Source organism: Pseudolactococcus reticulitermitis, from assembly GCF_002260845.1.
GTDB lineage: Bacteria > Bacillota > Bacilli > Lactobacillales > Streptococcaceae > Pseudolactococcus > Pseudolactococcus reticulitermitis.
The window spans coordinates 1-41,347 of record NZ_BEDT01000007.1 but is presented as its reverse complement, the minus strand read 5'-3'; the positions used below and the strand labels follow the sequence as shown (position 1 = coordinate 41,347).

Annotated in this window: 47 protein-coding genes, 6 tRNA genes and 2 pseudogenes; 48 read left to right on the top strand and 7 right to left on the bottom strand. The window is 42.5% G+C overall.

Features of this window, described 5'->3' with window-relative positions:
* The first annotated feature begins 46 nt into the window (after window positions 1-46).
* From RsY01_RS10385 to RsY01_RS10325, 13 genes are all read left to right on the top strand, one after another.
* A tRNA-Val gene (locus RsY01_RS10385) sits at window positions 47-119 on the top strand.
* 34 nt (window positions 120-153) lie between these two features.
* Window positions 154-234 (top strand) — tRNA-Tyr (locus tag RsY01_RS10380).
* A 10-nt stretch (window positions 235-244) separates the two neighbouring features.
* Window positions 245-315, top strand: a tRNA-Trp gene (locus RsY01_RS10375).
* Window positions 316-326: 11 nt separating this feature from the next.
* Window positions 327-399, top strand: a tRNA-His gene (locus RsY01_RS10370).
* A 15-nt stretch (window positions 400-414) separates the two neighbouring features.
* A tRNA-Gln gene (locus RsY01_RS10365) sits at window positions 415-486 on the top strand.
* Window positions 487-514: 28 nt separating this feature from the next.
* Window positions 515-598: transfer RNA gene (locus tag RsY01_RS10360), tRNA-Leu, on the top strand.
* A gap of 153 nt (window positions 599-751) precedes the next feature.
* A complete protein-coding gene (locus RsY01_RS10355) occupies window positions 752-1,204 on the top strand; it encodes a DUF536 domain-containing protein (protein WP_094785462.1) in 453 nt (150 codons plus the stop codon).
* 219 nt (window positions 1,205-1,423) lie between these two features.
* Window positions 1,424-2,437, top strand: coding sequence for a type I glyceraldehyde-3-phosphate dehydrogenase (gap, locus tag RsY01_RS10350; protein ID WP_094785461.1), 1,014 nt, complete (start codon window positions 1,424-1,426; stop codon window positions 2,435-2,437).
* 199 nt (window positions 2,438-2,636) lie between these two features.
* Window positions 2,637-2,984, top strand: coding sequence for a zinc ribbon domain-containing protein YjdM (locus RsY01_RS10345; protein WP_094785460.1), 348 nt, complete (start codon window positions 2,637-2,639; stop codon window positions 2,982-2,984).
* A 65-nt stretch (window positions 2,985-3,049) separates the two neighbouring features.
* Window positions 3,050-3,376, top strand: coding sequence for a YlbF family regulator (locus RsY01_RS10340; RefSeq protein WP_094785459.1), 327 nt, complete (start codon window positions 3,050-3,052; stop codon window positions 3,374-3,376).
* Between the two features lie 152 nt (window positions 3,377-3,528).
* Window positions 3,529-4,116 carry a DEAD/DEAH box helicase family protein gene (locus tag RsY01_RS10335; RefSeq protein ID WP_094785458.1) on the top strand — a complete coding sequence of 196 codons (588 nt, stop codon included), beginning with the start codon at window positions 3,529-3,531 and terminating at the stop codon, window positions 4,114-4,116.
* A 12-nt stretch (window positions 4,117-4,128) separates the two neighbouring features.
* Entirely contained in the window at window positions 4,129-6,147 is a 2,019-nt protein-coding gene (gene recG / locus RsY01_RS10330; protein ID WP_094785457.1) for an ATP-dependent DNA helicase RecG, read from the top strand.
* A gap of 36 nt (window positions 6,148-6,183) precedes the next feature.
* Window positions 6,184-7,011: an SDR family NAD(P)-dependent oxidoreductase gene (locus tag RsY01_RS10325; RefSeq protein ID WP_094785456.1), complete on the top strand. Its 828-nt coding sequence runs from the start codon at window positions 6,184-6,186 to the stop codon at window positions 7,009-7,011.
* A gap of 25 nt (window positions 7,012-7,036) precedes the next feature.
* Here the strand turns inward: RsY01_RS10325 and mnmE are convergent, their stop codons facing one another.
* The 4 genes from mnmE to RsY01_RS10305 all read right to left on the bottom strand — a co-directional run bounded on the left by mnmE (window position 7,037) and on the right by RsY01_RS10305 (window position 10,314).
* Window positions 7,037-8,404: a tRNA uridine-5-carboxymethylaminomethyl(34) synthesis GTPase MnmE gene (mnmE, locus tag RsY01_RS10320; protein ID WP_094785455.1), complete on the bottom strand. Its 1,368-nt coding sequence runs from the start codon at window positions 8,402-8,404 to the stop codon at window positions 7,037-7,039.
* A 13-nt stretch (window positions 8,405-8,417) separates the two neighbouring features.
* Window positions 8,418-8,813 (bottom strand): nuclear transport factor 2 family protein, encoded by a 396-nt coding sequence (locus RsY01_RS10315; protein WP_094785454.1) that lies wholly within the window; start codon window positions 8,811-8,813, stop codon window positions 8,418-8,420.
* 87 nt (window positions 8,814-8,900) lie between these two features.
* The gene (locus RsY01_RS10310; RefSeq protein ID WP_094785453.1) at window positions 8,901-9,758 is read right to left on the bottom strand and encodes a DegV family protein; all 858 of its coding nucleotides are present in this window, start codon (window positions 9,756-9,758) and stop codon (window positions 8,901-8,903) included.
* A complete protein-coding gene (locus RsY01_RS10305; RefSeq protein WP_094785452.1) occupies window positions 9,748-10,314 on the bottom strand; it encodes a DUF1836 domain-containing protein in 567 nt (188 codons plus the stop codon). Before RsY01_RS10305 ends, RsY01_RS10310 begins: the two co-directional genes overlap by 11 nt.
* Window positions 10,315-10,482: 168 nt before the next feature.
* On the opposite strand from RsY01_RS10305, the gene rpiA reads away from it, so the two are divergent.
* A complete protein-coding gene (gene rpiA, locus RsY01_RS10300; RefSeq protein ID WP_094785451.1) occupies window positions 10,483-11,160 on the top strand; it encodes a ribose-5-phosphate isomerase RpiA in 678 nt (225 codons plus the stop codon).
* Window positions 11,161-11,277: 117 nt separating this feature from the next.
* Window positions 11,278-12,009, top strand: coding sequence for a formate/nitrite transporter family protein (locus RsY01_RS10295; protein WP_094785450.1), 732 nt, complete (start codon window positions 11,278-11,280; stop codon window positions 12,007-12,009).
* A 41-nt stretch (window positions 12,010-12,050) separates the two neighbouring features.
* Here RsY01_RS10295 and RsY01_RS10290 read toward each other — a convergent pair whose 3' ends face one another.
* On the bottom strand, window positions 12,051-12,500 hold the full coding sequence (locus RsY01_RS10290) for an NUDIX hydrolase (RefSeq protein ID WP_094785449.1): 450 nt from the start codon (window positions 12,498-12,500) through the stop codon (window positions 12,051-12,053).
* A 200-nt stretch (window positions 12,501-12,700) separates the two neighbouring features.
* On the opposite strand from RsY01_RS10290, the gene mreC reads away from it, so the two are divergent.
* From mreC to folP, 26 genes and pseudogenes are all read left to right on the top strand, one after another.
* On the top strand, window positions 12,701-13,561 hold the full coding sequence (gene mreC / locus RsY01_RS10285; protein WP_094785448.1) for a rod shape-determining protein MreC: 861 nt from the start codon (window positions 12,701-12,703) through the stop codon (window positions 13,559-13,561).
* Window positions 13,562-14,095 (top strand): rod shape-determining protein MreD, encoded by a 534-nt coding sequence (gene mreD, locus RsY01_RS10280; protein ID WP_094785447.1) that lies wholly within the window; start codon window positions 13,562-13,564, stop codon window positions 14,093-14,095.
* 87 nt (window positions 14,096-14,182) lie between these two features.
* Complete coding sequence (gene pcsB, locus RsY01_RS10275; RefSeq protein WP_094785446.1) at window positions 14,183-15,343, top strand: peptidoglycan hydrolase PcsB; 1,161 nt, start codon at window positions 14,183-14,185, stop codon at window positions 15,341-15,343.
* Window positions 15,344-15,466: 123 nt separating this feature from the next.
* A pseudogene (secA, locus tag RsY01_RS10270) lies at window positions 15,467-17,858 on the top strand (preprotein translocase subunit SecA); the annotation flags it as partial.
* Between the two features lie 113 nt (window positions 17,859-17,971).
* Window positions 17,972-18,058: pseudogene (locus RsY01_RS11150) on the top strand (SEC-C metal-binding domain-containing protein); the annotation flags it as partial.
* A gap of 114 nt (window positions 18,059-18,172) precedes the next feature.
* Entirely contained in the window at window positions 18,173-19,198 is a 1,026-nt protein-coding gene (locus RsY01_RS10265; RefSeq protein ID WP_094785444.1) for a 3-deoxy-7-phosphoheptulonate synthase, read from the top strand.
* Between the two features lie 109 nt (window positions 19,199-19,307).
* Entirely contained in the window at window positions 19,308-20,336 is a 1,029-nt protein-coding gene (locus tag RsY01_RS10260) for a 3-deoxy-7-phosphoheptulonate synthase (protein ID WP_094785443.1), read from the top strand.
* A 290-nt stretch (window positions 20,337-20,626) separates the two neighbouring features.
* Window positions 20,627-20,896, top strand: coding sequence for a phosphocarrier protein HPr (locus RsY01_RS10255; RefSeq protein WP_003139450.1), 270 nt, complete (start codon window positions 20,627-20,629; stop codon window positions 20,894-20,896).
* 2 nt (window positions 20,897-20,898) lie between these two features.
* Window positions 20,899-22,626 (top strand): phosphoenolpyruvate--protein phosphotransferase, encoded by a 1,728-nt coding sequence (gene ptsP / locus RsY01_RS10250; RefSeq protein WP_094785442.1) that lies wholly within the window; start codon window positions 20,899-20,901, stop codon window positions 22,624-22,626.
* 341 nt (window positions 22,627-22,967) lie between these two features.
* The gene (locus tag RsY01_RS10245) at window positions 22,968-23,150 is read left to right on the top strand and encodes a class IIb bacteriocin, lactobin A/cerein 7B family (protein WP_094785441.1); all 183 of its coding nucleotides are present in this window, start codon (window positions 22,968-22,970) and stop codon (window positions 23,148-23,150) included.
* Between the two features lie 33 nt (window positions 23,151-23,183).
* The gene (locus RsY01_RS10240; RefSeq protein ID WP_094785440.1) at window positions 23,184-23,360 is read left to right on the top strand and encodes a class IIb bacteriocin, lactobin A/cerein 7B family; all 177 of its coding nucleotides are present in this window, start codon (window positions 23,184-23,186) and stop codon (window positions 23,358-23,360) included.
* Window positions 23,344-23,520, top strand: a complete 177-nt coding sequence (locus RsY01_RS10960; RefSeq protein WP_157905825.1) for a hypothetical protein — start codon at window positions 23,344-23,346, stop codon at window positions 23,518-23,520. Before RsY01_RS10240 ends, RsY01_RS10960 begins: the two co-directional genes overlap by 17 nt.
* A gap of 1 nt (window position 23,521) precedes the next feature.
* Complete coding sequence (locus RsY01_RS10235) at window positions 23,522-23,746, top strand: hypothetical protein (RefSeq protein WP_094785439.1); 225 nt, start codon at window positions 23,522-23,524, stop codon at window positions 23,744-23,746.
* 301 nt (window positions 23,747-24,047) lie between these two features.
* Complete coding sequence (locus tag RsY01_RS10230) at window positions 24,048-24,305, top strand: helix-turn-helix domain-containing protein (RefSeq protein WP_094785438.1); 258 nt, start codon at window positions 24,048-24,050, stop codon at window positions 24,303-24,305.
* 216 nt (window positions 24,306-24,521) lie between these two features.
* Window positions 24,522-24,938 carry a hypothetical protein gene (locus RsY01_RS10225; protein WP_094785437.1) on the top strand — a complete coding sequence of 139 codons (417 nt, stop codon included), beginning with the start codon at window positions 24,522-24,524 and terminating at the stop codon, window positions 24,936-24,938.
* Between the two features lie 120 nt (window positions 24,939-25,058).
* Complete coding sequence (pflA, locus tag RsY01_RS10220; RefSeq protein WP_167373262.1) at window positions 25,059-25,847, top strand: pyruvate formate-lyase-activating protein; 789 nt, start codon at window positions 25,059-25,061, stop codon at window positions 25,845-25,847.
* Window positions 25,848-25,952: 105 nt separating this feature from the next.
* Complete coding sequence (locus RsY01_RS10215; protein WP_094785435.1) at window positions 25,953-26,207, top strand: DUF3781 domain-containing protein; 255 nt, start codon at window positions 25,953-25,955, stop codon at window positions 26,205-26,207.
* 128 nt (window positions 26,208-26,335) lie between these two features.
* Complete coding sequence (gene fmt, locus RsY01_RS10210; protein WP_094785434.1) at window positions 26,336-27,274, top strand: methionyl-tRNA formyltransferase; 939 nt, start codon at window positions 26,336-26,338, stop codon at window positions 27,272-27,274.
* Complete coding sequence (gene rsmB, locus RsY01_RS10205) at window positions 27,267-28,580, top strand: 16S rRNA (cytosine(967)-C(5))-methyltransferase RsmB (protein WP_094785433.1); 1,314 nt, start codon at window positions 27,267-27,269, stop codon at window positions 28,578-28,580. Before fmt ends, rsmB begins: the two co-directional genes overlap by 8 nt.
* 131 nt (window positions 28,581-28,711) lie before the next feature.
* Window positions 28,712-29,458 (top strand): Stp1/IreP family PP2C-type Ser/Thr phosphatase, encoded by a 747-nt coding sequence (locus RsY01_RS10200; protein WP_094785432.1) that lies wholly within the window; start codon window positions 28,712-28,714, stop codon window positions 29,456-29,458.
* Window position 29,459: 1 nt separating this feature from the next.
* On the top strand, window positions 29,460-31,382 hold the full coding sequence (gene pknB / locus RsY01_RS10195; RefSeq protein ID WP_094785431.1) for a Stk1 family PASTA domain-containing Ser/Thr kinase: 1,923 nt from the start codon (window positions 29,460-29,462) through the stop codon (window positions 31,380-31,382).
* Window positions 31,383-31,522: 140 nt separating this feature from the next.
* Window positions 31,523-31,792, top strand: coding sequence for a 30S ribosomal protein S15 (gene rpsO, locus RsY01_RS10190; protein ID WP_003139422.1), 270 nt, complete (start codon window positions 31,523-31,525; stop codon window positions 31,790-31,792).
* Window positions 31,793-31,940: 148 nt separating this feature from the next.
* Window positions 31,941-32,303, top strand: coding sequence for a dihydroneopterin aldolase (folB, locus tag RsY01_RS10185; RefSeq protein WP_094785430.1), 363 nt, complete (start codon window positions 31,941-31,943; stop codon window positions 32,301-32,303).
* The gene (folK, locus tag RsY01_RS10180) at window positions 32,296-32,811 is read left to right on the top strand and encodes a 2-amino-4-hydroxy-6-hydroxymethyldihydropteridine diphosphokinase (protein WP_094785429.1); all 516 of its coding nucleotides are present in this window, start codon (window positions 32,296-32,298) and stop codon (window positions 32,809-32,811) included. The genes folB and folK overlap by 8 nt, the downstream gene beginning before the upstream one ends.
* Window positions 32,812-32,827: 16 nt before the next feature.
* Window positions 32,828-33,403, top strand: coding sequence for a GTP cyclohydrolase I FolE (gene folE, locus RsY01_RS10175; protein WP_094785428.1), 576 nt, complete (start codon window positions 32,828-32,830; stop codon window positions 33,401-33,403).
* On the top strand, window positions 33,400-34,827 hold the full coding sequence (folP, locus tag RsY01_RS10170; protein WP_094785427.1) for a dihydropteroate synthase: 1,428 nt from the start codon (window positions 33,400-33,402) through the stop codon (window positions 34,825-34,827). The genes folE and folP overlap by 4 nt, the downstream gene beginning before the upstream one ends.
* 34 nt (window positions 34,828-34,861) lie before the next feature.
* Here the strand turns inward: folP and RsY01_RS10165 are convergent, their stop codons facing one another.
* Window positions 34,862-35,584 (bottom strand): 3-oxoacyl-ACP reductase, encoded by a 723-nt coding sequence (locus RsY01_RS10165; RefSeq protein WP_094785426.1) that lies wholly within the window; start codon window positions 35,582-35,584, stop codon window positions 34,862-34,864.
* Between the two features lie 116 nt (window positions 35,585-35,700).
* Window positions 35,701-35,940, bottom strand: coding sequence for a DUF2829 domain-containing protein (locus tag RsY01_RS10160; protein ID WP_094785425.1), 240 nt, complete (start codon window positions 35,938-35,940; stop codon window positions 35,701-35,703).
* A gap of 134 nt (window positions 35,941-36,074) precedes the next feature.
* On the opposite strand from RsY01_RS10160, the gene spxA reads away from it, so the two are divergent.
* The 7 genes from spxA to RsY01_RS10125 all read left to right on the top strand — a co-directional run.
* Window positions 36,075-36,470, top strand: coding sequence for a transcriptional regulator SpxA (gene spxA / locus RsY01_RS10155; protein ID WP_094785424.1), 396 nt, complete (start codon window positions 36,075-36,077; stop codon window positions 36,468-36,470).
* A 3-nt stretch (window positions 36,471-36,473) separates the two neighbouring features.
* Entirely contained in the window at window positions 36,474-36,758 is a 285-nt protein-coding gene (locus RsY01_RS10150; protein ID WP_094785423.1) for a UPF0223 family protein, read from the top strand.
* A complete protein-coding gene (locus RsY01_RS10145; RefSeq protein ID WP_238594977.1) occupies window positions 36,727-37,494 on the top strand; it encodes an inositol monophosphatase family protein in 768 nt (255 codons plus the stop codon). Before RsY01_RS10150 ends, RsY01_RS10145 begins: the two co-directional genes overlap by 32 nt.
* Window positions 37,495-37,609: 115 nt before the next feature.
* Window positions 37,610-38,893 carry a UDP-N-acetylglucosamine 1-carboxyvinyltransferase gene (gene murA / locus RsY01_RS10140; protein WP_167373261.1) on the top strand — a complete coding sequence of 428 codons (1,284 nt, stop codon included), beginning with the start codon at window positions 37,610-37,612 and terminating at the stop codon, window positions 38,891-38,893.
* Window positions 38,886-39,074 carry a DNA-directed RNA polymerase subunit beta gene (locus tag RsY01_RS10135; protein ID WP_094785421.1) on the top strand — a complete coding sequence of 63 codons (189 nt, stop codon included), beginning with the start codon at window positions 38,886-38,888 and terminating at the stop codon, window positions 39,072-39,074. The genes murA and RsY01_RS10135 overlap by 8 nt, the downstream gene beginning before the upstream one ends.
* 123 nt (window positions 39,075-39,197) lie before the next feature.
* Window positions 39,198-40,481 carry a trigger factor gene (tig, locus tag RsY01_RS10130; protein ID WP_094785420.1) on the top strand — a complete coding sequence of 428 codons (1,284 nt, stop codon included), beginning with the start codon at window positions 39,198-39,200 and terminating at the stop codon, window positions 40,479-40,481.
* Between the two features lie 293 nt (window positions 40,482-40,774).
* Window positions 40,775-41,347, top strand: a 573-nt coding sequence (locus RsY01_RS10125; RefSeq protein WP_133063214.1) for a hypothetical protein, incomplete at its 3' end; no start/stop codon positions are given.

The following is a 41,347-nucleotide window of genomic DNA, read 5'->3' as shown; positions in this document are numbered from 1 at the left end:
ATCGCAACCGTAGAAACAGGGCAGTTGGGCTGAACTCCTATCCCTTGGGAGTTTAGCTCAGCTGGGAGAGCATCTGCCTTACAAGCAGAGGGTCGGGGGTTCGAACCCCTCAACTCCCATTAGGTCTTTGATCTAATGAAAATTAAATAATTTGGAAGGGTAGCGAAGTGGCTAAACGCGGCGGACTGTAAATCCGCTCCTTCGGGTTCGGGGGTTCGAATCCCTCCCCTTCCATATTACCTTTACGGGCATAGTTTAAAGGTAGAACAAAGGTCTCCAAAACCTTTGGTGTGGGTTCAATTCCTGCTGCCCGTGTTTGAAATATGGCGGTCGTGGTGAAGTGGTTAACACATCAGCTTGTGGCGCTGACACTCGCGGGTTCGATTCCCGTCGACCGCCTTTCATTAGTATTATTGGGGTATAGCCAAGCGGTAAGGCAAGGGACTTTGACTCCCTCATGCGTTGGTTCGAATCCAGCTACCCCAGTTTATTGGAGCTTTCCATAATAGAATTTGCCGGCGTGGCGGAATTGGCAGACGCGCTGGACTCAAAATCCAGTGTCTTCACGGACGTGCCGGTTCGACCCCGGCCGCCGGTATAGCAGATTCGATTAAAACCATTGAAAATTATTTTCAATGGTTTTTTTTTCTTGATTTGCGTTGAGTTATCTCTACTTATAAGAGAGAAGTCAGATTTTATGGGCATTTTTTGTTATAATGAAATAAAGCTAGAAAATCAATGGAGAAATAACATGAAAAATATGACTGTAACGGAATTGTCTGAAGCATTTGGGGTGACGCGTCAGGCGATGAATAACCGTATTAAAAAGCTTGAGGAAGAATTTTTAGCAAAGAATGATCGGGGCGTTACGGTTGTTAATGAAGCAGGGATTAAGCAATTAGAAACCCATTATGGTAAAGTCATTTTAGAAGACGAGAGTACCACAGAAAAGTTGTCAGATAAAAATGCGATTAATATTGATTTTGACAAGATTATTTCACAGTTAATTGAGGATAAAAATACTGAAATTACAAGGTTATCAGAGCAGATTGCAATGAAGGATTTACAGATTGCTGAGAAAGATAAACAGTTGGATCAGCAGCAACAATTGACGGCGAAAGCTTTAACCGAACGTGAACAAACTTTAATTGAGTTAGAACAAGAAAAATCAAAAGGTTTTTTTGCAAAATTGTTCGGAAAGTAATCTAATACAGATGAAATAAATATGTTAAAAGCGCTTGATATGCGCTTTTTTTGAAATCTGTTATAAAACAATTAACCGTTAAAAATAGTGTTTCTTCTTGCATAAATGCGATAAAAAAGGTATGATTGTAATGTAAGTTAAATGTTTAACTTTCAGTTGTTAGAGGTGTTTGACACCTCATAAAAAATTACTGAATTCCATAAGGAGGATTTCTACAAAATGGTAGTTAAAGTTGGTATTAACGGTTTCGGCCGTATTGGTCGTCTTGCACTTCGTCGTATCGAAAATGTTGAGGGTGTTGAAGTTGCACGTATCAATGATTTGACAAACCCTGCTATGCTTGCACACTTGTTGAAATACGATACAACTCAAGGCCGTTTCGACGGAACTGTTGAAGTTGAAGAAAACGGTTTTGACGTAAACGGTAAATTCATCAAAGTTTCTCAAGAATCTGATCCTGCAAACATCGATTGGGCTGCTGATGGTGTAGAAATCGTTCTTGAAGCAACTGGTTTCTTTGCAACTAAAGAAGCTGCTGAAAAACATTTACATGCTAATGGTGCTAAAAAAGTTGTGATCACTGCACCTGGTGGCTCTGATGTTAAAACAGTTGTTTTCAACACTAACCATGACGTACTTGACGGTACTGAAACAGTAATTTCTGCTGGTTCATGTACAACTAACTGTCTTGCACCTATGGCTGATGCTTTGAACAAAAACTTTGGTCTTAAAGTTGGTACAATGACAACTGTTCACGGTTTCACTGGTGACCAAATGACGCTTGATGGTCCTCACCGTGGTGGTGACCTCCGTCGCGCACGTACTGCTTCAGAAAACATCGTGCCTAACTCTACTGGTGCTGCTAAAGCTATCGGTCTTGTTATCCCTGAATTGAACGGTAAACTTAAAGGTCATGCACAACGTGTTCCAGTTCCAACTGGTTCATTGACTGAACTTGTAACTGTTCTTGACAAAAAAGTAACTGCTGAAGAAATCAATGCTGCAATGAAAGCTGCTGCAACTGAATCATTCGGTTACAACACAGATGAAATCGTTTCATCTGATATCGTTGGTATCTCATTCGGTTCATTGTTTGACGCAACTCAAACAGAAGTGACTGAAGCTGCTGACGGTACACAATTGGTTAAAACTGTATCATGGTACGACAACGAAATGTCTTACACTTCACAACTTGTTCGTACACTTGAATACTTTGCATCAATCGCTAAATAATAGCATGGTAATGTGCGAGGCGTTTGGGGCGTAGAAATTAGGAAAGTCTAGGAGAAAGCTTTGGCTTTCGGAGAGATTTTATCTATTTTCTAGCTCTTGCCGAGCAAATTCTAAATGAGACTATTTAGTTATTGGGAAAACGAGGAATGTAAATTCCCCGTTTTTTTGTACCAAGAGAAATATAGATTAAGGAAGAAAAATGACATTACCTAAATGCCCGCATTGTGGCAGTGAATTTACTTATGAATTATCTGATACAACTTTTGGTTGTTCAGAATGTGGCAATGACTTTACACAAGCTGATATTGATAACGCAAGTGACAAGTTTGTTGTTCTAGATTCAGTCGGAACTGAATTAGCAGACGGCGATGATGTGATTATCGTTCAAGATTTGCCAGTTAAAGGGATGCCTAAACCCATTAAAAAAGGGACGAAAGCGAAGAATATCAGAATCAATGAAAATGGTAAAAATGGTCATTTCATCGATGCTAAAATTGACGGTTTTGGGGCGATTGGCTTGAAAGGCTCAGTCGTTAAGAAAGGTTAAAACTTGAAAGCGTGCAGAGATGGCCGCTTTTTTGATATAATGGAGATAAGAAAAAGGAGACTTCAATGAATATTTATGATACCATGAACCAACTCGAACGTGAATTTCGTGCTTTACCTGAATACCAAGCAGTTGTGACAGCACTTGCCGCAGTTAAAGCTGATGAAGCAGCAAGCGCTCTGTATGCGAAATTTATCGACATCCAAACGAAAATGCAAATGGGGCAAATTTTAGAGCCAGAACAACAAAATGAAGCACAGGCGCTTTTTGCTGAACTGCAAGCTAATCCGATTATGTCAGACTTACTGGCTAAGGAACAAGTTTTACAAACGATTACGAGTGATTTACAAGATATCGTCTTTAAACCACTTCAAGAATTATACGGTCAATAAGCGTCGCTCAAGTGAGAAATCGAATTTCTCGCTTTTTTGTTAAAGCCTTTGATCGGACAAAAGTTCGCGAATGATCCCGCTTGGGCCGAGCGTTAGCGTAGGTCAAGTTTCAAGATTTCACGAAGTGAAAACGCAGAAAGGAGAAAGTTATTATGAGTTTAGTTGTCCTAATCGGCGCTCAGGCGGTGGGGAAAATGACGGTTGGTCGTGAACTCGAAAAACAGATAGATGGTAAGTTGTTGTATAATCATCAAACGATTGATTTATTTGCTAATTTTCTAGGCTATACACCGACAACTTTTCAGTTGTCAGATGAACTGCGGAAAAGTTTATTTCAATCTTTTGTTAATAATTTAACAACTAATCCAGTTAACCATTTGATTTTCACGGTTATGATTGATTTTGCGTCAGACGAAGATTTAGCTTTTCTTTCAGAGATTGCAGCTATTTTTCTGAATGCTAGCGAGTCGGTTTATTTTGTCGAATTGGTGGCAGAGATGAGTGAGCGCCGCGTACGAAACACGCATCCAGAACGCTTAGCAGCGAAACCTTCTAAAAGAGATTTGGCTTTTTCGATGCAAGATTTAGAGCAATCGGCGGTCAATTATCAGTTAGAATCTAAAGAAAACCAACTTGCCGAAAGTTTCCCAGAGGTGCAGGTGTTAAAAATTGATAATAGTCACTTATCACCAGAAACAGTAGTTCAGCAAGTTCTACAAGTATTTCCAAGGCTAAAATGATAAAATAGACATATGAAACTAACGGATTCAATACAATTTCTGAAAGGTGTGGGGCCGAAGTCTGCCGAGCGATACCATCAGCTGGGTATTTTTACTGTGCAAGATTTATTGCTTTACTTTCCTTTTCGCTATGATGATTTTTCGTCAAAGTCCATTTTTGAACTGATGGATGGCGAAAAGACAACGATTGTCGGTCGAGTGGTGACGCCAGCTAATGTCAGTTATTATGGCGCGCGCCGTAATCGCCTCACCTTTAAAATCAAGCAGGATGAAGCTGTCATTTCAGTCAGCTTTTTTAATCAGCCTTATTTGCAAGATAAGGTCGAGCTGGATGCTGAGATTGCCATTTATGGCAAATGGGATGCCAAGAAATTGAGTGTGACAGGCATGAAGATTTTAGCGCAGGTTGACAATAGTTTTCAGCCGGTCTATCATGTTATGCAGGGGGTCAAACAATCGGCGCTGGTTAATCTACTGCAGTCTGTTTTTGAAACAGGCGTTGGGGAGTTGATTGCTGAGAATTTACCGACTGAGTTGCTGCAAAAGTATCGTTTGGTTGATCGTAAAACGGCGGTTCATGATATGCACTTTCCGATTGATGAAATCGCGCATCAGCAAGCCTTACGTCGCATGAAGTTTGAGGAATTGTTCTATTTCCAAATGAAATTACAGGCGCTGCGTTACAAAGAGAAGTCGCTGACACAAGGACTGGTTATCACGTACAACGCTGCTCAAATAGCAGACAAAACCGGACAACTGCCCTACCATTTGACAAAGGCGCAAGACCAGTCCTTGCGTGAGATTTTGGCAGATATGGCGAGTCCTTATCATATGAATCGGCTCTTGCAGGGCGATGTGGGGAGCGGAAAGACGGCGGTGGCGAGCCTTGCCATGTATGCAGCGGTGACAGCGGGCTTTCAGGCGGCGATGATGGTGCCGACGGAGATTCTGGCGCACCAGCACTATGAAAGCCTGCAGGCGCTCTTTCCTGAGCTGACGGTGGGATTGCTGACGAGTGGGATGAAGGCTGCGGAACGGCGCGAGGTGCTGACGGGTCTTGAAAATGGTCGCATTCAGATGATTACGGGGACGCATGCGCTGATACAGGAGGCGGTAGGCTACCAGAATCTGGGGCTTGTGATTACGGATGAACAGCATCGTTTCGGGGTCAACCAGCGGAAGGTCTTTCGGGAAAAAGGGCAAAATCCCGATGTCCTGATGATGACGGCAACGCCGATTCCTCGGACGCTTGCGATTACAGCCTTTGGAGATATGGATGTGTCGATTATCGACGAGTTGCCCGCAGGACGAAAGCCGATTACGACGCGCTGGGTCAAGCATGAGCAATTAACGCCACAAATTTTGCCGTGGATTGCAGATGAGGTGGGGAAAGGTGCTCAGGTTTATTTTATTTCGCCCTTGATTGAAGAAAGTGAAGCGCTAGATTTAAAAAATGCGACGGAGCTGTTTGCAGAATTACAGGCGTTTTTTGGCTTGACAGCAAAGGTCGCCCTGCTCCATGGCAAGATGAAAAATGCTGAAAAAGATCAGATTATGACAGATTTTAAGGCAAAGAAATATGATGTTTTAGTCTCGACAACGGTCATCGAAGTTGGGGTCAATGTGCCCAATGCGACGATTATGGTGATGATTGATGCAGACCGCTTTGGTCTATCTCAACTCCACCAGCTACGTGGGCGTGTCGGACGTGGCGAGAAAAAATCTTACACGATTTTGGTCGCCAATCCCAAGTCTGAAACGGGAAAACGTCGGATGCAAATCATGACAGAAACGCAAAATGGTTTTGTCTTGGCAGAAGAAGATTTGAAACTGCGAGGGAGTGGCGAGATTTTTGGGACACGCCAATCAGGTTTGCCTGAATTTTCAGTTGCTGATATTGTCAATGATTATCCTATTTTAGAAGTCGCCAGACAAGAGGCGGTGGCTATCTTTAAAGACGCCCACTGGTCTGAAAAGCCTGATTATCAAGTGATGTTGTCAGATTTGGCTGATGTTGCCGGTTTTGATTAATGGATAAGGCTAATAGCTAAATAGAGGAGAGAAAAGATGACAAAAGTAGTCGCCATTACGGGCGCTAGTAATGGGATGGGATTTGCTGCTGCTGAGCTATTTGCGAAACAGGGGTGGATTGTCTATGGCGGTGCGCGGCGTGTTGAAAAAATACCAACTGCTGAGCATATTCACGCCCTTAAATTAGATGTGACAGACCACGCGGCTAACCAAGCCTTTATTGAAGCAATTTTTCGAAAAGAGAAGCGAATTGATGTCCTGATTAACAATGCGGGCTATGGCGAGTATGGCCCAGTCGAAGATATTCCGCTTGAGCATGCTAGAAGGCAGTTTGAAACGAATTTCTTTGGGGCAGCCGACTTGACGCAGCTCGTGCTACCGATTATGCGCGCGCAGAAATCTGGCCGAATTATTAATATTTCATCGATTGGTGGCGATGTTTACATGCCTTTGGGCGCTTATTACCACGCGACAAAAGCGGCTCTGCAACATTGGAGTGATTCGCTGGACATCGAAATTGCCCCATTTGGCGTGCGCTCGATCGTCGTGCAACCTGGTGGCACGCAGTCTGCTTGGAGCGAGATTGCCTTGGGACATGCTAGAGAAAATTTGAAGCCGGATTCTGTTTATACAACATCAGTAGATAAAGTCTCAGCCTTGCTGATGGCAAATGAAAGCGCAGTTAGCGCCAGTTCTGAAGACTTGGCAAAAGTCTTCTACAAGGCAGCAACTGACAGGCATCCTAAACGACGTTATTTCCATGCTTTGAGTGACCGTGCGATGGTTTGGCTAGCTAGAAGTTGTCCGCGTGTCTTTAAAAAAGTATTTGTGACCGTTTTAAATCATGCTGCGAAAAAGAAATAAATAAAAACGCCGTCGTTGGCATTTTTTATTTTCCTAAACAGAACTGGCTAAAGAGTTGTGTGATTAATTCATCAGGGGCAGCATCCCCAGTAATTTCCCCAAGGATTTCCCAAGTCCGTGTCATATCGACTTGCACCAAATCAACAGGCATGCCTGCATCAAGGCCATCATTGACCGCAGTCAAAGCCTCAAGCGCTTGTTCAATTAAAGCAATGTGACGAGAATTTGATAAGTAAGTTGCATCTTGCTCAACAATGCCTGCATTTTCAAAGAAAAGCGCGTTAATCTTAGCTTCGATTTTGTCAATGTTAGTGTCTTGAAGAACGGAAATTTTGATGACATCGTTAGGCAGGTCTGCTGTGTCAATGTTTTCAGGTAAATCTGTTTTATTAAGCAAGACAATGCGGTTACTGTCCTCGCTAAGCGCTAATAACTGACGGTCTTGCTCAGTCAATGGTTCGTTGGCATTTAAGACGAGCAAGACAAGGTCAGCTTCTTCTAGTGCCTTGTGTGAGCGTTCAACGCCAATACGTTCGACCACGTCATCGGTATCGCGAATACCAGCCGTATCGACAAGTTTCAAAGGGACACCGTTGATATTGACATATTCTTCAATGACATCTCGTGTGGTGCCGGCAATGTCTGTGACGATGGCCTTTTCTTCACGCAAGAGATGGTTGAGTAAGCTCGATTTGCCAACGTTTGGTCGACCGATGATAGCCGTTGACAGACCTTCACGGAGAATTTTACCGCGTTTAGCTGTTTTCAGTAAGTTTTCAAGTAAGGTTTGAAAGGCTGCCGTTTTTTCTCGCAATAGTCTGGTCGTCATTTCTTCGACATCATCATATTCTGGATAGTCGATATTGACTTCAACTTGGGCTAGTGTTTCGAGAATTTCTTGCCGCGTTTTGTTGATGAGGTTTGACAGGCTACCGTCGAGCTGTTTAACAGCGATAGTCATGGCTTGGTCTGTTTTAGCACGGATAATATCCATGACAGCCTCAGCTTGTGACAAGTCCATGCGACCATTTAAAAAAGCACGCTTGGTAAATTCCCCCGGTTCTGCCATTCTAGCACCATTGCGGAGCAAAAGTTGGAGAATTTCGTTCATGACAGCAATGCCGCCGTGGGTGTTAATCTCGACAACGTCTTCGCGGGTGAAAGTTTTGGGCGCTTTCATGACGCCGACCATGACTTCGTCGAGGATGCGCGTGTTTTCAGTGATATGCCCGTAGTTGAGTGTATGGCTGTCACAGTTGGCCAGAGATTTGCCTGTAAAAACTTTGTCTGCAATGACAATGGCGTCGCTACCTGAGAGACGGACGATGCCGATAGCGCCCTCGCCAAGTGGTGTTGAGATGGCTGCGATTGTATCAAATTCTTTTGTAATCATCTTGTTCCTGTTTCTAGTTTGCTGTCAAATAAGGTCTGGTTTTATCAAAAGTCATCTCGTATTCTTTTAATTCGACAATTTTTCCTGTTTCTGAAAAAGTGACTTGTGAGATGCCTTCAAAAATACTTGCTTTGCCTTGATAAATATAGTGAAAACGCCAGTTGAAAAAGGCGGTGTTTTTAGCGCTATCTTCAAATTTAGCGAGAACGTCCCATTTCACCACCTGATTTTCAGCAGGCGCTGTCCAATGCTGAAACCATTTTTGTGCTTCGTTTTTGCCGACATAAGTCGCACCGTAGCATTCCGTAATGCCGACATCATCGGTTAGGCAAGCTAAAAACTGGGGCAAGTTTTGATTTTCCCAGCTCTGTGTGTATTGCGCAAATAGTGCATAGTGTTGGCTAGTCATAGTCTTATTTTAACGCAAAATCAGGAAAACAGCAATTGTGTTGTGTTGGGGCTGGAAAGCAAATAAAAAAGCCCGCGGGCTTTTTTATTAATCCAAAATATGCGCGCCAATCCCAATCAACCCCGGTCCGGTATGCACAACAAGGGCGGGAGAAATTTGACCATACAAAACGTCAATGGCTTGAGGAATCGCTGCTTTTAAGGCATCAACCAAAATCAAGGCTTCTTTGGCCGCATTGCCGTGGGCAACAAACAAGCGAACTTTTTGATGATTGCCAACAAAGTCTTTGACTAACTTGACTGATTTTTCAAGGCTTTTTTTGCGACCGCGTGATTTGGCAACGGTGTAGTAAATGCCATCGTCATTACAAGAAATAATTGGGTTGAGATTAAGCATATTGCCGACAATGGAGCTGACAAGCCCAATACGCCCCCCTTTTTGGAGGTACTCAAGCGTTGCAACGCTGAAGAAAATTTTACTATTTTTAACACCATTGGCGAGGATTTTCGTAATCGCGTCAAAACTTGAACCTGAGTCAATCAATTCAGCAGCACGAATGGCATGGGCGCCTGCACCAATCCCAATATTTTTGGTATCGAACATAAAGGTGTCAAGCATCGGGAAATTTTCTGCGACTAATCTGATTGAGTTAAAAGTCCCAGACAAGCCACTGGAAATGGTAATCGCTAAAACTTTTTCGTAACCATCGGCGACGATTTGTTCAAAGACGGTTTGGATATAAGCACCTTCTGGTAAAGAAGTTTTAGGGATTTCGGTTGGGAGGCGATCGTAGATTTCTTCCGCGGTAATATCTAGTTTGTCGGTGTATTCAGCATCTTGATAGATGATTTTGAGCGGAATGACATAGAGATTATCTGCTTGTGCGAGTGTTTCAGGCACGTCACACCCAGAGTCAACAAGAATTGCGATTTTTTCAGACGACATTTGAAATCTCCTTATTTTCCATAATGCTTAAACCTTCAGCAAGTTCAATATTTTTTTGGGCGAGTAATTTTGCGGCAAGTGAGGCAGTGGCTGCAGTGACGATGAAATATTCTGGTGAAATTTGTTTTGAAAATAAGCCAGAAGTTTCGACGCCTTGCACCTGTTTGCCAACAACATTTAAAGCTTCTTCTAGCGCGTGACAAAAGATGTTATAAGCCTCATGCGTCCCACTCACGCGGCCTTGGTAGACGATGCCTGTTTTGATTTCAGGAATGGTCAGGACTTGCTTGAGCAAGGTAATAGCGATGAGGAAAGCCAGATGGACACGGGAATATTTTTTCTTGACAGGCGCAGGGATGAGTTCCAACTTGACATAGTTATTGACCATGGATTTGGTAAGTAAGGCCTGCTCTTGTTTAGGCAAGACGGGGGCGATATATTTACCGACCAAGCTGATGACTTGATCCATATACAGCTCGATATCGGGTAAGTCATCCCAACGGGGTAGGGTAGCAGACTCGATTTCTTTTCCCCAGTCGATTAATGATTCAGACATATGATATATTCTTTCTAACGTTTATTTCGACAACATCTAGTTTTAGATACTAGATATAGTTTACTACAAAATGATAAAAAAGTAAATGCTAGGAATTAATGGCGTAGATTAACATAAAACTGTGAAAAAAGAGAGAAAACGCTTGCTATTCTGTGGTATAATGACTGTATGAATAATCTAAAAAAACTGGTTGGTATTGAGGCGGCGAAATTTGTTAAGGACGGCATGGTTGTTGGTCTAGGCACAGGTTCGACAGCAGCGTTTTTTGTGGCGGAACTGGGGCGCCGAGTTGCAGAAGAAAATCTTCAGATTGTTGGTGTGACGACATCGAGTGTCACGCAAGCCCAAGCGCGTGAACTAGGTATTCCACTGAAAGATATTGATGAAGTGGCTGCGATTGACCTGACGGTTGATGGGGCAGACGAAGTGGATTTGGATTTAAATGGTATCAAAGGTGGCGGCGCAGCCCTGCTGATGGAAAAAATCGTCGCAACTTATAGCAAGGACTATATTTGGATTGCGGACGACTCAAAAATGGTCGAGCATTTAGGGGCTTTTCCGTTACCAGTCGAAGTCGTCAAATTTGGTTGCGAGCAATTATTCCGCTTATTTGACAAATTAGGGTTTAATCCGAGTTTCCGTCTGAATGATGCGGGCGAACGCTTAGTAACAGATATGGGCAATCATATCATTGATTTATATTTAGAGAAAATAGAAGAGCCGGCTCGCCTTGCTAAATTGCTCGATGAAACGGTCGGTGTGGTCGAACATGGTCTGTTCAATGATATGGTTAAAACGGTCATTGTCGGTCGTTCAGACAACGGTGTGAAAATTATCACAAAATAGCTTGAAATCGTTTCCAAATTAAGGTAAAATTGAGCTTAACGGTTGTAAAAAACTCACAAATAAGTTGAGAGCAACGCTAATAATAACGCTAATTTAGAAAAAGGTTAAGTTTAATTGATGTACACTCCAGAAGAAATCCTTGAGCAAACAGCAGCGACTGCGGTTGTCAAGGTCAATAAGCCACTCCTCACCAAACTCATTTTAGGGTTTATCGGGGGTGCCATGATTTCCCTAGGTTATCTGGCCTACTTGCGTGTTGGTGGTGGTTTTGTCGGTGCAGCAGTTTTCCCAGTTGGGCTGATTGTTATCCTGCTTGCCGGTGGAGAATTGATTACAGGGAACATGATGGCTGTCGCAACTGGCTATTTCAAAAAACGGGTGACCTTATCTGAATTGCTGGCGAACTGGGTCGTCATCACTTTGGCTAATGTTGTGGGTGCGATTTTTGTCGCCTATGCTTTTGGTGTCCTAGCGGGTACCTTGACGACTGGTGATGCGCTAAAAGAAGCGCTCCATGTTGCTGAAGGTAAGCTAAATGCTGACTTTCTAACCGCCTTTTTTTCAGGCATTGGCTGTAACTGGTTCGTTGGTCTAGCCGTTTGGCTGAGTTACGGTGCAAAGGATTTCTCGGGTAAGATTCTCGCCATCTGGTTCCCAGTGATGACTTTTGTCGTCATCGGTTTCCAGCATAGCGTCGCCAATAGCTTTTTAATCCCTTTTACGATTTTTGTCGGTCAGGCCACATGGTGGGATTTCCTGAACAACTTTATCCCCGTTTATCTGGGCAATGTCGTAGGTGGCGCGGTATTGATCGCTTTATGTTATAGTTTAGCGTATCGAAAACACTGAAATTGAAACAAAAAATAAAACCTGTCGTCGGACAGGCTTTTTTATAAGGTCTTCAGATAGTCTTGCCAAGCGGTAACGCCCCACTTATGACTACCGCGTTTTAATTTTTTGATGGCTGTCTCAACTGGGAACCAGTCAATGTGATTGCAGTCTTCTAAAGGCGCACCTAGCACCTCATAGCCAACCGTTTCATAAATATAGGCTGGGTTATAATAGTAGGTATCGCGATGAGAGGAATAGAAATACTCGTCTGCCTGCCCAAGGAATTTGCCAAGTTTAGCTTTTGCCCCTAATTCCTCATGCAATTCACGAATGAGTGCTTTTTTATGATCTTCACCTGATTCAATTTCGCCACCCGGTAGGAAATAAGCACCGTTGGGTGCTTGAACGAGACAAATTTCGGTGTTGTCCTTGCGCGCCACGATGCCATAGACACCGTAACGTGCTTGATAGTCTTTGCAGTCCATTTTTTTGCCAAAAGTTGGAATCATATTTTTCTCCGTTAATTTTCTTAAGTCTATTCTATCAAATTTCGATAAAATTTGATAAAATAAAACAGTAGAAAATAAAAGATATACTCATTTAAGTAAAGAAAATGTTTGCTTTATTTGCTTAATTGCGTATACTCAGCAAAGCGCAACTTTCAAATGATAAGTTTTGCGTTTAACCAGACTTGGAGATAGTGACACCCTTGAAAAAAATAAATATTAGTAAAATCATTATTATCGCCCTCATCATGATGATAACGGCTTGTATTTCGATTATCATTTCGACACGCCATTTTAAGGATAATCAAAAGCCGTCAGAAATGACAATGGTGGTCAATGATACGGTCGGCGGTTTAGATGGGATTATTGCGGCACCTTTTAATTTTTTTGAAAATAAGGCAGCAGAAGTTAGCAACTTGCTATCAACTTATCAACAAAATGCCAAATTAAGTAAAAAAGTAACGACTTTGACAGATAATGCAGCAGAACTAGATAGCTTAAAAGCTGAAAATAAAGCCTTAAAAGCAGCGCTTGATTTGCAAAATACCTTGACAAGCTATGAGAAGGTTGCATCAAATGTTGTTGTCCGCAATCCCAATGCTTGGGGGGATACGATGACCATTGACAAAGGTTCAGCTGATGGGCTTAAAGACGATATGATTATCATGAGTAATGGTGGTGTTGTTGGCCGGATTACGCAGGTCAATACGACGACGTCTAAAGTTGCTTTATTGACATCAGATAAAGTATTGGAAAATAAAATTCCAGTTAGACTGGGTTCGGCAGAAACCCCAGTTTATGGCTTGATTACAGGTTATGATGCGCAGCAAAATGCCTTTATCATCACACAGATTTCTGCAGATAGTCAGTTCGCCAAGGGGGATCAGGTTGTGACGTCTGGCCTTGGCGGGAATTCACCCGCTGATTTGTTGGTGGGTAGCATTATCGGTGAGAAAAAAAATCAAAAAGGGATGGATCGGGAAGTCTATGTCAAGCCCGCCAGTCAATTTGATAATATCCGCTTTGTTTTTGCCATCAAGCGTAGTTTAAGTGAGGCGAAGTAAATGAGTCGGTTCTCTTTTCAGTTTTTTACGCCTATTATCTTACTATTTGTGATGTTGCTGGATGGTCAGTTGACGCGTTTGCTGAGTACGAATGTGACGACCGTGACGTCTTGTCTCCTGCTGATTTTTTTGACTTATAGTATTTTGCAGCATAGCTATCATTATGTGGTTATCGTTGCATTTGTCATTGGGTTGCTCTATGATAGCTACTATATTGGTATTTATGGCATCGCAAGCTTATTATTTCCGCTGATTGCACTTTTTTTGTATAATATTAGACAAACAGTTTTTGCCAATCGCTTGACGCGAATTTTTACTGTGATTATTATCGTGACAGCTTTTGAATTTTTATCAGGTGTCATGATTTTAGGCTTTCAAATTTCAAACTTTAATTTTGTAGATTATATTATCTATGAAATGGCACCTAGTTTGTGTCTCAATATCTTCTTTGCGATTGTGCTACAATCTCCCCTGGAAAAATTTTATGGGATAACAAAAGCAAAGAAAGCGTTACAAATGAAAACTAAACTGTAATATGATTGTAACATTAAACGTGCTTTGAAAGCGTATAATTAAAATTGAACCGAAAATGCATTGTCTTTGGAGGAAAAAGAAAACGATATGAAGAAAAAAATGATATCAGCGCTTTTATTATCGACAGTTGTTTTAACATCTGCCTCTACAGTAGCTGTTGCTGTGGCCGATGAAACGGACGACAAAATTGCGAGTCAGGATGCCAAGATTGCTTCGACGAAAACCGCTGAAGCAACGGCTCAAAAAGAAGTTTCTAGTATTCAAACACAAGTGGATAGCTTGAGCTCAAAACAAAGTACCCTTGAAAAAGAAACTGCTACTTTGTTGAAGGAGACTGAAAAACTAGGAGTTAAAATTGGCGAATTAAATAAAGAAATTAAAGAACGTAATGAAGCGCTTAAAGCGCAAGCACGTTCAGCACAAACAGATGGCACAGCGACCTCTTATGTGGATGCTGTGATTAATTCTAAGTCTTTGTCTGATGTCGTGACACGCGTCTCAGCGATGAGAACGGTTGTCAAGGCCAATAACGACATGATGAAACAGCAAGAAGCTGCTAAAACAGAGCTAGATAAGACGATGAAGTCAAATCAGGCCAAAGCAGATGAAACCTACAAGTTGCGGAATCAAATTGCGGATCAGTCTAAGGCGCTTGAAACACAACAAGCACAGCTGAAAGTTGCGCAATTAAACTTAGCCGCAGAACGTGCAACAGCTGAAGGGGACAAAGCGTCACTTCTTGAGCAGAAAGCAGCAGCGCAAGCTGCTGCAGATGAAGCTGCAGCACGTGAAAAAGCCTACAATGATCAAGTCGCGCAAGATAACGCTAAAGCAACCGAACAGGCTGACAATGGTGTTACTCCTGCTCCTAACCCTGATGGCAACGGTGGTGGAAATGTACCGATTCCAACTCCTCCAAAACCTACACCACCGCCTGGTAATAATACTTACCCAGTAGGGGAATGTACTTGGGGAGCGAAACAACTTGCACCTTGGGCAGGCAATAACTGGGGTAATGGTGGTCAATGGGCAGCATCAGCTGCTGCTGCTGGCTTCCGTACGGGTTCTACGCCGCAGGTTGGGGCAATTGCTGTCTGGCAAGGTGGCTATGGTCACGTTGCAGTTGTTATAGAAGTTAATGGTGCTCAAATTCAAGTGATGGAATCAAATTACCTTGGCAATAGATATGTTGATAATTTCCGTGGCTGGTTTAGTCCAGGTGCTGTGACTTACATTTATCCAAATTGATATTTGAAATTCAAAATCGCCTTGAGGGGCGATTTTTTGTAATTGAAATTTAAGGTATAAAATGGTAGAATTGGTAAGAGTACATTGTTTTAAGACAATGACTAAGACCCTTTAGGAGATGAAATGACTAACATTATTCAAAAAATAATTGAAAATGATAAAAAACAATTAAAAAAATTACATAAAATGGCTGAAAAAGTTGAAAGCTACGAGGCGGCTTATGCAGCCATGTCTGATGTTGAACTTCAAGCCAAAACACCTGAATTTAAACAACGTTATCAAAATGGTGAAACGTTAGATGACTTGCTTTATGAGGCATTTGCGGTTGCCCGTGAAGGCGCGAAACGGATTCTAGGTCTTTTTCCATATCATGTCCAAATTATGGGTGGGATTGTCTTGCATAATGGGGATGTCCCTGAAATGCGGACTGGTGAGGGTAAAACCTTAACAGCAACCATGCCAGTTTATTTGAACGCTTTAGCTGGTGAGGGTGTCCATGTTGTCACGGTCAATGAATATCTGTCAGCGCGTGATGCGACTGAAATGGGAGAACTTTATAACTGGCTTGGCTTAACTGTTGGGATTAACTCGGCGACAAAATCAGCGATTGAAAAACGTGAAGCCTATACTTGCGATATTACTTATTCGACCAACTCTGAGTTAGGTTTTGACTATTTGCGTGATAACATGGTGACGACATTCGAAGAAATGTCGCAACGTCCGTTGAGCTTTGCGTTGGTCGATGAAGTGGACTCGATTTTGATTGATGAAGCGCGGACACCACTGATTATTTCAGGTCAGGCAGAAAGTTCAAGCGCCCTTTACTATCGTGCCGATCAATTCGTCAAATCTTTGACTGGGCGAGAAGACTATGAAGAAGGCGATGATTATAAAATCGATGTCCAATCAAAAACAATTAGTTTGACAGAGGAAGGGATTGATAAAGCAGAGAAATTCTTTGCCATTGATAATCTCTATGATCTTGAAAATGCTGCCTTGACGCACTTTGTCGATAATTCTTTGCGTGCCAACTATATCATGTCGCTTGATTTTGATTACATGGTCGATGAAAATCAAGAAGTTTTAATTGTCGATCAATTTACAGGTCGTGCCATGGAGGGTCGTCGTTTCTCTGATGGTCTCCATCAAGCGATTGAAGCCAAAGAAGGCGTGCCAATCCAAGATGAATCTAAGACCATGGCGTCGATTACGTATCAAAACTATTTCCGGATGTATAAAAAATTGGCAGGGATGTCAGGAACTGCGAAAACAGAAGCGGAAGAATTCCGTGAAATTTATAATATGCAAATCATCCCGATTCCGACCAATATGCCAGTCATTCGTGAGGATCATTCAGATTTGCTTTATCCAACGATTGAATCAAAATTTGCGGCTGTTGTGCGTGATGTCAAAGATCGTCATGACAAAGGGCAACCAATTTTGATCGGGACAGTTGGGGTGGAAACATCGGAGATCATTTCTCAAAAGCTGGTTCAATCTGGTATTCCCCACGAAGTTTTGAATGCTAAGAATCACTTCAAGGAAGCTCAAATTATTATGAATGCCGGTCAAAAGGGTGCAGTAACCATTGCGACCAATATGGCGGGACGTGGTACCGATATTAAGTTAGGTGCTGGTGTTGTCGATCATCCAGAAGCAGAATATCGTGGTTTGGCTGTCATCGGGACGGAACGTCACGAATCTCGTCGGATTGATAATCAGTTGCGTGGGCGTTCTGGTCGTCAAGGCGACCCAGGTGTGTCACAATTTTATCTGTCTCTTGAAGATGATTTGATGCGTCGTTTTGGTAGCGAACGTGTGGCTGCCGTGCTTGAGCGCTTTAAAATTGAGGGTGAAGATGCGGTGATTAAATCGCGCATGATTACCAATCAGATTGAAGCGTCGCAAAAACGCGTTGAGGGGAATAACTACGATTCTCGGAAACAAGTTTTGCAATACGATGATGTCATTCGCGAACAACGTGAAGTAATTTATCACCAGCGTTATGAAGTGATTACGGCCAAAGAAGATTTGACACCAGAACTTTTTGGTATGTTTGAACGGACGATTGAACGCATCATTGCGGGACAAGCGCCTTTAGGTAAGCTAGATGAAACAGGGACACAAGACTTAATCGTCCAAGTAGAAAGTAGTTTCTTGCCAGATGAGTCAATCACAGCAACTGATCTTGATGGCTTGAGTTTATCTGCCGTTAAAGAGTTGATTATTGATAAAATCAAGGCAATCTATGCTGATCAAATGACCAAGTTAGCTGATCCTGAGCGTCAACTAAGTTTCCAACAAGCGGTTATCCTCAGGACAGTTGATACGAACTGGTCAGATCACATTGACCAATTAGACCAAATGCGTCAAAGTGTTGGCTTGCGTGGTTATGCGCAAAATAATCCACTCGTTGAATATCAACAAGAAGCCTTTAATATGTTTAATAACATGGTTGGTGCCATCGAGTTTGAAGTGACGCGTTTGATGATGAAAGCACAAATTCATCCGCAAACAACGATTCAACAAGATAATGGACCAAAAGTCGTGACAACGGCTTCGCTAGAAAATCTGACAGATGTTAGCTCAGCAGAAACAGCGACAAACGCTGAAACATCAGGGATCGACTTTTCAAATGTGAAACGTAACGATCCATGTCCATGTGGTTCAGGCAAGAAATTTAAAAATTGTCATGGCCGCGCGAAAATCGCTTAATGACATGACAAGCTAGTTGCAAGTTTTTTGAAAGTACCTTGGTGTTTTCGAAACGATTCCTTGAGAGTAGGCAGTCTAAGACGGATTACTCAGCTAAAGATTGAAAGTAAATAAATGACATTTAAAGAAATTTCTAAAAAGCTAGAGATAGCAGAAATCAAAGAATTAGGCAAACTTTCAGAGGCAACTAAAGCTTTGAAAGAAGCCCGTGATCGTGAGTTGGAAGCCATTATCAAAGGTGAAGATGAGCGTGTTTTGTTAGTGATTGGCCCTTGCTCGTCTGATAATGAAGCAGCGGCACTTGAATACGCCCGTCGTTTGGCTAAATTGCAAGAAACGGTCAAAGATAAAATCTTCATGGTCATGCGTGTTTATACGGCAAAACCACGGACCAATGGCGATGGCTATAAAGGCTTGATTCATCAGCCAGATGCAACAGCACAACCTAATCTTTTAAATGGGATTAAGGCTGTGCGTGAATTGCATTATAAAGTCATTACTGAGACTGGTTTAACGACAGCCGATGAAATGCTTTATCCAGAAAACCTGAGAATTGTTGATGATTTGGTCAGCTATATCGCAGTTGGGGCGCGTTCTGTTGAAAATCAACAGCACCGTTTTGTCGCCTCTGGGATTGACGTACCAGTTGGTTTGAAAAATCCAACATCGGGAAATCTGAATATCATGTTTAATGGGATTTATGCTGCACAGGCACCACAAAACTTCCTCTTTAATCGAGCGGAAGTTGAAACTGAGGGCAATCCTTTGGCGCATGCGATTTTACGTGGTGCCTTGAATGAATATGGGAAAAATATTCCTAACTTCTACACAGATGATTTGTTAGATGCGATTGCGACCTATGAAAAAATGGGTCTGGAAAATCCATTTATCATGATTGATACCAACCATGATAATTCAGGTAAACGGTATTTGGAACAAATTCGAATTGTCCGCCAAACTTTGATTAATCGGCAATGGAATCCACTGATTAAAAAATATGTCCGTGGTTTCATGATTGAGTCTTATCTGGAAGATGGTCGTCAGGACGAACCAATCGTTTTCGGAAAATCAATTACTGACCCATGCCTTGGCTGGGATAAAACAGAAAACTTAATTAACGAGATTTATGAACAACTTTAAAGCAATTAACACTTAAAATGGTGTTAATTAAGGCAGAGACTGGAGCTTGCTTCAGTTTTTCTTTAAATGACTTTGTCAGAATTTTTTATTAACCAGAGGGAGATTAAAAATGGGAATTCATCAAAAGGGTGCGACGATTGATATCGCATCAGTTAAATCACACGCCAAACTAGAGGGCGATATTTTGACCAAAAAACAAGCGCGTGATGCGGAATTAGAGCGCATTATCAAAGGCGAAGATGATCGGATCTTGCTTGTCATTGGTCCCTGTTCATCTGACAATGAAGCGGCAGTCTTGGAATATGCGCATCGCTTGGCAAAATTGCAAGAAAAAGTTAAGGACAAGGTCTTCATGGTCATGCGTGTTTATACCGCGAAGCCACGGACCAATGGTGATGGCTATAAGGGGTTGATGCATCAGCCAGATACGTCAAAATTACCTGATCTCATCAATGGCATTCAGGCTGTTCGTGAGTTACATTATAAAGTCATCACGCAGACTGGTCTGACGACTGCTGACGAGATGCTCTACCCGTCTAATCTGCGGATGGTTGACGATTTGGTCAGCTACCATGCGATTGGGGCGCGGTCAGTTGAGGATCAAGAGCACCGTTTTGTCGCCTCAGGTATTGATGCGCCAACGGGCATGAAAAATCCAACATCTGGTAACTTGAGTGTGATGTTCAATGCCATCCATGCGGCACAAAATAAGCAAAATTTCTTGTTTGGCAATGCGGAAGTTGATACAGATGGTAATCCTCTAGCTCATGTGATTTTACGTGGTGCGACCAATGAACACGGCGAAAACGAACCCAATTACTATTACGATAATTTGCTTAAAGCCATCGCTACCTATGATAAATTGGGGCTTAAAAATCCTTTTATCATGGTTGATACAAACCATGATAATTCGGGGAAACAGTTCTTGGAGCAAATTCGTATCGTGCGTCAAACCTTGATTAATCGTGATTGGAATGAACAAATCAAGCGGACAGTACGTGGGTTTATGATTGAATCTTACCTAGAAGATGGTCGCCAAAATGCGCCAGAAGTCTTTGGACAATCCATCACAGATCCCTGTCTCGGTTGGGATAAAACAGAAGCGTTAGTGACTGAAATCTATGAGACTTTGAATTAATTTATCATAATAATTGAGGTGAAAGCCTCTTTTTTAATGAAAAGTTTTTGTTCTATAACAGATTTCGTGTATCATATCTAAGAGATAAGAAGTGTAAGATTTTTTCATAAATAGAGTAAATAAAACTGGTAATAGTAGCGTTGTCATCATCAACTGGTATAGCACACGTGATAAAAAATTGTTGCATTTTTATTGCAAACCTTTTCATTTTGTGATAAACTATTCTTGTGATGGCTTTAAAACATAAATAAAGTCAAAAAAATATCGAAAAAACTAAGGAGAATGCAATCATGGCATCTAAAGATTTTCACATCGTAGCTGAAACAGGTATCCACGCACGTCCTGCAACTTTGCTTGTTCAAGCAGCTTCAAAATTCACTTCTGACATCAACCTTGAATATAAAGGTAAATCAGTAAACCTTAAATCAATCATGGGCGTTATGTCACTTGGTGTTGGTCAAGGTGCTGACGTTACAATTTCTGCTGAAGGTGCTGACGCTGACGACGCAATCGCTGCGATCACTGAAACAATGACAAAAGAAGGATTGGCTGGAGAATAATCATGGCAGAAAAGCTTACAGGTATTGCCGCGTCTAGCGGTGTTGCAGTTGCCAAAGCTTATCTACTTGTTCAACCGGATTTGTCATTTGAGACAGTTACTGTCGAAAATACTGACAACGAAGAAGCTCGCTTGGATGCTGCTCTTGAAGCAAGCACAGGCGAGCTTAACGTTATCCGTGAGAAAGCTGTAGAAAGCCTAGGAAACGAAGCGGCAGCAGTCTTTGACGCACATTTGATGGTGCTTGCTGACCCAGAAATGATCGGCCAAATTAAAGAAACGATTCGCGCTAAGAAAACAAACGCAGAAACAGCACTTAAAGAAGTGACAGATATGTTTATTGCGATTTTCGAAGGTATGGAAGACAATCCATACATGCAAGAACGTGCTGCTGACATCAAGGACGTTACAAAACGTGTGCTTGCAAATCTGCTTGGTAAGAAATTGCCAAGTCCTGCAACAATCGATCAAGAAGTGATTGTCGTTGCACATGATTTGACGCCGTCTGATACAGCGCAACTTGACAAAAAATTCGTTAAAGCCTTTATTACAAATATCGGCGGCCGAACAAGTCACTCAGCTATTATGGCACGGACGCTTGAAATTCCTGCCGTTCTTGGGACAAACAATATCACAACACTGGTGACAGACGGTCAACTTTTGGCTGTTAATGGGATCACAGGTGACGTCATCATTGACCCAACAGAAACTGAGCAAGCTGAGTTTATCGCTGCTGGTAAAGCTTACGCTGATCAAAAAGCAGAATGGGCTTTGCTTAAAGATGCTGACACAATCACTGCAGATGGTAAACACTTTGAGTTGGCTGCTAACATCGGCACACCTAAAGATGTTGTCGGCGTGAATGACAATGGTGGGGAAGCAGTTGGTTTATACCGGACTGAGTTCCTTTACATGGATTCACAAGACTTCCCAACTGAAGATGAACAATATGAAGCCTATAAAGCAGTGCTTGAAGGCATGAATGGTAAACCAGTCGTTGTCCGTACCATGGACATCGGTGGAGATAAGGAATTGCCTTATTTCGATCTTCCGAAAGAAATGAATCCCTTCCTTGGTTACCGTGCGCTGCGTATCAGTTTATCTGAAGGTGGCGATACCATGTTCCGGACACAATTACGTGCTTTGCTTCGGTCATCTGTTCATGGTAAACTTCGTATCATGTTCCCAATGGTGGCACTTGTGACCGAATTCCGTGCAGCTAAAAAAGTGTTTGATGAAGAAAAAGCAAACTTGCTCGCTGAAGGCGTAGCTGTTGCTGACGACATCCAAGTGGGTATCATGATCGAAATCCCAGCAGCAGCAATGCTTGCTGACCAATTTGCTAAAGAAGTCGACTTCTTTTCAATCGGTACAAACGACCTCATCCAATACACGATGGCGGCTGACCGGATGAATGAACAAGTTTCTTACCTTTACCAACCTTACAATCCATCAATCTTGCGCTTAATCAACAACGTGATCAAAGCAGCGCATGCGGAAGGTAAATGGGCTGGTATGTGTGGCGAAATGGCCGGTGACCAAACTGCTGTCCCACTTTTAGTGGGTATGGGACTTGATGAATTCTCAATGTCTGCAACATCAATCCTACAAACACGTAGCTTGATGAAACGTCTTGACACTGCGAAAATGCAAGAATTGGCAAACAAGGCTTTGACTGAATGTGCGACAATGGAAGAAGTTGTTGCCTTGGTTGAAGATTATACAAAATAAGCCATCAATAATCAAAACAGAGCTAGTCACGAAAGTGACTGGTTTTTTTGTTTTTTAGCTTAAATTGAAGTGTGAGATGCCATTTTGTGTATTGAATTATGAAGTCAACAGAATGTTAACTCGTTAGTATTCTGTTGTATCTAGGCAAGCAATGCCTTGTGATATAAGGAGTTTCAGCGGTGTAGATAAAATATACTTATCACGGGGAGGCAAAAGTCAACAGAATGTTGATTTACAGACGCAATGAGTCATGATATGCTTGAAATATGGCGTTGATCAATTCTAAACTGTTAATAGCTGAAGCGGAAGGTTAGCCTTCCTGTCATTTGAAAGGAAACAAAATGGTAGAAAAAAATTCGTTACAACAAGTTGTCGCATTAGATCAATTTTCAACACTTACTGAAAAAGAAATGATGGTGATTGAGGGTGGTCTAGTCCATGTTGGACATGTCATAAAAGCCGTAGGTATTGCTTATGGCGCTGGTTATGCCTTTGGCAGCTTCATCGGCAATGTTTTTAAATAACATAAAATTAATTAATAAGAAAGAGGCAATCAAATGAAAAAACAAACAATTTTAGAATTAAATCAGTTATCAGGTTTTCGCGACTTATCAGAAGGTGATATGCAGGAAGTTACTGGAGGCGTTGCCCCGCTTGTTGTCATTGGCGGCATTATAGTGGTTGGTTTTGTATTGGGTACCGTGAATGGGTGTTCGAATGCTAAGAAGAAATAGAGTCAATTTTATTCAGGGAACGATTGCTATCTTAACGGCGCTGATGTTAGGGGTTGAAATCGTGACACTTATCGCTTTTCAGCAACCACTTCATTTGCCTGTTATTATCGGTATTGCCTGTGGGATTTCACTGTTTTTTGAACAAGGAAAGGGCAGCTAATATGATGTTGATGCAAAAAATTCAGCAACTTTTATCAGAGAAAAAAGAATTTAAACTGGTCATACAAGTTTCAACCGCACAAAATTGGAGAGAGTATTTTATTTCTGATAATCCCTATAGTTCAAATGATATAGTTGAGGTTGGGGACAATTATGTGATAATTGCTAAGCAAAAACAACAATTACTACTACCTGAGTGGCGAATATCTGCGATTATCCTCACGTAATTAAGGCAAATTTCGACTGAGCTGCTTGTAGGATTATTGTGCGACAGATCTTTTATATGCCTATGCGCATCATGTTATCTCTTTGGGTTCAGATAGAATAAAGTAAGGAAACATTCAAATGGCAAATTTGAATGTTTTTGATACAAAATGAAAAATGTGCCATGTCGTTCGTGGCATTTTAGGTCATTGATACAATTTTTGGGTTATTCGTGGCATATTTTCGACCGTTTATGACATCTTGGGAAAAAAGATGTTTTTTTCGTGTAAAATAAAGATATGACAAACGATTAAGGAGGATACGATGACCACTAAAAGCGTAGTGATATGTCGACAATTAAACGAGAGGGATTTGGCGGTAATCAAAGGTGGCACGCTAGGGGATAACATTAAACAAGCGCGACTTGAACACCAGATGACTCAAACGATGTTAGCTCAAGCTCTCTTTGTCAGCAAACAAGCGGTGAGTCAATGGGAAAAAGGGGTGCGCGAGCCGGATATTGAGACAGTGGTGCGGTTACGGGAAATACTCCAGGTCTCTTTTGAGAGATTATTGGGATAGCCATATAAGTGATAAAGTCGTTTTTTGACTAAAAAGGACGCGCGTTACTTTAATCTTGACAAGTAAATAGAATTGTATTAAGATTAGGGTAAGTTTTTGAGAAAACGTTTTCTTAGAGACCTATCGAGGGAAAACTACCGTAGTAGACGTTGTAAATGTCGAAGATTTAGAGGTAACTGACTTTTTCTCTAGGTCTAGAAATTCAGGAGAAAAACCATGAGCGAAGAAACCCCTAAAGTTAAAAAAGCTGCGATGTTGCCTAACAATTTTATCATGCTTGATTTTGATAATGGCGAACGGCGCTATCTGCCCTCTCATTTTATACAGCAATACGAAAATGCTTTGGCTGGAGATGAAACCGTGGCCAAAGGGACACGTAGAACCTTTGCTGTGTCACCGACGATTACTTTTTTAGGTAATGAGTTTGACATCCAAGATGATGGGACAGTCATGGTCAATGGAAAAGATCGGTATACAAGGGAAGAACTCTGGCAAAACAGTGTGGCGAAAATTTCAGAGGTTAAACGGGTTATCCCTGATGCGACGCATTGGAAACGAAATGTTGTCATTGCCCTGATTTTAGCATTGCCTTTAATTATCATCTGTGTATTTGCTTTTTTAGATGGTTGGTAATAATCGTTTTTATTTGAAGTTTGTTTTAAACGTTTGGTACAAAAAGGAGGTCTATTATTTGTCAACGCTTTCAAAATAACGTAAAATAGAGGTATATTCGTTTAAGTAAAGAAAGTGGTGATGGTAATGGAAAACGTAGGAAACGTGACAGGGCTTGTCCATTCGACTGAAAGTTTTGGGAGTGTGGATGGGCCGGGCGTTCGCTTTGTCATTTTTATGCAGGGCTGTAAGATGCGCTGTAAGTTTTGCCATAATCCAGACACTTGGGCGATGACCAATAGCAAAGCAAAAGAGCGAACAGTTGATGACCTGCTTGCGGAGGCGATGAAATTCAAGTCTTTCTGGGGCAGTCGTGGGGGGATTACGGTCTCTGGTGGCGAGGCCATGTTACAGATGGATTTTGTAACGGCTTTGTTTACTAAAGCGAGAAGCCAAGGGATTCACTGCACACTAGACACGTGTGGGCAACCTTTTTCGACCAAACCTGACACTTTAGCCAAAGTCGATAAACTGCTGGCTGTGACAGATTTAGTCTTGCTTGATATTAAGGAAATTAACGGAATCCGGCACCGTGATTTGACGGGGCATCAAAATGACAATATCATCGCTTTTTCACGATATTTATCAGATAAAGCAGTTCCTGTCTGGATTCGCCATGTCTTGGTGCCGGGCGAAACGGATTTTGATGAAGACTTGCAGGCGCTTGGCGAGTACGTCAAGACGTTGTCGAATGTTCAAAAGTTTGAAGTCTTGCCTTACCATACCATGGGCGAGTTTAAGTGGAAAGAACTAGGTTGGGATTATCCCTTGACGGGTGTGAAACCGCCAAGTAGTGAACGTGTTGCCAATGCGAATGCACTTCTGCATACAGAAGATTATCAAAAATATTTGGAGCGCGTGAATAAATAAGAATGAAAAGAGCACATCATTTGATGCTCTTTTTTAGCCGAAAAGTATCAGGATTTGCTGTTATAGTAAGCAGTAAGTATGGGGAACTATTAAGAGGTGCGCAAAATGCGTCATATACGAAAAACTATTTTGGCAAAAATCTGCTATACTGATTTGGTTTATGATAGGATTAATAAAAAGTTAAACCAATCTATGTCAAGACAAGAAATTGAAAAACTGCTATTTGACCTAGTCGAAAATATAGAAAATGAGATAAACCGGGTAGGAAAGAATTATTATGTTACCGATACTAGGCATAAAATCAGTGTCACGATAAATGCCAATACCTATCGTGTCATTACGGTTAATAAAATTCAATAACCCTATCTAGTGGTGGTCAATATCGCAGTCCTTTTCTTAGAAATCCTCTCGAAATTAGTCTCCGTAAGCAAAGCGTGCTATAATAAAGTTAGACACTTTTTAAATTTAACCACAGAAAGACAGATTTAATGACAAAAATAATTTTTATGGGGACGCCAGCTTTTTCAGTACCAGTTTTAGATGGCTTGATTGAAGAAGGTTATGACGTTCTTGCCGTTGTCACACAACCAGATCGGGCGGTTGGGCGCAAAAAAGAAATTAAGATGACACCGGTCAAGGAAGCTGCGCTCCGTCATAACTTACCGGTTTATCAGCCTGAAAAAATTTCAGGTTCTGCTGAAATGGCGGAATTGATGACACTAGGTGCGGACATCATTGTCACGGCAGCCTTTGGTCAATTTTTACCAGAAAACCTGCTCAAGTCAGTTAAGCACGCCGTCAATGTTCATGCTAGTCTCTTGCCGAAATATCGCGGTGGTGCACCCGTTCACTATGCCATCATCAAAGGCGATGCTGAGGCTGGTGTGACAATCATGGAAATGGTCAAGAAAATGGACGCAGGCGATATGATTTCCCAACGTGCCATTCCAATTACGGACGCTGATAATGTGGGGACCATGTTTGAGAAACTCAGCCTTGTCGGTCGTGACCTTTTATTGGAGACCTTGCCGGATTATTTGGCGGGAAAAATCACGCCAACACCACAAGATGAGACGCAAGTAACTTTTTCGCCTAATATCACACCAGAAGAAGAACGGATTGATTGGCAACTGTCTGCGCGTGATATTTTTAATCAAGTCCGCGGGATGTCTCCGTGGCCAGTGGCGCATACCATTTGGCAAGGGACGCGCTTTAAACTTCACGAGGTTGCATTGGTTGAATCTAATGGTGTCGATGGCATTCCCGGTCAAGTGATCGAGAAAACGAAAAAAAGTCTAGTCATTGCTACAAAAGGAGGGGCCATTAGCCTGACGACGGTACAACCAGCAGGCAAGCCTAAAATGCCTATCCAAGATTTTCTAAATGGGTTAGGAAAAACTATCAATATCGGAGATCAATTTGAGTAATAATCCGCGCCGGGTGGCGCTTTCTGTCATTAACGATGTGCTAAATAACGATGCTTATGCGAATATCGCGCTGAATGAGAAAATCAAGTCTGAGCATTTGACTGAACTGGATAAGAAGTTGGTGACACAGCTTGTTTACGGCACGATTTCAAAAAAAATCACGCTGGATTGGTACACTAAGCCTTACGTCAAAAAGACCAAGAAATGGGTCAAAAATCTGTTGGCCATGACGGTTTATCAGATTATTTATATGGATCGGATTCCGACATCGGCTGCGGTCGATGAAGCGGTTAAGCTTGCGAAAAAGCAAGGCGATCAGCGTTTGTCTGGCTTTGTCAATGGTGTGCTCCGCAATTTTACACGGGCTGAGTTACGGTCATTTGATGAGATTTCGGATTCAACTGAAAAATTAGGCATTCAGTATTCAATGCCGGTAGATTTGACGCAAAAATTTGTCAAGGCATTTGGCTTTGAGAAGACGCTTAAAATTTTCAAGAGTTTGGAAGAACCAAGTCGGTCGAGTTTGCGCGTGAATACCACACTAACAGATGTCGAGACTGAATTTGCCAAATTGTCAAAAGAATTTGAGGTTGAAAAATCAGAGCTTTCTCCGACGGGGCTTGTCGCTAAATCGGGTCATTTTGCAGATTTACTTGATTTTAATGATGGTTTGATTACGATACAAGATGAATCGAGTCAATTAGTCGCGATGGCATTGGACGCACAACCGTCAGATAAAATCCTTGATGCCTGTGCGGCGCCGGGCGGCAAGACTGTCCATATTGCGGAATATTTGTCTGAGGAAGGTCATATTGAGGCCTTGGACTTGTATGATCATAAACTGCGTTTAATCCAACAAAACGCCGTGCGTCTCCATCAAGCCGATAAAATTAGCTTGACGAAACTGGATGCCCGTCAAAGTTTTGAAAAATTTGGCTCCGATTATTTTGATAAAATTCTAGTCGATGCGCCGTGTTCGGGGCTTGGGTTAGTTCGTCGCAAACCGGATATTAAATACCGGAAAGACACGACTGATTTTGAAAATTTGCAGAAAGTTCAGCTTGAAATCCTCGAAAATACTTGCAAAACCCTTGTCAATAGTGGTACTATAGTGTATAGTACATGTACTATTTTCGATGAAGAAAATTTTCAGGTCATTGAAAAATTCTTGGCCAAACATCCAGAATTTGAGCAAGTGCCGCTGACACATGAAAAAGCCGATATTGTTAAAAATGGCTGTCTCATGATTACGCCGGATGCTTATCATACAGATGGTTTCTTTATCGCAAAATTGTGCAAAAAATAAGGTGCTTTTGGACTGGCACAAATGCCATTTTTGGAAAATGTGGTCAGTCGAAATGCACTTAATCTCAAATGAAATTGTGTAAAGACGATAGTACTAGAACCGTTGTTTTTATAACTTAAATGAGGACTTAGATGAAGTACAGTATTTTGTCAGACGTTGGGCAAAAACGCGCGAATAATCAGGACTATGCCGACACCTATGAAAATCAACAGGGTGAGCGGATTTTTCTGTTGGCAGATGGTATGGGCGGGCATAAAGCCGGTAATGTTGCTAGTAAATTGGCAGTTGAGGACCTTGGGAAAGCCTGGGCGACAACTGATTTTACAGGAGACAGTCACCCTGATGAGATTGAAGCATGGCTTCGTGCTCAAATCCGCGCTGAAAATGAAAATATCGCAAATCTGGGGAAATTAGATGATTACAAAGGCATGGGGACAACGCTTGAAGCAGTCGTGGTTCAAAGGCATCAAATTATCAGTGCCCATGTTGGCGATTCTCGGACACAAGTGATTAAAAACGGGGAACTCATCCGCATCACGCGTGACCATTCGCTCGTTCAAGAGTTGGTAGATGCGGGTGAAATAACGGCAGATGAGGCTGAGAAACACCCGAATAAGAATATTATTACGCGTTCTTTAGGGCAACCGACAGACATTGATGTTGATACAGTGACGCTAGAAATTGATGCAGATGATGTGATTGTCATGAGTTCTGACGGCTTGACGAATATGGTACCAGCTGAAGCGATTATTGCAACGGTGGATAATAATCAAGATGTGACCAGTCAAGCGCAGGCTTTAGTTAGCCTTGCCAATAACAATGGTGGTCTAGATAATATCACGGTTATTTTAGTCAAGTTTGATAAAGGAGATCTGTAAGATGATACAAATTGGAAAAATCTATGCAGATCGTTATCGCGTGATTAAAGAAATCGGTCGCGGTGGGATGGCCAATGTTTATTTGGCAGAAGATACCTTTCTGGATAACCGTCAGGTTGCGATTAAAATTTTACGGTCAAACTTCGAAAATGACAGTCTGGCGATTGCCCGTTTTCAGCGTGAAGCCTATGCCATGGCAGAGTTGAGCCATCCGAATATCGTTGGCATTTCTGATGTCGGTGATGCAGATGATCAGCAATATATTGTCATGGAATATATTGATGGCTTGACGCTGAAACAATACATCAATGAGCATGCACCGCTTGCTAACGAAGAAGCCGTTCGAATTGGCGATGAAATTTTAGCTGCCATGGCTTTGGCGCATAGTAGTGGGATTATTCACCGCGATTTGAAACCGCAAAATATTCTGATTACAAAAGATGGGACTGCTAAGGTAACGGACTTCGGGATTGCTAAGGCACTGTCTGAAACGTCGCTAACGCAGACTAACTCAATGTTTGGGTCAGTGCATTATCTCAGTCCTGAGCAAGCGCGTGGCGGCAATGCAACGCCTCAGAGTGATTTGTATGCGATTGGGATTATCATTTATGAGATGTTGACAGGAGCGATTCCTTTCGATGGCGATAGTGCTGTCACCATTGCCCTCAAGCATTTTCAGGAAAATCTGCCGAGCATTATTAATCAAAATAAAAATGTCCCACAGGCTCTTGAAAATGTTGTGATTAAGGCAACGGCTAAAAAATTATCTGATCGTTATGCCAATGTGACGGATATGCGCCGTGATTTAAATCTTGCCTTGAGTTTGGACCATGCCCATGATCCCAAACTGACTTTTGTGGAAGATGCGGATGCGACTAAAATCTTGCCTAAAATGTTGATTCCAGATAACGGGAATACAGATAAATTGATCACGACAGTGACACAGGATACCGCAGCTCATGGGACGACAGACGGGATTGAACCGCTTGTTGGCACGAGCAAGAAAAAGCGTGTACCGAAAGGCTTGATGATTGGCGGTGTCGTGGCGCTTGTTTTAGCAATCGCGGTTGCAGCGCTTATCTGGACGACACCTAAGGAAGTCAAAGTGCCTGATGTGACTGGGATGACCGTTGCCCAAGCCAAAGTGGTTCTTGAAGATAGCAAACTCAAAGTTGGAGAGGAAATCAAAGAACCTAGCGATTTGCCTGAAGGTAAAGTGACGCGGACAAATCCGGAAGCTAAGACGGTTAAAAAAGAGGGGGCTAGCGTCAAGCTTTATGTCTCAAAAGGTGGCAATGTCATCAAGATGAGCAACTATGTTGGTTGGGATATTGATAAAGCGATTGACGATTTAATCCTTAAACATAATGTCGATGAGAACCGAATCAAGAAAGAATTAGTCAAATCTGACAGCATTGATGCGGGCAAAATCATTAAACAAACGCCTAAAAAAGGCAAATTGTTTGATTTAGACGGCACAGATAATATCGTCTTCCAAGTTTCAGAAGGTAACCAAATCGTGATGCCAACTTATATCACCAATGGTTTGAGTACAAAGACCGTGGCAACGCTCAAAGCTGAACTTCAAAATATGGGTGTACCGGCTGATAATATTACGGTTCAATATACGCAAACGACCGATCAAAATGCAGATGGCTATGTGATTAGTTCAACCCCTTCGCAAGGTGATACCTTCAAAATTAAAGATACTAAGATTGTCTTGACGGCGTTGCAATTTGATTCTGCCACTGCTAGCAAGGAATCCTCTGAGTCAGAATCTAAATCTAAATCAGAAAGTGAAGCGAGTGCTTCAGCGTCTAAATCAGCTGAAGATTCGAAAGCTAAAAGTGAAGCGGATGCTAAAGCATCGCAATCTTCGAGCTCAACACCGGCAAATACAACGACACAATCTAAACCTCAGTAAGTGAGTTGACAGCGCTGAAAAAAGCTGTATAATAGATAAAGTACCAACTGTTTCTGAGCTTAGCGAACGCCAAACGTTTGGCACGGAAGCAGCATTATCATCACTTGAGTTTCTAGCTCAATATAAAAAGGAGACATACAATGGCAATCTCAAAAGAGAAAAAAACTGAAATCATCAAGCAATACGCACGTACTGAGGGCGACACTGGTTCACCTGAAGTTCAAATCGCTGTTTTGACTTGGGAAATTAACCACCTTAACGAACACATTCAAAATCATAAAAAAGACCACGCAACTTACCGTGGTTTGATGAAAAAAATCGGTCACCGTCGTAACTTGTTGGCGTACTTGCGCCAAAAAGATATTCCACGTTACCGCGAATTGATTTCATCACTTGGTCTTCGTCGTTAATCATCAGAAAAATCCTAATTTGATTGGGATTTTTTTGTTGCCATAAAATCTTGACAATGAAAACAGCCTAAAAATGTGATAAAATAGTATTAATTGAGACAAAAACGGGGCAGCGATTACCATCGTTACTGCCCCAAAAGGAGCAGTCGTGGGTCAAATTCAAATTACAAATATGCGTTTTTACACGCACAATGGCGTTTTTGCAGAAGAAAAGACGCTTGGACAGCAGATTTCGGTTGATGTGACTGTCGATTATGATATCGAGCATCAGGTTAAGGACGACGATTTGACGACAACGATTTCCTATGCCGATGTTTATGAGGTCATCCGAGACTATGTGACCCAGCATGATTTTAACCTCATGGAGTCGGTGGCCAATGGTGTATTAGACGCCTTGTTGACTGCTTTTCCGATGGCCGAAAAAATTCGACTCTCAGTTAAAAAATATTCAGTGCCGATTGCCGGGGTCTTTGATGACATTATCATCACCGTGGAGGGCAGTCATGCCTAAGGTTTATTTGAGTATTGGCACAAATCTTGGGGATAGACATGCTAATTTGCAGACGGCTTTTGATAAATTAGCGCAGCTCTATCCTGTGCTAGGTGTTTCTAAAATCTATGAAACACAGCCGGTTGGCGAAGTGGTTCAGGATGATTTTTATAATATCGCCCTAGCCTTGGAAGTACCCGAATCTTTAAAACCTGAGGTTTTATTGACACAGACCCAACAAATCGAAAAAGATATGAAACGGATCAAGACCATTCACTGGGGACCGCGGACGATTGACTTGGATATTTTGTTGTTTGGTGATGTGCGACTGGTTAGCGAACAGCTTACGATTCCCCACGCTGAAATGGCCAACCGTCGCTTTGTTTTGCAACCCTTGCTGGAAGTGGCTGAGCAGATTTCTGATGTTGCTGTTGTCAAAGAAACGCGAGATTTACTAGATAAGACCGCTGACCAAAACTGGGTGCAACCCACAACCTATACGATAACTTATACGCATTTGACGGCTTAGATTTAGAAAGTATGGCATGAAAAAATTTTCTCAGGAATATCAAGAAACTCTTGAAACAGGCACAAAAAATCTGTTGCAAGCGATTGGGGATAATCCCAACCGCGACGGCTTGCTCGAAACACCTAAACGGGTGGCCAAAGCCTACGCTGAAATCTTTTCAGCAACCGGTGAGAGGCAGTTCGATAATTATAAACTCTTTCCGACAGATCAAGATTCGGATATGGTTGTCGTTGCGGATATCCCATTTTATGCCATGTGTGAGCACCATTTGTTGCCGTTTTTTGGCACAGTAAGCGTTGGCTATGTGCCCGATGGCGAGATTATTGGCTTGAGTAAAATTCCGAGATTAGTGGATTGGGCGGCGCGTCGACCGAGTGTGCAGGAAAATCTGACCGCTTTGATTTGTTCAGAAATGGAACGCATTGTGCATCCTAAAGGTGTGGCTGTTCACATCCAGTCTCGCCATATGTGCATGGAAATGCGTGGCATCAATCGCCCAGGGACTTTTACGACGACTAGTCTATATAAAGGACAGCTGAAAACAGATGCCTTTTTGCGCCAAGAATTTATGATGAAAGTGAGTGGCAAATGACCTTACCGCGTCGGATTGTGTTTGCGTCAAATAACTCAGCTAAAACAGTTGATGTTGCGAAGTTTTTTAAGCTCTACGGTATTGAGTTGGTCAATTATCGTGAGTTGATGCCAGAGCAAGCATTTCCGCCAGAAACGACAGATGATCAAGCCTTAAATGCGCGCATCAAAGCCCAATTTATCCACGATTTTCTTCCGACAGAGTATGTCTTAGCCGATGACTCAGGCATGTTTTTGCGCGCTTTTCCAGAGCGCTTTGGCTTGACGACTGCTCGGGAATTTAAGGCTTTAGGGTTGGCAACGGTAGTGGCAGAAAATCAGTATGTTCAAGATTTGTATGGTGCAGATGATGACCGCTCAGCCTATCTGGCAGCGATTTTCGTTCTGATAACGCCCGACCAAGACATTTTGACCGTCGAAGGACACGGTGGCGTAGCGATTTCACCAGAAAATCGTGGGCAGTTTGGTAAGGGGCTAGACACGATTTTCCTAACTGAAACGGGCAAAACAATTGCCGAGTTGACGACTGCTGAGCAGTTAAATTATCACCACCGAGGGCGTGCCACCAAACGTTTGCTTGCTAAGTTACAGGGTCAGGACATCATTTGGCAAGCCAATGGTCATGACTTGACGCAAGAGGTCGGTATCATTTATGGTGTTTTGAATGTCAGTCCTGAGTCTTTTTATAATGGCGAGCATGTTGGGGGCGTTGCCATTTCATTGGCACAGGCTGTGCAACAGTTGGCTGATGGGGCAGATGTGATTGAGGTTGGGGGTCAGACGACCCGACCCGGCTTTGTCCCGCTCACACCAGAAGCTGAGATTGAGCGGATTGTACCAGTTATTCAAGGCATTAAAAAAGCGCACCCTTATGCTGTGGTGGCTGTCGATACTTATAAGTATGAAGTCATGGTCGCTGCGATAGAGGCTGGTGCTGATATCATCAATGACGTCAACGGTTTTACAGATGATCCAAGGAAACTGTCGCTCATGGCAACAACGACTGCCGGGTTACTCACCATGTTTAACCCGAGGGATCATGAGCTTTCGGCAGATATAGCGGTAGACATGATGGCTTGGTTTACAGAGAATTTGGCAAGCTTAGAAGCAGCGGGGATTCAGCGGGAACGTATCGCGCTAGATCCGGGCGTTGGCTACTCGAAAAATTCGGATGTTTATCAAGATTTAGCCATGATGCGGGCAGTTGGCGATTTAAAGAGTTTTAATCGACCGATTATGACAGCCGTTTCTAATAAAGGCTGGGCTAAATTTTTATTTGAATTGCCAAAAGACGAGAGAGCTGATTTATCGCTGGTTGCAGCGACAGAGATGTACCGTCTAGGTGCTAAAGTCTTACGGGTTCACGATGTCAAATCAGCCCGTCAAATGACGAGTTTTGTTGAGCTTTTGAAAAACGCACGTTAAGCCTGCAAGACCAGGTTTAATGTGCGTTTTTAGTCTATTTCAGCGTCCAACCACCATCAATCTTAACGATTTCGCCGTGCATGTAACTCGCCTTACCAGAAGCTAGAAAAGCAGTGAGCTCAGCGATTTCAGAAGGCTCAGCCCAACGCCCAATCGGTGTTTCGCCAGCCACCCAATCGGCCATCTGACCATTATCGGCTTCAAAATCTTGTCGGGTCATGCCGGTTTTCACTGCGCCGGGTGCAATGCCGAAAATTTGCACACCAGTCCGTGCATAATCGAGCGCTAGTTGCTTGGTAAAACCAGCCAAGGCGTGTTTGCTCGTTGTATAGGCAGCGCCGCCACCGCCAGCGACAAAGCTGGCAATTGAACACATGGTAATGATAATACCCGATTTTTGCGCAATCATTTCTGGCAGAAAATGGCGTGTGAATGTGATGACAGGCGTGAGATTAGTTGCCCAGATTTGTGTAAAGTCCGCATCAGATGTTTCAAGCAAAGGCTTGTAGTCGTCCAAAATACCAGCAGTATGACAAATCACATCAAAAGTTTGCGGGAGTTGTGCGAGCAAATCAGTCAAGTCGCCAGCCAAATCAGCCTGATAAAAGAAAAAGTTAGGCTGATTGAATGCCCGTGGCCTTTGTTTATCAACACCATAGACTTGGTCGCCCTTATCTAAAAAAAGCATGGTCTGAGCCAGGCCAATACCAGAAGCGCAGCCAGTCACAAGAATTTTTCGGGGTGTAGATTGGGTCATCGGATTTTACCTCGTTTGAAACTAGATATGAAAAAACGCCTCATGAGTAGCAGACCAGCAGCATCAATACCTGTAAGCCTGTCTTTGGAGGTGTTTTTTGCGTTGACAGAAAAAGCTTAGTCGACAACTTGCCAGTCATTGGCTAGGACATCACACGGAGTGGGACTCCACATAGAGTAACCTTCGCCCTCGCCTGAGACATGAATCAAAAAATAGGGTGTGACCTCTAGTTTTTGACCATCTGCTAATTGGAGCGTATCGTAGAGTTTGACGAAGTTTTCGGCGTCACCCCAGCCTTGTGTGCGAACAGCTTTGCCGCCGTTTTTGAGAAATGGTAAGATTTGTTCAAAATTCATGTCTACATTATATCAAAATTTTGGTATAATGTAGAGACTAGTAACTTATAATATTAGTGATAAACTCATTCACGCATCAAATCTTGCGTTTCGATTGGAGGCTTGAATGAGTAGATTAATGAATTGAGATAATTATGATTAATTTGTATTTGTCACCTAGTTGTACGTCTTGTCGTAAGGCACGCGCCTGGCTTGATAGTTACGGGGTGGCTTATGAGGAACACAATATATTGACGCAACCGATGACAGCTGATGATCTGAAAGCTATTTTATCTAAAACTGAAAATGGGACAGAGGATATCATCTCGACTCGGAGTAAAGTCTTTCAAAAACTAAATGTCGATGTCGATGATTTGACGATCAATCAGCTACTCGTCCTTATTTCAGAGCACCCTAGTCTCTTACGCAGACCCATTATTATGGATGATAAGCGGATGCAAATTGGCTTTAATGAAGATGAAATCCGTGCTTTTTTGCCGCGTTCATATCGTCAAGCCGAATTAAGAGATGTCATGAGTTCAGGAGCCTAATAGATGTCAGCCAATAACAGTTATCAATATCCCTTGGATTTGACCTGGACAGGAGAGGAAATGGCTGCGGTCATTTCCTTTTTTAATCAAGTCGAGGCTTTTTACGAAACAAAAGTGTCACGTGAGGCATTTTTAGCAGCCTATCGCCAATTTAAACAAGTCGTGCCATCTAAAATGGCAGAAAAGCAACTGGATCGTGAGTTTGAAAAAGCCTCAGGCTATTCAAGCTACCGTGCCCTTCAGGAGGTGACCAAAAGTGAGCGCCAATTTGTTAAATATCAAGCTTGAGTTTGCCAAAAATGTCGTTAGACAAGCGGGTGGGTTTATCAGACAACATCTGTCAGATGACCTTGAAATTTCTGAGAAATCGCATTTCGATGATTTGGTGACTAATCTCGACCGAGACGTCCAAGATCAAATCTTGGCACAAATCCAGACGACATTTCCCGGGGATCATCTTTTAGCGGAAGAAAATGACGTGAGACACGCTATTCAAGACGGCAATGTCTGGGTGCTGGATCCGATTGATGGGACGACGAATTTCATCGTGCAAAGAGATCATTTTGCGGTCATGCTGGCTTACTATGAAAACGGCATCGGTAAAATCGGCGTTATCCTAGATGTCATGAACGACAATCTTTACTGGGGGAACGGCATAAGGTCTTATAAGAATGACAAGCAGATTAGCTTGACGCCCAAGCCTTTGCGCCAAAGTCTCATCGGCGTGAATACCTATATGTATCGGACGAATGCGGGTGGCTTGTTGGACTTGAGCCATGAAAGCTTGGGAGTGCGGGCGATTGGTAGCGCTGGTATCGAGTATGTGAATATCCTAGAGGGCAAGATATGGGGATATTTCAGTAACCTATCGCCATGGGATTATGCGGCGGGTGCGGTTTTGATTGCCCCTTTTGGCTATGTCACGCAGCAACTTGATGGTCGGCCGCTAGATTTTGAGGGGCGTCAGATGATGATGTCCGTCCCGAGCAATCAACTGGCAGCACTCAGTGCCTATCTCAAATAAACACAAATGATAACGTTAGCTTAGCCTAACGTTATTTGACTTTGTCCGTGTTTGCAACACGAAAAAAAGAAATATGATATAATTTTGTAATAAGATAAAATGTGAAAGTGAACTGATGGATAAAATAATAGTAAAGGGTGGTCACACCCGATTAATAGGTGACGTTGAAATTGAAGGCGCTAAAAATGCGGTCTTACCCCTTTTAGCGGCGGCAATTCTCCCTTCCGAGGGCGAAACGGTACTCAATAACGTGCCGATTCTTAGCGACGTCTACACGATGAATGCCGTGGTGAAACATCTCAATATCCCGCTGGTTTTCGATGAAGCTGAGAAACGCGTCATGACCCAGGCTGCGACAGAGATTGCGATAGAAGCACCATATGAATACGTCAGCCAAATGCGCGCCTCTATCGTTGTGCTGGGGCCGATTCTTGCTCGGAACGGTCATGCCCGTGTGTCCATGCCTGGCGGTTGTACGATTGGGTCACGTCCGATTGATTTGCATATCCGTGGTTTGCAAGCCATGGGTGCAGACATTACGCAAAACGGTGGCTTTATCGAAGCGAAAGCGGATGACCTCCATGGCGCGCATTTTTATATGGACTTTCCATCAGTCGGTGCGACCCAAAATATCATGATGGCAGCGACTCTCGCCAAAGGCACCATGATTTTGGAAAACGCTGCGCGTGAACCTGAAATCGTTGACCTTGCCAATCTGCTCAATAAAATGGGCGCTAATGTTAAAGGTGCAGGGACAGATACCATCATCATCAAAGGGGTTGAAAAGATGCACGGTGCCCACCATAATGTCGTACAGGATCGGATCGAAGCAGGGACTTTCATGGTCGCTGCCGCCATTACTCAAGGGAATGTTTTGATTTTAGATGCTGTCCGTGAACACAACCGCCCCCTGCTGTCAAAACTCTCAGAAATGGGCGTGGACATTATCCAAGAAGAAGATGGGATTCGGGTTATCGGTCCTGAAAGATTGAAACCAGTGACGGTTAAGACCCTGCCACATCCGGGTTTCCCAACGGATATGCAAGCCCAAATGACAGTGGCTCAAGCCATTGCTGAAGGCGAGTCGATGATGATCGAAACGGTTTTTGAAAATCGTTTCCAACATCTGGAAGAAATGCGTCGGATGGGACTTTTTGTTGATATTTCGAGAAATACAGCCTTGATTCAAGGTGGGGGCAACCTGTCGGGTGCTGAGGTGCGCTCGACAGACTTACGTGCGAGCGCGGCGCTCATTTTGCTAGGCATGGTGGCTGAGGGCACGACGACCGTTGGTAATTTGAAGCATTTAGATCGTGGCTACTACAAATTCCATGACAAGTTAGCCAGTCTAGGTGCAGATATTAAACGGATTAACGACAAGGAGACTGCCTATGTTTAAGCGAACTGTCAAATTCTTAGGGTTCCGAATTTCCTTGATTTTATTGGTTGTGATTTTAGTCATTTTGGCCATTGTGCTAGGGCTCATGTTAGGCTATGGTGGTCTAGGCGGTAAAAATCCAGCTGACATCTTTAAACCTAGTGTTTGGCAAGACTTTTTCGCTAAATTGAACGGAAAATAAAGAAAAGCACTAAAACCGTCTAAAAATAGCGAAATGACGGGGATGATTCTTGATTTTTAAGCCTGATTATGCTAAAATGAACAAGTTGAAATAAAATAGATTATAAATTTAGGAGAAATACAAATGACTGCAAGTTTTGAAAAAACGGGTGTAAATAACGGGACGTTGACGTTCACAATCGGTCAAGACATGATTGCCAAAGGTCTTGATACAGCGTTTAACAAAGTTAAAAAGAACCTTAACGTACCTGGTTTCCGTAAAGGTAAAGTCTCACGTACTGTTTTCAATAAAATGTATGGTGAAGAAGCACTTTACGAAGAGGCTTTGAACGCTGTTTTGCCTGAAAGCTATGAAGCAGCAGTTGCTGAAAGTGGTATCGATCCAGTTGCGCAACCAAAAATTGACATCAAATCAATGAACAAAGGCGAAGACTGGGAAATCACAGCTGAGGTTGTCGTGAAACCTGAAGTCAAACTTGGCGACTATAAAAACCTTGAAGTCTCAGTTGATGTTGACAAAGACGTGACAGATGCTGATGTTGACGCGAAAATCGAAGCAGCTCAAAAAAATCTTGCTGAATTAGTCATCAAAGAAGAGGCTGCTGAAAACGGCGACACTGTTGTCATTGATTTCGAAGGTAAAGTTGACGGCGTTGCTTTTGATGGCGGGACTGCACAAAACCACAGCCTTGAATTGGGTTCAGGGTCATTCATCCCAGGTTATGAAGAACAATTAGTCGGTCATAAGGCTGGCGAAACGGTTGAAGTAACGGTTACTTTCCCAGAAGATTACCAAGCTGAAGATTTAGCGGGTAAAGAAGCTGTTTTCACAACAACAATCCATGAAGTGAAAGCAAAAGAAGTGCCCGAATTGGACGATGAATTAGCAAAAGACATCGACGAAGAAGTTGAAACTTTGGCTGAACTCAAAGCAAAATACCAAGCACAATTAACTGAAGAAAAAGAAACGCAATACACTGACGCTGTTGAAACTGCTGCAATCGAGCTTGCTGTTGCTAACGCTGAAATCGTTGAATTGCCAAGCGAAATGGTTCACGATGAAGTTCACCGTGCCATGAATGAATTTCTTGGTAACATGCAACAACAAGGTATCGCGCCTGACATGTACTACCAATTAACTGGTACATCTGAAGAACAGCTTCACGCACAATTTGAAGGTGACGCTGACAAACGTGTTCGCACAAACTTGGTCATCGAAGCTATTGCAGCTGCTGAAAACTTCGAAACAACACAAGATGAAATCGACACTGAAGTTGCTGAATTGGCTGAAACTTACAACATGCCTAAAGCGCAAGTTGAAAAACTTTTGCCAACTGATATGTTGAAACACGATATCGCAGCTAAAAAAGCAGTTGAAGTGATTACATCTACTGTGGTTGTGAAATAAGTCTTAAACTGATAGAAAACGAGCCGTGTGCTCGTTTTTTTGTGCCTTGAAAAAATCCATGATGCGTCCACAAAACTTAAGTTTGTGGAGTGTTTTCAGGTTTTATTTGTTATAAAATGAGTATATCGCTTTTTACATTAAGATAAATATGATAAAATGATTATGTGGATAAGGAAAAATTGGCATTAAACCATGAAAATTATATCTTGATAGTTGGGAGGAGATGGGCTACCATGCGCAGCCAGGGGACGGTTTTTGAATGAGAAAATGTTAATAATAGGAGGGGAGACAATATGAAAACAAGACTTAAAAAATTAAGTGCCTTAATCTTGATGCTCGGGACAATCTTTATCCTGAGTTTTCCAAGTATTGCGCACGCTGCAGACACGGGAGGTTCAGATCATTTTGAACTGACCGTCGTCGAAAACAAAGAGAGCAAGTCAGGTGCTGAAATCGCTGATTTGACGATTAAAAACATCAGTGGGAAAACGGGCACCAATGTCACGTTTGAAGCTGATTTACCTACGATTTTCCACGATAAGGACATGAAACAAGTCACGTTTAAAGTCGGGACTTTGAAAGCGGGCGAGTCTAAAACGTATCAAGTCAGTCGAAAAGCAGCTGGTACAGTAGCGACTACGCCGCTACCCACAACAGGCAATAACGCAACAACTGCCTTGCCGACAACAGGCGATGTGGCAAGACCGCTAGTCATCCTCGTTGGTCTGTTCCTATTAGTAAGTATTGCAACCATCGGCTTCAGACGTTTCCAAGGTGCTAAAAGTCTATTCGCCATTTTACTTTTACTGGTAGGCTTAGGCGGTGTAGCAACGGTCTATGCAGCAGAAACCTACCATCATCGCGAT

Excerpts from the sequence above, each read along its gene's own strand:
- RsY01_RS10335 (WP_094785458.1), top strand. The coding sequence starts at position 3,529 with ATGAGTTTAGTTGTCCTAATCGGCGCTCAGGCGGTGGGGAAAATGACG.
- gap (WP_094785461.1), top strand. The coding sequence starts at position 1,424 with ATGGTAGTTAAAGTTGGTATTAACGGTTTCGGCCGTATTGGTCGTCTT.
- RsY01_RS10215 (WP_094785435.1), top strand. The coding sequence starts at position 25,953 with ATGCGTCATATACGAAAAACTATTTTGGCAAAAATCTGCTATACTGAT.
- folE (WP_094785428.1), top strand. The coding sequence starts at position 32,828 with ATGAAAAAATTTTCTCAGGAATATCAAGAAACTCTTGAAACAGGCACA.
- tig (WP_094785420.1), top strand. The coding sequence starts at position 39,198 with ATGACTGCAAGTTTTGAAAAAACGGGTGTAAATAACGGGACGTTGACG.
- folP (WP_094785427.1), top strand. The coding sequence starts at position 33,400 with ATGACCTTACCGCGTCGGATTGTGTTTGCGTCAAATAACTCAGCTAAA.
- folK (WP_094785429.1), top strand. The coding sequence starts at position 32,296 with ATGCCTAAGGTTTATTTGAGTATTGGCACAAATCTTGGGGATAGACAT.
- RsY01_RS10290 (WP_094785449.1), bottom strand. The coding sequence starts at position 12,500 with ATGATTCCAACTTTTGGCAAAAAAATGGACTGCAAAGACTATCAAGCA.
- RsY01_RS10295 (WP_094785450.1), top strand. The coding sequence starts at position 11,278 with ATGTACACTCCAGAAGAAATCCTTGAGCAAACAGCAGCGACTGCGGTT.
- mnmE (WP_094785455.1), bottom strand. The coding sequence starts at position 8,404 with ATGATTACAAAAGAATTTGATACAATCGCAGCCATCTCAACACCACTT.
- murA (WP_167373261.1), top strand. The coding sequence starts at position 37,610 with ATGGATAAAATAATAGTAAAGGGTGGTCACACCCGATTAATAGGTGAC.
- RsY01_RS10325 (WP_094785456.1), top strand. The coding sequence starts at position 6,184 with ATGACAAAAGTAGTCGCCATTACGGGCGCTAGTAATGGGATGGGATTT.
- rpiA (WP_094785451.1), top strand. The coding sequence starts at position 10,483 with ATGAATAATCTAAAAAAACTGGTTGGTATTGAGGCGGCGAAATTTGTT.
- ptsP (WP_094785442.1), top strand. The coding sequence starts at position 20,899 with ATGGCAGAAAAGCTTACAGGTATTGCCGCGTCTAGCGGTGTTGCAGTT.
- RsY01_RS10150 (WP_094785423.1), top strand. The coding sequence starts at position 36,474 with ATGTCAGCCAATAACAGTTATCAATATCCCTTGGATTTGACCTGGACA.
- recG (WP_094785457.1), top strand. The coding sequence starts at position 4,129 with ATGAAACTAACGGATTCAATACAATTTCTGAAAGGTGTGGGGCCGAAG.
- pflA (WP_167373262.1), top strand. The coding sequence starts at position 25,059 with ATGGTAATGGAAAACGTAGGAAACGTGACAGGGCTTGTCCATTCGACT.
- RsY01_RS10255 (WP_003139450.1), top strand. The coding sequence starts at position 20,627 with ATGGCATCTAAAGATTTTCACATCGTAGCTGAAACAGGTATCCACGCA.
- RsY01_RS10305 (WP_094785452.1), bottom strand. The coding sequence starts at position 10,314 with ATGTCTGAATCATTAATCGACTGGGGAAAAGAAATCGAGTCTGCTACC.
- RsY01_RS10235 (WP_094785439.1), top strand. The coding sequence starts at position 23,522 with ATGATGTTGATGCAAAAAATTCAGCAACTTTTATCAGAGAAAAAAGAA.
- pknB (WP_094785431.1), top strand. The coding sequence starts at position 29,460 with ATGATACAAATTGGAAAAATCTATGCAGATCGTTATCGCGTGATTAAA.
- RsY01_RS10310 (WP_094785453.1), bottom strand. The coding sequence starts at position 9,758 with ATGTCGTCTGAAAAAATCGCAATTCTTGTTGACTCTGGGTGTGACGTG.
- RsY01_RS10340 (WP_094785459.1), top strand. The coding sequence starts at position 3,050 with ATGAATATTTATGATACCATGAACCAACTCGAACGTGAATTTCGTGCT.
- mreD (WP_094785447.1), top strand. The coding sequence starts at position 13,562 with ATGAGTCGGTTCTCTTTTCAGTTTTTTACGCCTATTATCTTACTATTT.
- RsY01_RS10225 (WP_094785437.1), top strand. The coding sequence starts at position 24,522 with ATGAGCGAAGAAACCCCTAAAGTTAAAAAAGCTGCGATGTTGCCTAAC.
- RsY01_RS10240 (WP_094785440.1), top strand. The coding sequence starts at position 23,184 with ATGAAAAAACAAACAATTTTAGAATTAAATCAGTTATCAGGTTTTCGC.
- RsY01_RS10230 (WP_094785438.1), top strand. The coding sequence starts at position 24,048 with ATGACCACTAAAAGCGTAGTGATATGTCGACAATTAAACGAGAGGGAT.
- RsY01_RS10160 (WP_094785425.1), bottom strand. The coding sequence starts at position 35,940 with ATGAATTTTGAACAAATCTTACCATTTCTCAAAAACGGCGGCAAAGCT.
- RsY01_RS10345 (WP_094785460.1), top strand. The coding sequence starts at position 2,637 with ATGACATTACCTAAATGCCCGCATTGTGGCAGTGAATTTACTTATGAA.
- RsY01_RS10260 (WP_094785443.1), top strand. The coding sequence starts at position 19,308 with ATGGGAATTCATCAAAAGGGTGCGACGATTGATATCGCATCAGTTAAA.
- RsY01_RS10245 (WP_094785441.1), top strand. The coding sequence starts at position 22,968 with ATGGTAGAAAAAAATTCGTTACAACAAGTTGTCGCATTAGATCAATTT.
- spxA (WP_094785424.1), top strand. The coding sequence starts at position 36,075 with ATGATTAATTTGTATTTGTCACCTAGTTGTACGTCTTGTCGTAAGGCA.
- rpsO (WP_003139422.1), top strand. The coding sequence starts at position 31,523 with ATGGCAATCTCAAAAGAGAAAAAAACTGAAATCATCAAGCAATACGCA.
- pcsB (WP_094785446.1), top strand. The coding sequence starts at position 14,183 with ATGAAGAAAAAAATGATATCAGCGCTTTTATTATCGACAGTTGTTTTA.
- RsY01_RS10200 (WP_094785432.1), top strand. The coding sequence starts at position 28,712 with ATGAAGTACAGTATTTTGTCAGACGTTGGGCAAAAACGCGCGAATAAT.
- fmt (WP_094785434.1), top strand. The coding sequence starts at position 26,336 with ATGACAAAAATAATTTTTATGGGGACGCCAGCTTTTTCAGTACCAGTT.
- RsY01_RS10135 (WP_094785421.1), top strand. The coding sequence starts at position 38,886 with ATGTTTAAGCGAACTGTCAAATTCTTAGGGTTCCGAATTTCCTTGATT.
- RsY01_RS10265 (WP_094785444.1), top strand. The coding sequence starts at position 18,173 with ATGACATTTAAAGAAATTTCTAAAAAGCTAGAGATAGCAGAAATCAAA.
- RsY01_RS10355 (WP_094785462.1), top strand. The coding sequence starts at position 752 with ATGAAAAATATGACTGTAACGGAATTGTCTGAAGCATTTGGGGTGACG.
- RsY01_RS10960 (WP_157905825.1), top strand. The coding sequence starts at position 23,344 with ATGCTAAGAAGAAATAGAGTCAATTTTATTCAGGGAACGATTGCTATC.
- RsY01_RS10165 (WP_094785426.1), bottom strand. The coding sequence starts at position 35,584 with ATGACCCAATCTACACCCCGAAAAATTCTTGTGACTGGCTGCGCTTCT.
- RsY01_RS10315 (WP_094785454.1), bottom strand. The coding sequence starts at position 8,813 with ATGACTAGCCAACACTATGCACTATTTGCGCAATACACACAGAGCTGG.